Annotated in this window: 48 protein-coding genes and 1 riboswitch; of the genes, 8 read left to right on the forward strand and 40 right to left on the reverse strand. The window is 65.5% G+C overall.

Annotated features, from left to right (window positions below):
- Positions 1–107: 107 nt before the first annotated feature.
- On the forward strand, positions 108–458 hold the full coding sequence (locus F1735_RS17680; RefSeq protein ID WP_167238160.1) for a hypothetical protein: 351 nt from the start codon (positions 108–110) through the stop codon (positions 456–458).
- 649 nt (positions 459–1,107) lie between these two features.
- On the forward strand, positions 1,108–2,157 hold the full coding sequence (locus F1735_RS17685; protein WP_167238161.1) for a hypothetical protein: 1,050 nt from the start codon (positions 1,108–1,110) through the stop codon (positions 2,155–2,157).
- Positions 2,158–2,354: 197 nt separating this feature from the next.
- Here the strand turns inward: F1735_RS17685 and F1735_RS17690 are convergent, their stop codons facing one another.
- The 6 genes from F1735_RS17690 to F1735_RS17715 all read right to left on the reverse strand — a co-directional run bounded on the left by F1735_RS17690 (position 2,355) and on the right by F1735_RS17715 (position 6,810).
- Positions 2,355–2,855 (reverse strand): hypothetical protein, encoded by a 501-nt coding sequence (locus F1735_RS17690; protein WP_222853011.1) that lies wholly within the window; start codon positions 2,853–2,855, stop codon positions 2,355–2,357.
- 72 nt (positions 2,856–2,927) lie between these two features.
- On the reverse strand, positions 2,928–3,131 hold the full coding sequence (locus F1735_RS17695) for a PepSY domain-containing protein (RefSeq protein ID WP_167238159.1): 204 nt from the start codon (positions 3,129–3,131) through the stop codon (positions 2,928–2,930).
- Entirely contained in the window at positions 3,128–3,397 is a 270-nt protein-coding gene (locus F1735_RS17700) for a hypothetical protein (protein WP_167238162.1), read from the reverse strand. The genes F1735_RS17695 and F1735_RS17700 overlap by 4 nt, the downstream gene beginning before the upstream one ends.
- Positions 3,387–3,647 carry a hypothetical protein gene (locus F1735_RS17705; RefSeq protein WP_167238163.1) on the reverse strand — a complete coding sequence of 87 codons (261 nt, stop codon included), beginning with the start codon at positions 3,645–3,647 and terminating at the stop codon, positions 3,387–3,389. Before F1735_RS17705 ends, F1735_RS17700 begins: the two co-directional genes overlap by 11 nt.
- Before the next feature lie 128 nt (positions 3,648–3,775).
- A complete protein-coding gene (locus F1735_RS17710; RefSeq protein ID WP_167238164.1) occupies positions 3,776–4,939 on the reverse strand; it encodes an NAD(P)/FAD-dependent oxidoreductase in 1,164 nt (387 codons plus the stop codon).
- Complete coding sequence (locus tag F1735_RS17715; protein WP_167238165.1) at positions 4,936–6,810, reverse strand: LodA/GoxA family CTQ-dependent oxidase; 1,875 nt, start codon at positions 6,808–6,810, stop codon at positions 4,936–4,938. Before F1735_RS17715 ends, F1735_RS17710 begins: the two co-directional genes overlap by 4 nt.
- A 339-nt stretch (positions 6,811–7,149) precedes the next feature.
- A riboswitch (cobalamin riboswitch) is annotated at positions 7,150–7,384 on the forward strand.
- A 176-nt stretch (positions 7,385–7,560) separates the two neighbouring features.
- On the opposite strand from F1735_RS17715, the gene F1735_RS17720 reads away from it, so the two are divergent.
- The 4 genes from F1735_RS17720 to F1735_RS17735 all read left to right on the forward strand — a co-directional run bounded on the left by F1735_RS17720 (position 7,561) and on the right by F1735_RS17735 (position 13,912).
- Positions 7,561–9,669, forward strand: a complete 2,109-nt coding sequence (locus F1735_RS17720; RefSeq protein ID WP_373888541.1) for a TonB-dependent receptor — start codon at positions 7,561–7,563, stop codon at positions 9,667–9,669.
- A gap of 37 nt (positions 9,670–9,706) precedes the next feature.
- Positions 9,707–10,072 (forward strand): DUF2946 family protein, encoded by a 366-nt coding sequence (locus F1735_RS17725; protein WP_187364281.1) that lies wholly within the window; start codon positions 9,707–9,709, stop codon positions 10,070–10,072.
- A gap of 130 nt (positions 10,073–10,202) precedes the next feature.
- Positions 10,203–12,392 carry a TonB-dependent receptor gene (locus F1735_RS17730; protein ID WP_167238167.1) on the forward strand — a complete coding sequence of 730 codons (2,190 nt, stop codon included), beginning with the start codon at positions 10,203–10,205 and terminating at the stop codon, positions 12,390–12,392.
- Positions 12,393–12,400: 8 nt separating this feature from the next.
- Entirely contained in the window at positions 12,401–13,912 is a 1,512-nt protein-coding gene (locus tag F1735_RS17735) for a PepSY domain-containing protein (RefSeq protein WP_167238168.1), read from the forward strand.
- Here F1735_RS17735 and F1735_RS17740 read toward each other — a convergent pair.
- The 34 genes from F1735_RS17740 to F1735_RS17900 form a co-directional block, all read right to left on the reverse strand.
- Positions 13,909–14,820, reverse strand: coding sequence for a hypothetical protein (locus tag F1735_RS17740; protein ID WP_167238169.1), 912 nt, complete (start codon positions 14,818–14,820; stop codon positions 13,909–13,911). The genes F1735_RS17735 and F1735_RS17740 overlap by 4 nt on opposite strands.
- Positions 14,821–14,913: 93 nt before the next feature.
- On the reverse strand, positions 14,914–16,086 hold the full coding sequence (gene metK, locus F1735_RS17745) for a methionine adenosyltransferase (RefSeq protein WP_167238170.1): 1,173 nt from the start codon (positions 16,084–16,086) through the stop codon (positions 14,914–14,916).
- Positions 16,087–16,138: 52 nt separating this feature from the next.
- Positions 16,139–16,930 carry a sterol desaturase family protein gene (locus tag F1735_RS17750; RefSeq protein WP_167238171.1) on the reverse strand — a complete coding sequence of 264 codons (792 nt, stop codon included), beginning with the start codon at positions 16,928–16,930 and terminating at the stop codon, positions 16,139–16,141.
- 55 nt (positions 16,931–16,985) lie between these two features.
- Entirely contained in the window at positions 16,986–18,140 is a 1,155-nt protein-coding gene (mfnA, locus tag F1735_RS17755) for a tyrosine decarboxylase MfnA (RefSeq protein ID WP_167238172.1), read from the reverse strand.
- On the reverse strand, positions 18,133–18,921 hold the full coding sequence (locus tag F1735_RS17760; protein WP_167238173.1) for a carbon-nitrogen hydrolase family protein: 789 nt from the start codon (positions 18,919–18,921) through the stop codon (positions 18,133–18,135). The genes mfnA and F1735_RS17760 overlap by 8 nt, the downstream gene beginning before the upstream one ends.
- 20 nt (positions 18,922–18,941) lie before the next feature.
- Positions 18,942–19,868 carry a carbon-nitrogen hydrolase family protein gene (locus tag F1735_RS17765; RefSeq protein ID WP_167238174.1) on the reverse strand — a complete coding sequence of 309 codons (927 nt, stop codon included), beginning with the start codon at positions 19,866–19,868 and terminating at the stop codon, positions 18,942–18,944.
- Positions 19,865–21,175, reverse strand: coding sequence for a phenylacetate--CoA ligase family protein (locus F1735_RS17770; protein ID WP_167238175.1), 1,311 nt, complete (start codon positions 21,173–21,175; stop codon positions 19,865–19,867). The genes F1735_RS17765 and F1735_RS17770 overlap by 4 nt, the downstream gene beginning before the upstream one ends.
- A 9-nt stretch (positions 21,176–21,184) precedes the next feature.
- The gene (locus F1735_RS17775; protein ID WP_222853012.1) at positions 21,185–21,880 is read right to left on the reverse strand and encodes a class I SAM-dependent methyltransferase; all 696 of its coding nucleotides are present in this window, start codon (positions 21,878–21,880) and stop codon (positions 21,185–21,187) included.
- Entirely contained in the window at positions 21,870–23,960 is a 2,091-nt protein-coding gene (locus F1735_RS17780; protein WP_167238177.1) for a molybdopterin-containing oxidoreductase family protein, read from the reverse strand. Before F1735_RS17780 ends, F1735_RS17775 begins: the two co-directional genes overlap by 11 nt.
- Entirely contained in the window at positions 23,957–25,009 is a 1,053-nt protein-coding gene (locus F1735_RS17785) for a BtrH N-terminal domain-containing protein (RefSeq protein ID WP_167238178.1), read from the reverse strand. The genes F1735_RS17780 and F1735_RS17785 overlap by 4 nt, the downstream gene beginning before the upstream one ends.
- Positions 25,006–26,298 carry a TrpB-like pyridoxal phosphate-dependent enzyme gene (locus F1735_RS17790; protein WP_222853013.1) on the reverse strand — a complete coding sequence of 431 codons (1,293 nt, stop codon included), beginning with the start codon at positions 26,296–26,298 and terminating at the stop codon, positions 25,006–25,008. The genes F1735_RS17785 and F1735_RS17790 overlap by 4 nt, the downstream gene beginning before the upstream one ends.
- Before the next feature lie 17 nt (positions 26,299–26,315).
- Complete coding sequence (locus F1735_RS17795; RefSeq protein ID WP_167238180.1) at positions 26,316–27,494, reverse strand: hypothetical protein; 1,179 nt, start codon at positions 27,492–27,494, stop codon at positions 26,316–26,318.
- Positions 27,491–28,276, reverse strand: a complete 786-nt coding sequence (locus F1735_RS17800; protein ID WP_167238181.1) for an outer membrane lipoprotein-sorting protein — start codon at positions 28,274–28,276, stop codon at positions 27,491–27,493. The genes F1735_RS17795 and F1735_RS17800 overlap by 4 nt, the downstream gene beginning before the upstream one ends.
- Positions 28,269–29,663, reverse strand: a complete 1,395-nt coding sequence (locus F1735_RS17805) for an ABC transporter permease (RefSeq protein ID WP_167238182.1) — start codon at positions 29,661–29,663, stop codon at positions 28,269–28,271. The genes F1735_RS17800 and F1735_RS17805 overlap by 8 nt, the downstream gene beginning before the upstream one ends.
- Positions 29,660–30,364: an ABC transporter ATP-binding protein gene (locus F1735_RS17810; protein ID WP_167238183.1), complete on the reverse strand. Its 705-nt coding sequence runs from the start codon at positions 30,362–30,364 to the stop codon at positions 29,660–29,662. The genes F1735_RS17805 and F1735_RS17810 overlap by 4 nt, the downstream gene beginning before the upstream one ends.
- Positions 30,361–31,932 carry a 4-hydroxyphenylacetate 3-hydroxylase N-terminal domain-containing protein gene (locus F1735_RS17815; protein WP_222853014.1) on the reverse strand — a complete coding sequence of 524 codons (1,572 nt, stop codon included), beginning with the start codon at positions 31,930–31,932 and terminating at the stop codon, positions 30,361–30,363. Before F1735_RS17815 ends, F1735_RS17810 begins: the two co-directional genes overlap by 4 nt.
- A 56-nt stretch (positions 31,933–31,988) precedes the next feature.
- Positions 31,989–33,452: a hypothetical protein gene (locus F1735_RS17820; protein WP_167238184.1), complete on the reverse strand. Its 1,464-nt coding sequence runs from the start codon at positions 33,450–33,452 to the stop codon at positions 31,989–31,991.
- A gap of 92 nt (positions 33,453–33,544) precedes the next feature.
- On the reverse strand, positions 33,545–33,787 hold the full coding sequence (locus F1735_RS17825; protein WP_167238185.1) for a ferredoxin: 243 nt from the start codon (positions 33,785–33,787) through the stop codon (positions 33,545–33,547).
- Positions 33,788–33,813: 26 nt separating this feature from the next.
- Entirely contained in the window at positions 33,814–35,166 is a 1,353-nt protein-coding gene (locus tag F1735_RS17830; protein ID WP_167238186.1) for a phenylacetate--CoA ligase family protein, read from the reverse strand.
- Complete coding sequence (locus tag F1735_RS17835) at positions 35,163–36,218, reverse strand: BtrH N-terminal domain-containing protein (RefSeq protein ID WP_167238187.1); 1,056 nt, start codon at positions 36,216–36,218, stop codon at positions 35,163–35,165. The genes F1735_RS17830 and F1735_RS17835 overlap by 4 nt, the downstream gene beginning before the upstream one ends.
- Positions 36,211–39,402, reverse strand: a complete 3,192-nt coding sequence (locus F1735_RS17840; protein ID WP_167238188.1) for an excinuclease ABC subunit UvrA — start codon at positions 39,400–39,402, stop codon at positions 36,211–36,213. The genes F1735_RS17835 and F1735_RS17840 overlap by 8 nt, the downstream gene beginning before the upstream one ends.
- Before the next feature lie 14 nt (positions 39,403–39,416).
- Positions 39,417–40,514: a DUF4872 domain-containing protein gene (locus F1735_RS17845; RefSeq protein WP_167238189.1), complete on the reverse strand. Its 1,098-nt coding sequence runs from the start codon at positions 40,512–40,514 to the stop codon at positions 39,417–39,419.
- 27 nt (positions 40,515–40,541) lie between these two features.
- A complete protein-coding gene (locus F1735_RS17850) occupies positions 40,542–41,270 on the reverse strand; it encodes a DNA alkylation repair protein (protein ID WP_167238190.1) in 729 nt (242 codons plus the stop codon).
- On the reverse strand, positions 41,267–42,790 hold the full coding sequence (locus tag F1735_RS17855) for a B12-binding domain-containing radical SAM protein (protein WP_167238191.1): 1,524 nt from the start codon (positions 42,788–42,790) through the stop codon (positions 41,267–41,269). The genes F1735_RS17850 and F1735_RS17855 overlap by 4 nt, the downstream gene beginning before the upstream one ends.
- 11 nt (positions 42,791–42,801) lie before the next feature.
- Positions 42,802–43,668 (reverse strand): carbon-nitrogen hydrolase family protein, encoded by an 867-nt coding sequence (locus tag F1735_RS17860; protein WP_167238192.1) that lies wholly within the window; start codon positions 43,666–43,668, stop codon positions 42,802–42,804.
- Between the two features lie 9 nt (positions 43,669–43,677).
- On the reverse strand, positions 43,678–43,860 hold the full coding sequence (locus tag F1735_RS17865; RefSeq protein ID WP_166884153.1) for a hypothetical protein: 183 nt from the start codon (positions 43,858–43,860) through the stop codon (positions 43,678–43,680).
- Positions 43,857–44,564 carry a class I SAM-dependent methyltransferase gene (locus F1735_RS17870; RefSeq protein ID WP_167238193.1) on the reverse strand — a complete coding sequence of 236 codons (708 nt, stop codon included), beginning with the start codon at positions 44,562–44,564 and terminating at the stop codon, positions 43,857–43,859. The genes F1735_RS17865 and F1735_RS17870 overlap by 4 nt, the downstream gene beginning before the upstream one ends.
- 21 nt (positions 44,565–44,585) lie before the next feature.
- Complete coding sequence (locus F1735_RS17875; protein WP_222853015.1) at positions 44,586–45,797, reverse strand: coproporphyrinogen-III oxidase family protein; 1,212 nt, start codon at positions 45,795–45,797, stop codon at positions 44,586–44,588.
- 143 nt (positions 45,798–45,940) lie between these two features.
- Complete coding sequence (locus tag F1735_RS35730) at positions 45,941–46,954, reverse strand: ATP-binding cassette domain-containing protein (RefSeq protein ID WP_222853016.1); 1,014 nt, start codon at positions 46,952–46,954, stop codon at positions 45,941–45,943.
- A complete protein-coding gene (locus F1735_RS17880) occupies positions 46,938–47,729 on the reverse strand; it encodes an ABC transporter permease (RefSeq protein ID WP_167238195.1) in 792 nt (263 codons plus the stop codon). Before F1735_RS17880 ends, F1735_RS35730 begins: the two co-directional genes overlap by 17 nt.
- Complete coding sequence (locus F1735_RS17885) at positions 47,726–48,772, reverse strand: carbon-nitrogen hydrolase family protein (RefSeq protein ID WP_167238196.1); 1,047 nt, start codon at positions 48,770–48,772, stop codon at positions 47,726–47,728. The genes F1735_RS17880 and F1735_RS17885 overlap by 4 nt, the downstream gene beginning before the upstream one ends.
- 264 nt (positions 48,773–49,036) lie before the next feature.
- Positions 49,037–49,654 carry a GNAT family N-acetyltransferase gene (locus tag F1735_RS17890; protein WP_167238197.1) on the reverse strand — a complete coding sequence of 206 codons (618 nt, stop codon included), beginning with the start codon at positions 49,652–49,654 and terminating at the stop codon, positions 49,037–49,039.
- Positions 49,655–49,907: 253 nt separating this feature from the next.
- Positions 49,908–50,546: a nucleotide-binding protein gene (locus F1735_RS17895; RefSeq protein WP_167238198.1), complete on the reverse strand. Its 639-nt coding sequence runs from the start codon at positions 50,544–50,546 to the stop codon at positions 49,908–49,910.
- Positions 50,543–50,854 carry a hypothetical protein gene (locus F1735_RS17900; RefSeq protein WP_167238199.1) on the reverse strand — a complete coding sequence of 104 codons (312 nt, stop codon included), beginning with the start codon at positions 50,852–50,854 and terminating at the stop codon, positions 50,543–50,545. Before F1735_RS17900 ends, F1735_RS17895 begins: the two co-directional genes overlap by 4 nt.
- A 237-nt stretch (positions 50,855–51,091) precedes the next feature.
- Between F1735_RS17900 and F1735_RS17905 the strand changes: the two genes are divergently transcribed.
- A complete protein-coding gene (locus F1735_RS17905) occupies positions 51,092–52,294 on the forward strand; it encodes a GNAT family N-acetyltransferase/peptidase C39 family protein (protein WP_167238200.1) in 1,203 nt (400 codons plus the stop codon).
- A 6-nt stretch (positions 52,295–52,300) separates the two neighbouring features.
- Positions 52,301–52,954: a RimK-like ATPgrasp N-terminal domain-containing protein gene (locus tag F1735_RS17910; protein ID WP_167238201.1), complete on the forward strand. Its 654-nt coding sequence runs from the start codon at positions 52,301–52,303 to the stop codon at positions 52,952–52,954.
- Positions 52,955–53,041 lie beyond the last annotated feature (87 nt).

The raw sequence follows: 53,041 nt of genomic DNA on the forward strand, positions 1-53,041 counted from the left end.
GCAAGAGCGACGGCGAACCCGGCGTAAAGACGATCTGGCAAGGATTGCAGCGCGTGATGGATGTGGCCACTGCATTACAGTCGATGCGCGAGGGGCACGGCTGAGTTGTGTATAACGATATGGGTCTAGGTTGGACCAAGGCTGCAAATGATGCAATTGCGACCGTATCTAAAACGCAAAAGATCACACACATATTCAGTGATCTTAATGGCGAGCCATATCGTGCAGACCAATTTGGATTTACCTTACTGCGTATTTCGGACCGACTAGAAAGTAATTGGGAACGCTACACACCGGCGTTAGTTACTGGTGATGTTGGCACTGCGACAGCTTTAGTACATGTGGCATTATCTGCAAATCTCCTGCGCCAAGTGGAAGGTGAACAACCCAAACAAACACACTTATTGCTATTTAGCTCCGATGATCATTTGCGCGCTGCTTTGGTGCTTGGAATGTAGTGGACTTATGATTTCAGGCAATGCTTTCGATCTGTGGTACGCGCTAGGGAAGCACTGATTTATTCATCCGACACCGTGCCGGGCTCGTGCGATACCAATAAAAGCGCCTCCACGACCGCTCAATCGATCATGCAAAAGAGTTTTTCCGATCTCGAATTACGCCGCCAAGAAGGTTCAGCGCGCGGTCGTGAAGCGCAGGTCGGCGCCCAAGTCGGTCAGTTGTGCCGGCTACCGCCGATTCGCCTTCGCCGCCGCGCGAGCACGCTTTGCCGCAGCACGCACCCGATCCTCCCGCTCCTTGTTGAGCAAGCGCTCACGCTGCCTTTCAGCCGCCTTGCCCGCCGGTGTCAACGGTCGCTCGGACCAAATTCCTGTGCCGTCTTGGCACACGTCAGCCGCGATCGAGAACGTTCTTCTGTGATCTTTGCGCCGTGAGCACCACCGAGGTCGGGCAAAAACCAGTCGTCGTCGTCCAAACTTTCGAAGTGCGGGACGTTGGCGCGCGTGTAATATGGTTCGCAGCGGGCAAAACCCTCAGTCCACTTGTTTGCTTGGCGGATCACAGTTTGTAATCTCCCAGCCACAGGTAGCTGCCGGTCCTGCCCACGACCATGTTTGACAAACTAGAGTCGTTTAACTAGGAGCCCGCATGAAAACATCTTTATTGATATTGCTCGCATCCACGGCGTCACTCTCGGGTGCGGTGAACGCGCAAGGTGGGCCGCCAAGTGCGCCGCAACGCGCAGTCCAGGGGGCGCAAGTTGCCCAGGTTGGCCAGGGCGCTCAGAGTGCCCAGGCCGCGCTGCAGGCGTATGCCGCAGCCGGAAGCGCGGAGGCGCGCATAAGCGCAATCGAGAAGTTACGTATCAGGCCGCCGGCCCCCACCGCAGCCAACATCGCCCTGCTACGCGCCAGGCTCGGCGGGCCCGCAGCGGTCAAGGAAAAGACGGGCTTGATAGGCGTTCTGGGTTCGCTGTACCGGGAGACACGCGACCAAGGCGCGCGCAGTCAGATCGGCGCCGACCTGAAAAGGCATGCCTTTTCTCCGCAGCGCGATATCGCGCAGGCGGCCATCTATGCCGTCTCGCGCGGCCCCAGCACGTTCGAGGACTTGCTGGCCGTGCTTGAGCATGGGCGCAAGACCGATGTGCTGGACGCCGATGCCTACGCCGGCGAGCTGGCGCACAATCTGCGCTTCGTGCCGCAGGACCGCCAGGCCGAGCTCATCAAACTGATCGTTGGACAGAAGTCCGCCTACGGGGCGGCAGTACTGGCCGGGTACCTGCACGACCCTGAAATGATAAGTAAAATGAGTCCCGACAGCGTCGCAGCGTTACAGTCGTTCCTGCGGACTACCGAACCGCAGTTTCCTATGGCGATCGGCAGGTTCGGCTATGCGGACGTGATTGATTACGAGTCATGGCTTGATGCTTACGCCAATTTGCATGAGCGCATGCGCGCCGGGGGCTATCGTGCAACCGTCTTCGAGCAATTGAACGCGCAGGATACCGACCCGCGCAAAATTATCGCCTTCCTCTCCTCACCAACAGGGCAGGCTTTCATGCAGGCAGTCGGTCAGCGCGCGGCCTTTGAAAAATCCTTTGCTCGCGCAACAAGCTATGCCGAGTCCTTTCCGGGCGACATGAACATCACGCCCCTGTATGATAGGGCGGCCGCCTCGCTGGCAGCACTGAAGTAGGTCGAAGCGCCGCGATGCACCTTGCATCGCGGCCCACCCACACCAGGCTGGAACCACGCTCGCGGATCATTTGACGCAAGGGGCCTACTTGCACATCGTCGGAAGCGTGACAGTATTCACACGAAACTTTTTAGAGGTGATTAGTAGTGAGGTAGTCGCGGCTATTAAGCCTACGGATGTCGCAGCGATTAACGACATCATAGGCCTATGCCGGGCGTGTTGCCGCTTGCAGTCGCATCGATGTCGGAAAATGACATCGACCACACGCTGTGCCGATCGCCATCGCGGCCGCGCCTGAGGGCCGCGCGCCCCATTTTCCAGAATGCGCAGCCGGCGCCCAGCGCCACCGCGTTCACGCCCACCACCACCGATTCGCTGCGCCACAGCGACAGCAGCGGATGGACGCCGCGCGCCGACGGCCGGATGAAGGCCCATGCAAGGGACGCCAGGAACACCGCGTAATAGCCGCGTTCTTCCCACAGCGGCAGCTCGCCCGGCGCGGCGGGGAACAATTTATTGACCAGGAAGACCGCCGACACCCCCGCCACGCAGCCCAGGCACACGCCCAAGGTGGCCTGGGCCATCAGCCGCCCGCTCAGCGGCTGGCGCTGCGCCTGGCGCTTGCGGCGTGCTTCGATCCACAGCAAATTCCCGCTGTAGAACAGGAAAGCGCCCGCCGGTCCAAGCACAAAATACATCCACTGCACCGCCGCATGACCAAAATTCCCAAAATGTAGGTTTGCAGGCCGCGCAGGAAGCTCGTCCCCGGGCTATATTGCTGCGGCGTCATCACGCGCACCACGGCGCCGCTGCCCGCCTTGAGCACCACGGCGGCGGAACTGGTCAGCGTGCGCTGTCCGCTTGGTGAAGACGGTGATCGCGCCGGCGTAAAAGGCGATGAACAGGGCAAAGCCGGCCACCAGGCCGACCCAGGTATGCACCGCGATGTAGGTTTTCAGTGTGGACGACTTCATGCCGCAATCCTCAGCAGGCCGGCAGCCTTCAGTCCATGGATCAAGCCGAACCCGGCCAGGGTGGCGCCACCCATCCACAACCAGGCGCGCAGGGCGGTCTTGAAATGGTAGGCCAGCGCCATCGCCCCCACCCACGCCGGGAAGAACATCAGCAGGATCGGCAGGGTGTCGCGCTGCTGGTTGCCGCTCAACAGGGCCAGCAAGCCCACCAGCGCCACGCCAAGCGGCGGCGCGAGCAAGACGGCGGCCAAGGATTTACCCCACATGACGCGCCCGGCTCCAGGCATTCAGGCAAGGCAGCGCCACCAGCGCCAGCATCAGGGCCGACAGCGCAATGAAGACGCCGCACCAGAAGCCGTAGCCGTGGCTGGCGGCCAGCACCGACGCCGCGCACAAGGGCAGCGCCAGCCAGCGCAGCGGGCGCCTCGGCGCGCCGGCCCACAGGGATTGATGCGGCGAGGCCAGGTAAAAAGCAAGCGCGGCCAACAAGGCCGCGCCGATGGACATCCAGATCATTTACCGCCCCTTGAATGAGACGTATTGTCAATAATGAAAATGATAAATGATTATGCGCGCCGGAAACAGTGAAATTTTGCCGATATGCTACTTTTGATGCTCACGCACCCCGCCGGCGGCCCCTCCCCTTATCTGGACAGAAGCGCAGCAGCCGCAGTGCGGCGCAGCCAGAAGCGCTCACGGGCGTAGCGGTGTACTGCCGCATAGGTCTCGCCCAGGCGCTGGCGATAGCGCTCCCGCACCGCGCGCATCTCGTCCAGGTAAGGCGTGCGCGCATCGCTGGCGCCGTCGAGGTATCGGCCGATGGCATGGGCGCAGCTGTCGGCCGTCGCCAGCGCGTGAAACAGGCCCTGGGAGGCAATCGGGTCGAACGCGAGCATGGCGTCGCCAATCGCAAAAAAACCTTGCGGCAGCGCGGCGGCGGCCTCGGGATCGAGCCCGCCGCCTCCGGCCGGCTGCGCGTGTACCGCAAAATCCATCGCCGTGGGCCGGATCCCGGCCAACAGCGCATGGCGCTGCGATTTGGCCAGCAAGCATGCCGGATCGCGCAGCGCCTTCAGTTCGGCGTCGTCGCCATCGAGGTGAAAGGCCAGCACCCGCTGCCCCGACGGCACCCGCACGCTGTACCACCAACCGTTCGCGTCGGCGCAGATGCGGGTCGCCTGGTCCTGGTCGCGCCGGTCCGCGGGCAAGTGCGCGTACAGGCAGATCAGCCGATCCCGGCCGCGCCGGGCCAGCCCGAGCTGCCTGGCCACGGCCATGCTGCGCCCGCTGGCGTCGACCAGCACGGATGTGCGCTGGGTGCCACGGGACGCGCTCGCATCGTCCGGCCCCGCAGCCGCGATGTCGACACGCCAGCAGCCATCCTCGTGCGACACCGCCAGGCGCCCGCCATCGTCGACCAGCGCCGCGCCCGCCGCCACGGCGCTCTCGCGCAGGCCGGCATCGAAACGCGGACGGTCGAGGTGCCAGCCGACCCCATGCGGATCGCGGATCGGATCGAACCACGTCGGCGTGTCCGATTCCCACTGCGCGACCGAGGCGCCGCGTGGCGCATGGCCCTGGGCCAGGAACCGCGCGTAGATCCCGTGGCGCTGGAGCAGCACGCGGGCCGCGCCCGGCAAGGACTCGCCGATGCGCGGGGACCCGGCCGCCATCGCCGCCGGCCGGTCCAGCAGCAACACACGATACTGCGGACGCAAGCGCCCGGCCAGCGCCGCGCCGGCCGGGCCGGCGCCGACGATCAACACGTCCCACTGCGTCGGCGCGGCGGCCGGGCGCGGCGCCGTCACTCGGCGGGCCGGGGCGTGCCGCGCCGCAGGATCTGGCGCATCTGGCTGTTGATTGCCTTGCGCTCGGACTCGGCCAGCGGCGGGCCGCCGCGATCCTCGACCTGCATCAGCGGCGGAAAGTCCGGGTCGTTCGGAATGCCGTCGCGCACCTCGACGATGCCTTGCCTGTCGAAATGGCTGACCATGACCTGCATCCATTGCGATTTGTCGGCGCCAAGTGTCCGGTTCCAGTCCAGGCGCTCGTTGAAGGCCGCCAGCCGATCCTTCCGGCACAGTTCCGGGTCCATCACTTTGGCGTAGTTGGCGGCGCTGAGCACCTGGTTCGGCACCCGCGCCGGCCAGAAGGTCGGCAGGTAGGGGTCGTACTGCTCGTCGTAGCCGGACCGGCAACTGGCGGTGTCGGTCTGCCACGGCACCGCCATCCAGCGCGTGACCGAGCCGGGAGACTGCCCATACAAGGGGCCATCGAAGCAACACGCCTCGGCCGGGGTCAAGGTTGTGCCATAGTCCGGCTCGGGATCGTCGGCGGCACGGTGGCGCCACCGGTACGGCTCGCTGTACATCGAGGCGTGGCGCACCGGCCACGTCATCTCGCAGCCGGGATGGAAGGCGTCGCCCAGGCAGAACTCGAGCGCGGCGCGGTCGAGCATGGCCGCCTGTTCCGCAAGCGGCACGCCGGCGATGTCGCGCGTGGCCCCGATAGCGGCGGCGGGATCGTAATCGGCGATGAACTTGCCCTCCGCCCAGCGCGCCAGCATCGCCAGCTGCGTGACGGTCAGCGCAGTCATGGCCCGCGGGATGGGCGGCATCGGCAAGTCCATCGCATCGCCATAGACCCAGGGCCAGGGCTTCATCGACGCATCCTGGTACTGCGGGTTGCGGAACGCGTTGGCGACCGTCCTGCGCAACTGCGCATACGTCTTGCCTCCTTGCGCGAGCTTGCGCAGATAGTCCGGCGCCAGGAAATCCTGCGGCATGCCGTGGCCGAAGCCGGCCGCGAAGCCACCGTTCATCCATTGAAGGTCGGACAGCGCCTTGAAAATCGGCAGCAAGTCGTTCTTGAACGAGGGCTCGACCGGTACCGGCAGTTGCCCGGCCTGGATGGCGACATCGGTCATCACGGCGTACATGGTGCGTACCGATTTTTGTTGCGGCCCGTAGTTCGGCGGCGCCACCACCACCCATGCCGGCGCGACCTGCAAGTCGCGTCCGCCCAGCCGTACGCGCGCGCTGACCGGGCCATCGCCGGTATCGTCGTACCAGCCATCATTGTTGGCGAACGTGACCGGGGCGCTGCCGGTATACGATGCCGACATGCCGTGCCCGCCGAATACCCACAGGCGGCCGCGCGGATCGGTGCGCAACTCGCCCAGCGGCACCGGAATGCCGAAGCAGCTGCCGCCATCGAACTGGTAGCGCTGGCCGGCGGCCGATGGCGCATCGATGCTGCGCGGCCCGGGGCGGATGGCCAAGCTGGCGCGCTCGAGCAGCGCCACCTTGGCATTGCGGCGCGTGGACGGCGTTGCGGTGGCCGCTTCCGGGATGTCGAGTGCGATCTCGAAGTTATACCAGGCCGCCTTGTGATTGGCCAGTTCGACCGTCCATTCAATCTCGACGCCATCCTGCATGGTCAGTTCGCACAGCACCCGCCCTTGCCCGTCGTAGCCATAGATGCGGAACTCGGCCACCTCGCGTTTGAGCGCGCCGGCGCCGTCACGGTAGAAGTTGAGGGGCTTGGGCAAGGGATCGATCACCTGCGGGCCGACGTAGAAGCCATCGTCCTCCCTGGAATTACCCACCCGCGCGATGCCGATCGACGGGTGGATCTTCGCGTACACGACCTGGTCTGCTAGCTTGCTCTCGGTGCTCATGACGGCCCCTTTCAAGGTGTTGGCCTTACTCCTTCAATTGCTGAGCGGGCGGGGATGAGCCCGTCCTCCTGTCACGCACATGCATGGGGATACGCAACGCCGCCCCATCGATCACCTACCCATATTGCCTCACCTGGCAAGCAAATCGCCAGCAAAGTTGACCCCTGTTTTTATTGCGCCACGCGTGACAATGTGTGATCAATACGTCATCGGATGAGCGTATGCTCCCCGGTGGCCGGCACGCCTCGCGCCGCCATATCCTTTACGCATGATTGCGCCATGCTGTTTGGCGAGCCGGACCGTGGCGCATGGAAATGTTGCCAAATGTCTCAGCAGTCCGTATGATTGCCACGTTTTGGTGCTAGCGGCCTTGCTCTGAAGGCCGCAGTTAAACGGGAAACACGCGCTGGTTTCAGCGGCAAACGTGTGCTGTCCCCGCAACGGTAAAGCAGGCGCCGCATGTCGTCCAACGATGCGCGGCCGGTTGTCTTCATGGTCCACTGTGCCGCCGGCATGGGAAGGCGAGGCAATCTGACCTGTTAGCCCGGATACCGGCCAGGACGCATGGAAGCGAAGCGGCCGGGAACTGCCGTGTTTGTGGATCGCACGGCAGCGCGCGCAATGGCGTCGCGCCCGCCCCGCCATCGACTCTCACGCCGGCGTCGGCCGCCGCTTATTTTTTCTCGGCGCACGGGGATGTGCGCCGCACAAAAAACAGGCCGGCCGGTCCGGTCTTTACAGAGAGTACCCGTGAAAAATACCACCCCTGCCCCGTCGCCACGCGGGCTGCGCCGGCTGTCGCCGCTGCTGCTGGCGGCCCTGCCCACCTTCGCCTTCGCCAACGCCGCCGTCGATGGCGATGCGCCTTCTCCGGTCCAGCAAGTGCGCGTGTCCGCCAGCCTGATCCCGCTCGGCGTCGCCGATTCGGCCAACCAGGGCACGGTCACCGCCAGGCAGCTCGAAAACCGTCCCTTGCTGCGCACCGGCGAGCTGCTCGAAGCGGTGCCCGGCCTGATCGTGACCCAGCACGCGGGCGACGGCAAGGCCAATCAATATTTCGCGCGCGGATTCAATCTCGATCACGGCACCGATTTCCGCACCAGCGTGATGGGGATGCCGGTCAACCTGCCGACCAACGCGCACGGCCAGGGCTATTCGGACCTGAACTTCCTGATTCCAGAGCTGCTCAGCACCATCGAGTACAAAAAAGGCACTTACTATGCCGAGGAAGGCGACTTTTCGGTCGCCGGCGCGGCCGCGTTCGACTACGTGCGGCAGATGGAGCAAGGCTTGCTGAGCGTGGAGGCGGGCCAGCATCGCTTCCAGCGCGTGCTGGTGGCCAACTCGACCGCGCTGGCCGGCGGCGCGCTGCTGTACGCGCTCGAACGCGCGGGCCAGGATGGTCCCTGGGAGACGCCGGAACGCTACAAGCGCGTCAACGGCGTGCTGTCGTACCACCGCTCGGCCGGCGATGACGAGATCCGGGTGACGGCGATGGCGCTGCGTTCGTCCTGGACCTCGACCGACCAGGTGCCGCAGCGCGCGCTGGCCGCCGGCCTGATCGGCCGCTACGGCACCCTGGCCCCGACCGACGGCGGCCAGACCGCGCGCTACAGCGTCTCCGGCGAGTGGAGCCGCCAGTACGGCGACGGCGCCAGCAAGGTCAATGCCTACCTCATCGCCTCGCGGCTCGACCTGTTCAGCGACTTTACCTATATGCTCGGCGACCCCGGGCACGGCGACCAGTTCCACCAGGCTGAAAACCGCCGCATTCTCGGCTTGAACGCGGCGCGCACATGGCGCCACGCGCTCGGGCCTTTCGCTTCCGAGACCGCGCTCGGCGTTCAGCTGCGCGCGGATCGCCTGGCGCCGGTCGGCCTGTATCTGAGCCAGGCGCGCCAGCGCCTGTCGACGGTGCGCGAAGACGACGTCAAGGAGCGCAGCGGCGCGCTGTATCTGTCCAACAGCACCGTCTGGGCGCCCTGGCTGCGCACTGTCGCCGGCTTGCGCGCCGACCGTTACACGTTCGACGTGGACAGCGACACGCCCGCCAACTCCGGCAAGGTCGATGCGCGCATCACCAGTCCCAAGTTCACCGCCATTTTCACGGCGGGCAAACATGCGGAGATCTACCTGAACTGGGGACAAGGCTTTCACAGCAACGACGCGCGCGGCGTCACCGGCAGCGTCGATCCGACAACCGGCCTGGCGGTCGATGCCGACGGTGCCGCGATCGAGCGCGCCACGCCGCTGGTGCGCGGAACCGGCAAAGAGGCCGGCTTGCGGCTGGCCGGGCTGGTGCCGGGCATGCAGACCACCATCGCCGCCTGGCGGCTCGACCTCGATTCCGAACTGATCTTCATCGGCGACGCCGGCACCACCGAAGCGGGCCGCCCGAGCCGGCGCCACGGCATCGAACTGGCCAATTTTTACACGCCGGCCAAGGACTGGATCATCGACGCCAACCTGGCCTGGTCGCACGCGCGCTTTCGCGACCACGATCCGGCCGGCGCCTTCATTCCCGGTTCGATCAGCCGCACCGCCTCGCTCGGCGTCTCGGGCGTGGCCGGCGCGTGGTCGGGCGGCGTGCGCCTGCGCTATTTTGGCCCGCGTGCATTGCTGGAAGACGACTCCGTGCGTTCGCCGTCGTCCACCTTGCTCAACATGAAGCTCGGCTACAGGCTCACGCCGCGCCTCAAGCTGACCGTCGAAGTGCTCAACCTGCTGGACCGGCGCGTGAGCGACATCGACTACTACTACGAATCGCAATTGCCGGGCGAAGCGGCGCCGGTGGCGGACATCCATACCCATCCGGGCGAAATGCGTACCCTGCGCGCCGGCCTGGCGTGGCGCTTCTGAGCGCGACAATGCGGCACGCGGCGCGCCAGCGATGCGCATGAGCCGCAGGGCGTTTGCCCTGGCAGCCTGGCTGGCCATGCTGGCCGTGCTGCTGGCCGTGCTCGCGCCGGCGCTCTCGCACGCCTTCGGCGGCGACCCCGCGGCGCGGTTCCTGCCGGGCGACATCTGCCGCGCCGGCAGTGTGGCGGCCGCCGGCGGCGCGCCCGCGCCCCCGGCGCACGAAGAACGACGCCAGCACTGCCCGTACTGCCACCACGGCAACGGCGTGCTCCTGTTGCCGCCGGCGCCGCGCGCGCTGGCGCTGGCGGTCGCCGACGCGCCACCCACGGCGTCGCTCCCCGACGCGCCGACACCCCGCTTCGCATGGACGGCGGCGCACGCGCGCGGACCGCCCTGGGCTTGATCCGGTAGAACATCGCTCACGCATCGCTCAATGCAAAGGAACAGGCGCCAGCGCCTGCGGCTTTGCCGTGTCCGATCCGTGCGCCCCATTTCCAATCGCCTGGCCCCAGGCAACCGAACAAGAGCACGACATGACTGCACACCCATTCCACGCGGCCGCGCTGCCGCTGGCGCATTCCCGCGCCGCCCTCCCCTTCGCCATCGCCCTGGCCTGCGGCGCCCTGGCCACCCAGGCGCGCGCCGACGCGCCGCTGCCCACGGTGGAGATCGCGGGCACAGCGCCGCGCGCCAACGGCAAGCTGAACCTGGACACGCCCTCCACCACCGGCAGCCGGCTCGGCCTCACGCCGCGCGAAACGCCGGCCACCGTCACCGTGGTCGACCGCGCCATGATCGACGCGCGCGGCGCCCAGGACACCCAGGAAATCCTGCGCGCCATTGCCGGCGTCACCGCCCACAATGCGCCGGGCAATATCGGCGTCAGTTACCGCGGCTTCGGCAGCGGTTCGATCAGCCAGCTCTTTAACGGCATCAACGTCCAGTACGCGATCGCGGCGCGCCCGGTGGACAGCTGGATCATCGACCGGGTCGAAGCCATCGGCGGGCCGTCGAGCTTCCTGTTCGGCTCGGGAGCGGTCGGCGGTTCCATCAATTACATCACCAGGGTGGCGCAACCGGGCGACGCCGGCGCGGCGCAAGTCCGCCTGGGCACGAACGGCTTGAAAGAAGCTTCCATCGGCCTGAACCGGCGCATCGGTGGCGCGGCCGGCGACGGGCATTACCTGCGCATCGACCTCAACCATCGCGATGCGGACAGCTGGATCGACGCCAGCGCGGCCCGCTCGACCCAGCTGGCCGCGTCGCTGCGTTCCGACCTCGGCGAGCGCTGGCGCCATACCCTGGCCTACGAGTTCCAGCAAGAAGATGTGGCGCGGCCCTACTGGGGCACGCCGCTGATCAATCCCGTGGCCGGGCGCGCGCGCATCGATCCGGCCACGCGCGCAAAAAACTACAACAGCGCCGACGGCGTCTACGCCCAGCGCGTTCACTGGCTGCGTTCGCTCACCGAATGGCGCCCCGCGCAACAGGTCGCTCTCACCAATACGGTGTACCTCTACGATGCGCTGCGCGACTACCGCAACGTCGAGAGCTACCGCTTCAACCAGTCGAATACGGCCGTGGCGCGCTCCGGCATCCTGTTGCAGCACCACGAGCAGCGCATGGTCGGCGACCGCCTCGACGCCACGTACAAGGGCCAGCTCGCGGGCCGGCGCAGCGACTGGGCGCTCGGCATCGATGTCAGCGTGAACAAGCAGACCCGCTTCCCCAACAGCTTGCCGGCTTCGCTCGGCGAGGTCGATCCCTACGATTTCACGACCGAGCGCTTCTTCGACATCGCCGGCATGAGCCCGGCGTTGCGGCCGGACCGCGACAACAAGGTCACCACGCGCGCCATCTACCTCGAAAACCGGACCGCCATCGCGCCGGCGCTCAACGTGGTCACCGCGTTGCGCCACGAGCGCATCGCGCTCGGCCTGGTCAACCGGCGCGAGATCAGCGCCGCCAACCCGGCCAGCTTTACGCGCCGCTACCGCCCGACTACCGGCCGCGCCGGCCTGGTGTGGGACCTGGCGCCGGGCGCTTCCGCCTATGTCCAGTACGCGAGCGCCGCCGACCCGCCGTCTGGCGTGTTGTCGACCGCCTCCTTTGCCGACGTGCGCAACAACAGCGAGCTGACCACCGGCCGCCAGCGCGAGGTCGGCGCCAAGCTCGACTTCTGGCAGGGCAAAGGCTCGGCCACGGTGGCGGCGTACCGCATCGAACGCAAGAACATCGCCACCCAGGACCCGGACAACAGCGCCCTGACCGTCCTGGTCGGGGAGCAGTCGGCCAGGGGCGTCGAGCTGTCGCTGGGCCTGCAGCCGACGCGCCAGTGGTCGATCCAGGGCAACCTGACCCGGGTCGATGCGCAATACGAGCAATACCGCCAGGGTGGCGTCTCGCTCGCCGGCAAGACGCCGACGAATACGCCGCGCACCGTCGCCAACCTGTGGCTGGGCTACGCCGTCACCCCTGGCATCAAGGCCAGCATGGGGCTGCGCCACGTGGGCGGCGTGTATGCGGACGCGGCCAACAGCATCGACTGGCCGGCCTACACCTTGCTCGACCTGGGCCTCAGTTACCAGCTCAGCCGCGATATGGCCCTGGTCGGGCGGGTGCGCAATGCCGGGGACCGGGTACACGCCGTCAATTTGAGCGCGGGCATGGCCTACCTGGGTGCGCCGCGCACGGCCGACCTTGCGCTGCGCGTGGCGTTTTGAGGCCGGCGATGGGGATCTCTTTCAAACGCCTGCTGTTCCTTGGCCACCGCTGGCTGGGCATCGTCCTGTGCGCCTTTTTCGCGATGTGGTTCGTCTCCGGCATGGTGATGATGTACGTCGGCTATCCGAAACTGACCGAGGCCGAGCGCCTGGGGCATTTGCCGGCCTTGCAGCCCGGTGCGCCGCTGCTTGGGCCGCAACAGGCGCTGGCCATGGCCGGCATCGACGGGCCGCTCAAGGAGCTCAGGCTGGCGGCCGCCAGCGGCGGCGACCCGGTCTATCTGGTCCAGCCCGCCGGCGCCAAGGGAACGGCGGCCATCGCTGTCGATGCGCGCAGCGGCGCCCGGATCGCGCTCACCGACCAGGCGCGCGCCATGGCCAGCGCCGCCGCCTTCGCCGGCCCGGGTGTCGGCATGTACTACCTCGGCCCGGTGGACGAAGATGCATTTACCCACTCGCGCGGCCTGGATGGCCACCGCCCCTTGCACCGCGTGCAACTGGCCGACCCGGAGCACACGCTGCTGTATGTGTCGGGCCGGACCGGCGAAGTGGTACGCGATGCGCCGCGCACAGAACGGCTGTGGAACTACGCCGGCGCGTGGATCCACTGGCTGTACCCTTTGCGCGACACCGTGTTCGAACCGTACTGGGCCGATATCGTCAACTGGCTCGCGATCGCCGGCACGCTCATGGTACTGAGCGGAGCGACCGTCGGCATCCTGCGCTGGCGCTTGCGGGCGCCGTACCGCAGCGGTTCGCGCTCGCCCTATCCGGGCGCGCTGATGCGCTGGCACCATATCGGCGGCCTGCTGTTCGGGGTGGTGACGGCCAGCTGGATCTTCAGCGGCCTGATGTCGATGAACCCGTGGCGCGTCTTCGACGGCGGCGCGGGGCCGCTGCGCATGCCGGCGCTCGAAGGCGCGGCGCTGCTGCCGTCCGTACGCGATGCCGCGCCGGCGGCGCTGTTGGCCGCCGCCGGCCCGGGGATACGCGAGCTCAAGTGGACGCGGGTGCTGGGCGACACCCTGGTGCTGGCCCAGGGCGCCGCCGGTGCGCCGCTGGTGCTCGACAGCCAGTCCGGCCGCCCGGCGGCGGTCGACGGCGGCGCCCTGCTCGACGCCGCGCGCGCGCTGCTGCCCCATCCGGTGGCCAAGGTCGAACGGTTGGACGCTTACGATCTGTACTACTACAGCCGCGACGCCCACAGCATGACCGGCGGCGCCGGCAAGCCGCTGCCGGTGTGGCGCATCGCCTTCGCCGATGCGCACCAGAGCTGGGTGTATGTCGATCCGCACACGGGCGCGCTGCTTGGCCGCAGCGACCGCCACAAACGCCAGAGCCGCTGGCTGTTCGCCATGCTGCACAGCTGGGATTGGCTGCCGCTGCTGGAGCGGCGGCCCTTGTGGGACGTGCTCATGCTGGCGTTCAGTCTCGGCGGGGCTATCCTGAGTGTGACCGGCGTGCTGATCGGCTGGCGCAGGCTGGGGCGCAAGTTGCGTGCGGCGGGCGACAGGCCTTAACGCGCGCCGGCCTTCATCTCGCGCACCTGTGCGGTGGCGTCGCCGAGCACGTGGGTCTTGGGCGACTGGCCGCTGAAGATCAGGGTCACCGTCTTTTCCTTGCGGTCCACCACATACTGAAAAAACCGCTGCGAGGTGCCGGCGCGCTTGGCCTGCGTGCGGATGACATCGTCGTCCCAGGTCTCGATGGCAAGCGCGTCCTCGCTGGTGCTCACGAACGGCGGCCCCAGCGCGCCAAGCGCCACCAGCGTGGCGGTGGACACGCGCAGCTGCCCTGTGCCTTTGTCGGCTGTGATGCGCGCGTCGTTCAGGGGGAAGGCGAGGCCGGCCCAGGTACCGGTGGCCTGGAAGGCCGACCCGCTATCCTGGAAAGCGTAGCCCTTGTAGCCGTCCAAAAAGTCCGCCACTTCCGCCTCGGCGAGCACCTTGTTGGCCGCCACCTGGATGCGGGCGATGTCCATCTTGCCTTGCTTGATTTCAGCGAAAATCGACTGGCAAAGGGCGCGCGGCGAGCCGTTGGGGGCGTCGAGCTTCTCCGTGATGAGCTTGGTCGTCGCGTCAAGCGCGGCGGGGCGCATCAGCTTGTCCGCCTCGGCCATTAACTGATCGAGATCGACCTCCGGGTTCCTGGCCTGTATTTTGGCCCTCAGCCGGGTGGCCAGGGCCGCCATTTTCCCCTCGGTTTTCGCGTTCCGGTCGAGCCAGGCAGTGCGCACGCCCTCTCCTTCCGGTTCCAGATCGGAAAAGCGCGTTTCGCACAGCTTGACCACGTTGAACGTGCCCAGGCGCGCGTATTTGGCCGCGCCGCTCACCACGCCGAACTGGTAGGAATCCTTATCCACCGCCGGGGCCGCGAGGGCGGCGCCAGCGGCGAACATGGCGACGATGGCCGGGATGAATCTTTTCATGGCGTTTTCCGAGAGTGACGTAGTCGCCCATTATCCCCCATCATGCACTGCGGCATCAATAGCGCATGCGGGGGCCATTGCCCCCGCATCTTGTCAACGACGGTCCAGGCCCGCCTGATCGCGCAGCGTTGCCGCCTTGTCGGTGCGCTCCCAGGTAAAGTCCGGCTCGTTGCGCCCGAAGTGACCGTAGGCGGCGGTCTTGGTGTAGATAGGGCGCAACAGGTCGAGCATCTTGACAATGCCCTTGGGCCGCAGGTCGAAGTTTTCGCGCACCAGTTCGACGATCTTGTAGTCCGAAATCAGACCCGTGCCTTCGGTGTACACGGTGATATTGATCGGCTTGGCAACGCCGATGGCGTAACTGATCTGGATCTGGCACTGGCGCGCAATGCCGGCCGCGACGATATTCTTGGCCACATAGCGCGCCGCGTACGCTGCCGAACGATCCACCTTGGACGGGTCCTTGCCCGAGAACGCCCCGCCGCCATGCGGGCTCGCGCCGCCATAGGTGTCCACGATAATCTTGCGTCCCGTTAAGCCGCAGTCGCCCTGCGGCCCGCCGATCACGAAGCGCCCGGTCGGGTTGACCAGGTAGCGCGTGCCGGCCAGCCAGGCGCGCGGCAGCACGCGTTTGATGATCTCTTCGATGACGGCTTCCTGGATGTGCCGGTGCGACACGTCCGGCGCGTGCTGGGTCGACAGCACGACCGTATCGACGCCGACCGGCTGCCCGTTCTCGTAGCGCAAGGTGACCTGGGACTTGGCGTCGGGACGCAGCCACGGCAGGGTGCCATCCCTGCGCAGCTTCGACTGGCATTCCACCAGCCGGTGCGCATAGTGGATCGCGCCCGGCATCAGCTCCGGCGTCTCGTCGCAGGCATAGCCGAACATCAGCCCTTGGTCGCCGGCGCCCTGGTCGAGATCGAGCCCGGCGCCCTCGTCCACGCCCTGGGCGATGTCGGGCGACTGCTTGTCGTAGCAAACCATCACCGCGCAGCCCCGATAATCGATGCCGAAGTCGGTATTGTCGTAGCCGATCTGCTTGAGCGTCTGGCGCGCCACCTGGATATAGTCCACGTTGGCATGCGTGGTGATTTCGCCGGCCAGCACCACCAGGCCGGTATTGCACAGCGTTTCCGCCGCCACCCTTGCCTTGGGGTCCTGCGCCAGGATGGCATCGAGGATGGCGTCGGAAATCTGGTCGGCCACTTTGTCCGGGTGGCCTTCCGACACGGATTCGGAAGTAAAGAGATAGTCGTTTGCCATAGCATCTTTCGTGAGTGGAAAATCGGACTGCATCAATATGCGCGTCGGCGCTTCATTCGGCCTGGTGCAGCGGGCCGCTGGCGTGCTCGGTCTGGTGCAGCGGCCCGGCCTGGGGCGCGGAACGGGTCACGACACTCTTGCCAAGCAGGAGGTCGCCCAGCCGGCTGGACGCGCCGTGCCAGAACCCGGACTGCGCATTCCACTCGCGCGGATTGCGGAAGGTACCGAACAGCATGTCCCACAGCGGCAGGCTGCCGTAGTTGTAACGGTGTACGCCTGCCTGGTGGTGTACGGCATGCGCTTCGGGGCGCGAGATGAGGTAGCCGAGCCAGTGCGGCGAACGGATGTTGGCATGGGTGAAGATGGTCGAGGCGAACAGGAAGTAGCCGCTCAGGATGGCCGCCTCCATATTGACCCCGACCACGAAGGCGGCCAGGAAGGTCGACACCACCGTATAGCCGATCGTGTCGATCGGATGGAAGTAGAACGCGGTCGCCACCTCCAGGCGTTCGGAACTGTGGTGCATCTGGTGGAAGCGCCACAGCACCGGCAGCGCATGCTGCAAGCGGTGGCGGCACCAGTCGAGCAGGTTGCTGAACACGATGGCGGCCAGGGCGCCGCCCGCCGTGCCCCAGCTGTCCAGGTCGATCAAGCGGTGTACGCTCACCCAGTCGCGCCACAGCAGCGGCAAGGTATTGACGATGGCCCCGCCCATGAGGAAGAAGGCGAAGCCCTTCAAGCGCCAGTGCGGCACGGGAACCAGCACACGCGCCGGAAAAATGCGCTCCAGGATCAGAAAGCCGATATACGTCAGCGGAAACAGCAAGCCAAGAATCTTTTCCATGATGCTCCTTCAGTTCGCTTCAAATGGTGTCCGGGAGGCTGGCGCATCCCTGGCCCTAGAGTGCCGGTGGCGTGGCGATGGAGCGCAATCGCTCGATAAATTCGTCGACCATGGCTTCGTCGACGTGGTGCGTGACCACCAGCCGCAGGCAATGCCGAAAGCGCTTCGACACCGAGATGATCCAGCCGCATTCCTCCAGCGCGCGCATGACCTCGACCGCGTCCGGCAAGTCGACGTTGACGATATTGAGCTGGGGCGGCGCGACCAGCCGGTAACCGTGTTGCACCAGTTGCTCGACCAGGTAATCCATCACCCGATAGTTTTTCCTGGTCACGTCGAGATAGCCATCGAAGCCCAGCGTTTCCAGCACGGCGTAGGTGGCCGCCGCCGCCGCCCCGCTGCGGGTGCCGATCAGGCTGTGATGGGTCGGGGTGGCGTTGAAGAACGATTCCAGCTTGATGCTGTCGCGCAGGGCCTGGTCGCGAAAGAAGACCGCGCCGGCCGGAATGATCGACATCCCGTATTTATGCGGGTCCATCGCGATCGAACTGACCCCCGCCAGGCTGAAGTCGAACTGCGGCAGGTCGCGCCCGAGCGCGCGCGCAAACGGAATGATGAAGCCGCCGGTGGCGGCGTCCACGTGAAAGTACAGTTCGCGCCGGTGCGCAATGGCCGCCAGTTCCTCGATCGGGTCGACCGCCCCGAACTCGCTGCTGCCGGCGGTGCCGACCAGGGCGATCGTGTTGCCGTTGATCGCCTCGAGCGCGGCGTCGGGGCGCATGCGGAAGCGCTCGTCCAGCGCGACCACGCGCAGCGTGATGCCGAGCATGTCGCACACTTTGCCGAACGAGTAGTGTACCGTTTCGCCCGCCACGATCTCGGGGTGGGCGATGTCCGGCCTGCGCTTGCGCGCGACATACATCGCCAGCAGATTCGCTTCGGTGCCGCCCGACACCAGGCTGCCCGCGCAGTCGGCCTTGCCGAGCAACTCGCCCATCAGCGCCAGCGCCTTCTGTTCTATCTCGCGGCAGCCGCGGAAGATGCGCAGGTCGCCCAGATTGCTGTCCAGGGCCGCCTGCCCCGCCCGCAACGCGGCCTGGTGCGGCACGGTGCAGATGGAATTGAGCACCCGGTTCCACGGCACGTCGCGCGTGCGCAGATTGTCGAGCTCGGCCAATACCTCGGATTGCGCACGCCCCTGCTTACGCATGCGCACGCTCCGCCGCCGGCGTCCTGGCCTCCAGGAGCGGACCGTACAGCTGCTTGCGGCGCGACCACAGGCCGAACCACAGCGTGTTGGCGAAGGTCAGGTCGGCGTCGCGCAGCTTGCCCATCTGCCCGGGTGCGATCTCGGCCAGCAGGGGCGCCCTGTCCGCCTGCCTTGATGCGGCCAGCACGCCGCTCGGCAAGATCACCGAGGCATGGGCCAGTCCGCCCGCATGCGGCCCGCTGGCAAACGCGATGGCGACGCAGTTCAGGGTCGCCAGGCCCCACAGCGAGGCGATCTTGGCGTCGGCGTTCCGGCTCGACAGGCGGGCCGGCACGAATACCGCTTCGGCCCCCTGCAGGCTCAGGATGCGGGTCGATTCGAGCACCCAGATATCGTCGCCGTTCAGGATGCCGATGCGGCCAACGTCGGTCTCGATGACGGGGAACAGCGCATCGTCGCGCTCCTCCCCCGGGTCCAGCGGCGTGCAGTGGGTATGGAGCAGCGCGCCGTTGCGGTCGAACAGCCAGGTGAGCTCGTGCGCGCCATCCTCGGACAGCAGCGACCCGCCCACGATGTAGCAGCGCTTCTCGCGCGCCAGTTGCGCCAGGCCCTGTTGCACGTCGGCGCGCAGCGCGGCGTCGGGCGCGCCGGCATCGCCCAGGAAGCGGGCCGGCAATACCAGGAAATCGGCGGCGGGACTGTCGGCCACGGCTTGCCGCATGTGGACCCACGCGCTGTCGGGGCTGGACGCGATGCTGCCGGCGATGATGGAAATCTTCATGGTCAGGTTCTCCTTGGGGTTCAGGGCGCGCTGGCGCCGGGGGTGATCTGGCGCATGCGCAGGCTGATTTCCGCCCCCAGGTCGCGGTTCAGGCCAACGTAGTCCTGCTCCAGGGCGCCATAGGCTTGCGGCTGGCGCAATCCCAGCCCCATCCAGGTATCGTCGTGCGCGTTCGCTTCGCGCAGCGCCAGGATCGCTTCGCCCGACAGGGTCGCTTCGAGCACGGCGGCGGCGTCCGGCGGCGCTTGCGCCAGCAAGCCTTGCGGCGTGGCGATCAGGCTGGTGCCGGCGAACTCCACCGTGATCGAGGTGTTGCCACGCACGCCAGTGATCTTGCCGACCGGCCCGCAATACACCATGTTGACGGCGCTCAGGTAGGCGGTGGCGCGGAAGGCGTTGATCATGGCCGGCAGGTTCTGGCGCAGCGAGCCGCCCGGCAGGAAGATAGTGGTGGCGCCTTTCAGCGCGAGGATGCGGATGGTTTCCGGGATCCAGAAGTCGGAACACACGGCGATGCCGATCGGGCCGAATTCGGTCTCATGCACGGCCAGCGTATCGCCCGCCACGCACGACACCGCTTCGTTGGCGAAGGGGTGAATCTTGTTGGCCTGCCCGATGTTGACGCCGTCGCGGTCCAGCAAGACCGAGGTGTTGCAATAGCGTCCGTCCGGCATCTGCTCGACCACCGAACCGCACACCAGATGCACCCGGTGCTTCCTGGCCATGGCCGACAGTTGCTCGAACACGGCGCTGGTCAAGGTGGTGTCGGTGACGCCGCGCAAATGCGCCTGGCCCGGCATGTACCAGGCCGGTCCCAGGAAAAATTCGGCCAGGCACACAAAATCGAGGCTGCGGTCCTGGCAAGCCTGGTCGATCATGCCCAACACGTGTTGCAGGTTGTCGCGCGGATCGGGCTGCCAGACGCTTTGGACGAGGGCGATCTTCATTGCATAGTCTCCTTGGTTGAAAGCGGTGATGCCGGCGCGGGCACGGTGCCCGGCTTGGAACGGTTGTCGATGCGCTGGTACCACTCCTGGCGGTCGATCGGCACCAGTTCCACCGGTATCGCGCAGTAGCGCTCCAGGGCGGCGGTCAGGCGGGCGCGGGTCTCGTGCCAATGCCCGCCCCCGGCCGGGATCAGGTGGATGGCGACATGGCTGGTATCGCCCTGCACCGAATAGATGGGCTCGATGCCCGGTTCAGCCAGCAGGATGTCGTCCAGTTCGCTGATGTGGAAACGCCGCGCCGGCGCGCCGATCAGGTCTTGCACCCGGCCCAGGTGGACGATACGGGTATGCGGGTTGCCGCAGGCGCAAGGGCTGGTATCGGTCTTGACCAGGTCGCCGCTACGGTAGCGCACCAGCGGCATCGCTTCCTGCGCCAGCGTGGTCAGCACCAGTTCGCCGGTCGATCCGGGCGCCAGGACGGCCGCGCTGTCGGGATCGATCACTTCGAACACGAAGCGCTGTTCGGCCAGGTGCAGCTGCCCCTGGGGGCATGGCAGGGCGACCGACATGGCTTCCGTCATGCCGTAGTGGTTATGTACGCTGGCCCCCCACAAGCGCTCGATGCACGCTTTGCGCGCCGGCGAGAGCGCTTCGCCCATGCACACGATGCGCCGCACCGCCAGGTCGCGCCGCAGGTCGATGCCCTGCTCGGCCGCCATCGCGGCCAGGCGCAAGGCGCGGATCGGCGCGCACACCAGGGTGGTGACCTTGTGCGAGCGCAGCAAACCCAGCAGCCGGGTCCACGGGCACAGCTTGTTGTTGGTGCCCACCGCCAGCACGCTCACGCCGAGCAGTTCGGCCACCCGGTCGATATCCGCCCCCACGTACGACAGTTCGTACGGCACGGCCACGGCCACGATGTCTTCCCGGACGAGCAGCCCGGCCCAGGCCAGGGCGACGCAAAAATTGTTGGTCTTCCAGTCGCGCGCCGTCACGAAGCCGGCATTCACGCCGCCCGTGGTGCCCGTGCTTTCGGCATAGCGGGTCAGGTTCTCGGGGGCGACCGCCAGCAGGCCGTAGGGATATTCGGCCCGCAAGTCTTCCTTGCGGGTGAAGCCGAACGAGGCCAGGTCCTCGAGCGAATCGAGCGCGCGCAGGGTTGGCCAGCGCCGGTAGAAGGGACTGGCGGCCGCCGCGTGGGCCACGGACGCGTTCAGCCGCGCCAGGCGCTCGCTCGGCGCTTGCGGCTCGAGCAGGGCCGCGAGCAACTGCTGTGGGCTTTGCGCCCCGTTATAGAGATCGCGCATGGGATGGCATCAGTTAAATGACTGCACAGGGGCGGCTTTGACGCCGGTCAGGAACAGGCCCAGCTCGATATCCTCGACTTTCGCGCCGGCCAGCGGGGTGGCCTCCAGCAGGCGCCGCAATTCGGCCGAGGTGTAGGCCGCTTTCACCGAATTGGCAAAGCCCTTGCGCATGTTGACGTTGATATTGCCGCGCATGAAGGCGATGGCTTCCTTGCTCAGGTCGCGCCGCAAGTCGATGATGCAAAAGCGCCCGCCCGGCTTGAGCACGCGGTGCGTTTCGCGCAGGACGGCGACCGGGTCGACCCATTCGTGCAGGGAACTGTGGGTAAACAAGACGTCGAAGTGATTGTCGGGAAAAGGCATGCGCAGGCAATCGCCCAGCACGTACTCGCTGCGCTCCGACAAACCGTAGGCGGCCGCGTTGCTGCGCGCCATCTCCAGCATGTCGGGCGAGATATCGAGCGCGGTCAGGCGCGCGCCGGGGGCGGCCACCATCACCGCCCTGAGCCACTCCAGGCCGAAGTACCCCGGCCCCGGGCCGATTTCGAGCGCGCTCCCGGCCCGCACCTCGCATGCGAGCAAGAGCTCGATCTTCTCGCTCAACCAGCCGCTGTCGCGGATATGGCGCTGCATCTCGTCGTACACGGTCGCGATATAGGCGCCCTGCAAGCCATCTTCGGTTTCTGGAACACGTTCATTGAGCATCGGAGTCATCCTTTTCAATTTTTTCAAGTTGAACAGCGACATTGCGAAAATTCGACGTCCCCATCTCGCTGGCGCGCGCGGCGCGGCCGGTGAGCATGTTCGCGTTCGAGCGCTGCCAGTTGTCGGCGCCCTCTTCCTCTGGATACCACCACGAGGGCGCCACATACACCACGTCCGGCGCGACGCCGTCGAACAAGTCCGCGCAAAAACGGGCGCTGCCGCCAGCGCTGCGCACCAGCACCCAGTCGCCGGCGACGATGCCCAGGGCGGCCGCCGCTTGCGGGTGGATCTGCACGCGCGGCAGCGGCTCGCGCTTGCGCAGGCTCTCCAGTTGCCGGTATTCCGAATTGTAGAAATTGCGGGAATGTGCGCTGGACATGCGGAAGTGGCCATCCGGCAGTGCCTCCCCCGGCCGGTACTGCGGCAAGGCATCCCCTCCCATCCTGGGCAGGCCCGGATGCAGCAGGTTGACCCGCCCGCTGCGGGTGCGGAAGCCTTCGGTCGCGTATTTGCGGTAGTGCGGCGGATTGGCGATCGGCCCGTGCTGCTTGAAACTGGTCCAGGTATGTCCAATCCCGGCCAGTTTGTGATCGAGCGCCGCCTCCAGGTTGGGCCAGAAGTGCTGTCCCAGTCCGAGGCGCCGGGCCAGCCCCAGGATGATTTCTTCATCGCTGCGGCATTGGCCTACCTGGGCCAGCTTGCGGCGCGGCGCCAGGTAGGCGTTGAACTCGACGATCTGGTCGCGTTCCAGCCAGCTGCCCACCGGCAGCACCAGGTCGGCCAGTTGCGCGGTCGGCGTCATGAACAGGTCGCATGTCATGTGGAATTCCAGGCCGCGCAGGGCGCGGTGTACGCGCTGGGCGTCGGCATACACCATCGGCAAGTTGCTGCCGAAATTGAGCAGGGTCTTGACCGCATACGGCTGGGCGTCGAGCATCGCATCCCAGACCGCGTCCGGATGCGCCCAGCCCGCCATCGACAGTACCGGATAGGCGCCCCCGCCGAGGCGCTTGGCTTGCTGTTCCGGGGCCAGCCGCTCCGCCAGCGGGAAGCTGCGGCGCCCGTCCACCGGCAGCAGGTCCCACAGCACGTCGCCGCCCGGCGCATCCAGGTTGCCGCTCAGGGCGCTGAGTATGCAGATGCTGCGCAGCGTGGAAAACGCGTTCTCGTTTTGCGACAAGCCCGTGCCAGCCTCGATGCAGGCGCGCCCGGCCTGCCCGTAGGCGCTGGCCAGGGCCACCACTTGCCCGGCGTCCAGGCCGGTCAGTCCGGCCACGCGTTGCGGATCGTAGCTGCGCACGTGTTCGGCCAGTTCGGCGAAGCCGTCGGTATGGCCGGCCACGAAACCGGCGTCGTACCAGCCCTCCTTGATCATCACATGCAGCATGCCGAGCGCCAGCGCGCCATCGCTGCCGGGCCGGATCTGCAGCCACAGATCGGCGCGCCGGGTCTGGTCGTTGGCGCGCGGATCGATCACCACCAGGCGCGCACCGCGCTGCAAGGCCTTGGCCAGCTTGACGCCGATCAAGCCGTCGGAATGCGTGTGCAGCTTGTTGCTGCCCCACAGGATGATCAGCTCCGGCTCGCCCTCGTAGTCGCAAAAGGTGAAGCCGCCGCAGGTGAGGATAGAGGCCATCACGCGCGGATAGAAGCACACATGGGCCGGTCCCAGCACGTTCGGCGTTCCCAGGGTATTGGCAAAGCGGAACACCCACTCCTGGTAGTTGCGGTCCGTGCCTTGACTGAGCACCACCGATTCCGCGCCATGGCGGGCGATCTGCTCGCCGATCCTGTGCGCCGCCATGTCGAGCGCCTCGTCCCAGGGCATGGCGATGTGCTTGTCGCCCCGGCGCAGCAGCGGCTCGGTCAGGCGCGCCGGATGGGTCAACAGTTCGAGCGAGGCCTTGCCCTTCGTGCAAAAGAAGCCTTCGCTGGCGGGACTGGCCGGATCGCCTTTGAGCTCGCTCACCACGCCATCGCGCATCTGCACGATGACCCCGCAGCCGCCGTGGCACATGCGGCATACGCTGCGCTGCTCGGTACACTGGCCGCCCACGCCATCGGGATGCTCGATGATCATGCGCGCTCGTCCTTGAACAGCCGCGCCAGCGCCGCCATCAGCGCATGCTCGCGTTCCACCGTGGCGGCAAAGCGCGCGGCCACCTCGCGCAAGTGCGTTTCGGAGCCGGTCTCGGCGCTGGCGCGCAAGCCTTCGATGCAATCGGCCCAGCCCAGCTCCAGCGCGTGCGCATCGGGCAGCAAGGGCGCCAGGCCGTCCAGGCCGAGCACATCCTGGCTTTCGCGCAGGAACTGGCGGTACAGGGCGCGGAAATTGGCGCCACCGGTGCCGGCGAATTCCCAGAAGTTGGCGATGCCCGTCATGATGGCCGCCGGATCGGCGAAGCGCGAGTACCAGTCGGGCATCTCGCGCGCCAGGGTGTACAAACCCAGGTGGCCGCGCGCAGGGTCGGCCGGCTCCAGGTAATTGCGGGCGCAGCCGCCGATGGCGGCGACCAGCGCGGCGCGCAGCTCGCCCATCGCCTCGGTCGAGACCACGCTTACCGACAAGCTGTCGGACGATTGCTGGCCTTGGCGCGAGGCGCGCGCCTGCGCCAGGTCGGCCAGCGCGATCCGGTGGCTGCCGCCTTGCTGGGCGGTGTCGACCACCCATGCATGCTGGCCATCGATGGCGTGCAGCGCCACGAAATGGGCGCAGAAATGCCGCTTGGCCGAGAAGTACGGCAAGTAGAAAATATCGAGCTTCAAGCCCGCCACCCGCCCCGCTGCCAGGATGGCGCGCGCCTGTTCCAGCGCTTGACCAGCGTCGGCCGACTGCTCGATGCGCAAAGCAAGCCCGGTGTTGGCCGCGTAGTGGCGCAGCAGTTCACCCGAATCCCCGCGCCCCGACAGCATCGGCATCTCGTGGCGCGCATCGGCCACCGGCCAGGCCACGAAGTCGAGGCCCTGCCCGAGCCCGAACACCATCGCTTCGCTGTGCAGGATGCCGGCGTGCGCCAGCATCATGCGCAAGGTGCCCGACTCGCAATGCACGCCCGGGCGCGCCTGAAAATCCTTCAGGGCCAGCATGTCGTCGGCCATGCCGGCGCTGGCGTTGGCCAGCGCGCTCATAGCAGCACCTGGCGATAGCCTTCCAGGTCCAGCATGCCGCTGCCGCTGCCCAGGACCACAATGCACGGCTCGCGGTCATCTTCGCGCGCGCGGTCCGCGGCGCGGATGGCCGCCGCCATCGCATGGGCCGACTCCGGCGCCACCAGGAAGCCCTCGGTGCGCAGCAGCAAGCGCCCCGCTTCGAACGCTTCATGCTCGTCGATCGCGACGGCGTCGAGCACGCCTTCCTTTTTCAGCAGGCTGACCAGCGGCGAACTGTTGTGCTGACGCAAACCACCCGCATGCACCGGCAGCGGGATGAAGTCCGGCCCCATCGAATAGGCCAGCACCCGTGGCGTATAGCCGGCCGGGTCGGACGAGCAGTATTCGTAGGTGCCCTGGGTCAGGCGCGGCGCGGCCGTGGATTCGGCGCCGAGGAAGGAAATCGCGCGCCCCGCTTGCTTGTCGCGCAGGAAGGGCAGCATGAAGCCGCACAGATTGCTGCCGCCGCTCACGCACGCGATCAGTTGATCGGGGCCCTGTTCGCCGGCCAGCGCGAGCTGGGCCCGCGTTTCCTGTCCCAGCAAGGTCTGGTGCAGATGCACATGATTGACATTGCTGCCCGACAGATAGGCCGAACCGGGGGTCGCCAGGGCCGCTTCGATCGCTTCGCTGATCGCAGTACCCATCGTGCCCGGATGGTCGGGGCGCTGTTCCAGCAAGCGCCGGCCAATGGCCGTGGCGCGCGACGGCGACGGCGCCACTTCCGTTCCCAGCAGGCGCATGTAGTGTTCGCGATAGCGCTTTTGCTCCATCGAACAACGCGCCATGAAGATCTTGCACTTCAGGCCGAACATCTGGCTGGCCAGGGCCAGGCTCATGCCCCACTGCCCGGCCCCGGTCTCCGAGATCAGGCAATCGCGCCCCTCTTCCCTGGCGTAGTAAGCCTGGGCCAGCGCGGTGCCGACCTTGAAGCTGCCCGTCACCAGGGTGTCTTCACGCTTGATGTAGATGCGCGCGCGCGTCTGCAAGGCCGCTTCCAGGGCCAGGGCGCGCCGCAGCGGCGTGGGACGGCCCACTTGCAGCAGGCGCTGGCGCACCGGCGCCGGAATCGTCACCCACTGCTCGCTCGGCGCATTCTGGCGCAGCAGTTCCGCCGGCCGGATCCTGGCCATGATCTCGGCCGAGGGCGGCACATGCACATCCTCGACCGGCGGCAAGGCCTTGGGCAAGTCCAATAGAAAGTTGTACCACTGCGCAGGTAGCTGCTCCTCGGTCAACCGGTATTCCAGGCACTGTTTTACGCTCATCACCTTCCCCTTGTCAGCTACAAATACCATTGCGCCAGCAGGCGCCAGCTATTGCGTTCGCCGTGGGCCGCATACTGGTCCCAGGCGCCGCCGCGCACATGCGTCCACTGCAAGGCGAGGTCGACTTCATCGAGCCGCCAGCGTGCTTCCGACCACAGCAGCGAACTGCGATCCTGCAAGTCATGTTTCGCCACCGCGCTCAGGTCCAGCCTCGGGCGCAGCGCATCGGGCCAGACCAGCATGCCGAACAGGCCCTTGCGGGTCGGCGGCTCCTGTTCGCGCCGCACGAAATCGCGATACGCCCAATACTGTCCGCTCTGGCGCGCCAGGTCCGCCCACTGCGCCTTGTCGAGCGCGGCCCCGCACCAGTGAAACTCGGCAGTGAACGACATCCGGTTGCCGGCGGTATAGGTCGCGCCCGCCGCCAGGCGGTTGCGCCAGGCCCGCCCACCCCGCCCATCCTGCCGGCCCAGCGCGCGCGACAACAAGTCGCGCTGCCGCCCGCCCGACCACTCCGCATGCGCGGTCAGGGCGTCACCGAGCAGGGTCGACAGGTTCAGGCCAAGCTGCGCCGCTTCGCCCTCCTCCACCAGCAGCAGCGCCTGCGGCTGGAAATCGGGCGCCAGCCGGACGCTGCCGACGAGCAGCGCGCGCGCGCGGGCGTTGGTGTTGCCGCCATCGTCGTCGGCGCCGATGCGCGGCGCCAGCACCGCGCTCACCGAGCCGCCATCCCATACGCGCTGACCCTGCACCAGATAGGCGCCGCTGCGGCTGCGGCGCAGCGTCTCCGGGTCGACCGAGACCACCGAGCGCACCGCCCGCGCGCGGAAGTAGTCGCTCGGGTTGTAGCCGGCGGCGACACCCTGGCGCAGGTTGACGCGCCCGATATCGATCGCGCTTTCGGCGCTCGCATTCCAGCTCAGGTAGGCATCCTTGAGCGTATTGACCGTGCGCCGCTGCGCCCCCCCGAAGTGCTCGAAGCGGTCGGCCAGCTTGAAGCGCCAGTCGGCGCTGGCCTGGTACTCCCAGCTCACGTCCGCCGACAGGCGCGTCGGGCGCCGCCCGCCCGGCTGCGGCGCGCGCAAGCCCGCTTCGAGTTCGAGCGAGGTGGCCCAAGGTGCTCCGGCCTGCCCCGCGTGCGAGGCGGCGCAGCACGCCAGCATGGCGCTCGCCAGGGCGCAAGCGCGCCGCATCACGTGTCGCGCTCCAGCCTGAAACGCGGCAGGTAGTCGCGCTGGAACCAGGAATCGGGAATCTCGCGCCCCACGTAGCCGGAAAAATCCATCACCGTGATCCAGCTGGCATCCGTACCATCGATGATCACCGCCTCGGTCGGGCGCAGCTCGCCGAGCACGCGCTGCGCGCGCCGGTAAAACACGGTCTTGAGCAAATGCCCGCTGGCGCTGTAGTACTCGGCCTTGACCGGATGGCGGCTGGCACTGTCGAGCCATAGCCGCACCCGGTGATAGTTGGCCTGTCTGGTATGCGCGGCCAGGTTCAGCAAGGTACACTGGCGCGCCTGCACATCGCCGTCCTGGATCTGTTCGTCGCCCACGAGCTCGGCACGGTAGTCGCGCGCCAGGTTGGCCGTGACCACGTCGCCGCTGGAGGCCCTGCCGAGCAAGCGTTGCTGCGGCGAAATGCGCACTGCGGCGCGGCTCGACGGGTCGAAAAACCACATGTCGCTGCCATTGACCAGCATCAGCTTGTTGGCGTCGCGCAGCGGGCGCGCGAAGCGCACCAGGTTGCGGTACTGGCCGCTGGCGCCATCGATCTTGGCGTAGATGTTCAGGCTGCTTTCATCGGTCTGCTTGCCGGCGCGGTACTCGGTCAGGCGCACATCGACGGCAAACGGCTGGACCGGATTGCGGATCGCGTCGCTCTGGGCCAGCAAGAGGTTGGCGTCCGGCGCGCCGGCCCGCGCCGGTGCGCACGCCGCGAGCAGCGCCCAGGCCAGTACGGCGCGTCGTTCACACATGGCGCAGCGAATCGACGATGGGCAGGCGCCCGGCGCGGCGCGCGGGCCACCACGCGGCCAGCAGCGACACGATCAGCAAGGTCAGTACCGCATTGGCGATGATCTTGTACTCGCCCCACAAGCCGACCGAGATTACTTGCGGCTCGACCGTGCCCGGCGGCAGCCAGCTCATGCCCGCATGATTGACGGCATAGGCGATCGCCAGCGCGAGCAGCAGCCCGGCCACCGCGCAGGCCAGGCCCAGCAGCAGTGCCTCCCACACAAAGACGGCCGCAATCGCGCCGCGCTGCATGCCGATGGCGCGCAAGGTGCCGATTTCGACCGTGCGTTCGGCCACCGCCATGTTCACCGAATTGGCGACCGAGAACAGCACCACGCAACTGAACAGCAAGGCGACGAAACCGAATAGCGCCCCGAACATGCCCAGTATTTGCCTGTACGAGGGGTTGATCGTGTCGAAGCCAAGCACGGTGAGCTGCTCGCCCTTGAAGTCGCGTGCGAGGATGGCGGCGATGCGTTCGCGCGCCGCGCCCAGGTTGGCGGTCGTGTCGAGTTGCACCACCAGCGAGGTAGCCCGTGGCGCCGCCTCGCCGTACACCAGGCGCTGGGCGCGCGCCAGGTGCAGTTCGATCCAGCCATCGTCGAGCTCCTTGACGCCCTGGCTCTGCGCCTTGACCACGTTCAGGTCGGCCACATTCGGCGCGCCCGTCTCGCCCGCCGTGAGCAACTGGATGACAGGGGTGCTATCAAGCGCCGCCCGTTTCGCCGGCTGGCTCAGTTCGCTCAGTGCGGCCAGCCCGGCCGGCTGCGCCGCGCCGCCGGCCGCGCCCGTCTCGACCGGGGGCGGACAGTCCGGTACCGCCAGCGGTCCGCACAGGCGCAGCACGCGCGCCACGCCGGTCCCGATCACGGCGGCGTTCGGCGGCGATCCTTGCAGGGCCAGGTTGCCCGGCTTGATCGGCAAGCCGTAGGCATTCCAGGCACGCATGCGGTTCTGGTCGTCCACCAGGGTACCGCGCCCGAACACCGTGCGCGACACGTTGGCGCTGGCATTGCCCGCAATGCCGCCCAGCTTGAGCGAGGGCGTAATCACCAGCACCTGGGCGCGCAACTGGGGGTCGCCCCGCACCGCATCGATGATGCGCTGGTAATCGGCCAGTCCATACGCGGCCGGGTTGCCGTCGCCGTACAGCAGGAAGTCGCGGTGCTCGATCTCCAGGTGGCCGCCGTGGCGCACGAAGTTCGTCTGCAAGCCCTGGTCCACGGTTTGCACATAGGCGCCCAGCAACAGCAGCGCACAGACCCCGACCGTCATGGTCAGGAAGGTCGACAGCGAACGCCGCCCGTTGCGCCAGACATTGCGCGCCGCCAAAGCCAGCGCGCTCATGCTTCCACCAGTTGCTCGATGCCGGCCGCGCGTGCCTGCAAGGCGCCGTCGCGCAGATTGATCACCGTGTCGGCCCCGGCGATGAGCGAGGTATCGTGCGAGGCGAACAGGAACGACACGCCGTGCTCGCGCTGCAGCCTGCGCATGAGCGCGACGATCTGGGCGCCGGTAGCGCGGTCCAGGCTGGCGGTGGGTTCGTCCGCCAGCACCAGGCGCGGGCGCGCCGCCAGGGCGCGCGCGATCGCCACGCGCTGGCGTTCGCCACCCGACAGTTCGTGCGGCCGGCGCCCATCCTTGCCGTTCAGGCCCACCGCGTCGAGCAGGAAGGCGACCCGCTCCTTGCGCGCCGCGGCGTCCTGTTTTGCCAGTTGCAGCGGATAGGCGATGTTCTCCGCCACCGTCAAGGCCGCCAGCAGGTTGAAATTCTGGAACACGAAGCCAAGATGCTGGCGCCGGAAGGTGGTCAGCGCCTTTTCGGCCAGCTTGCCGACGTCCGTGCCGGCAATCTCGATGCTGCCGCTGTCGGGCCGGTCCAGGCAGCCGATCAGGTTGAGCAAGCTGGTCTTGCCGGAGCCGGAAGGTCCGGTCAGCACGCTGAAGCTGGCGTCGGCGATACTGAAGCTGACATTGCGCACGGCGGGCACCGGCACCCGGCCGAGACGGTAGCATTTGCTGACATCGCGCACGTTGAGTATGGTCATTTGGACTCCGGGCCGGGATTGGCCGCTTGCAGGGCGGCGCTGGCGCCGTCGAGCAGCGCGACGATGTTCGCTTCGATGCCGGCGCGCCCGGGATAGCCCTCGAACAGGGCAATCCGGTTGCGCACGATGTCGCCGCGGTTCCACATCTCGTACAACTCCTGGCGCATGCCGTAGCGGTCGCTCACCAGTTCGGTGGCCAGGCGGAACAGGCGCGACTTGAAGACGACGTCGACATCCTTGCCGCCCATGTAGCGCTCGAGCAGCGGACGCAGCACCGGATTGGCCAGGTCGGCCTCGCTCGGCTGCATCACCAGGCCGGAACCGCACACCACGCGCACGATCTGGGCCACGCGCGCCGACACCTGGGCGGCGAAAGCGTCCAGCGCCAGGGTCACGCCCGGTGCCAGGTGGCCGCCGCTGGTCGGCCTGAGCTCGTTCTGCAAGCCGACGATGGCCAGCCGCACCAGTTCCACGTACGAGGTCAGTTCGCCCAGCTGGTCGCCGATCTCGCGGAAATCCTTGACCCCGATGGCTTTGCTGGCCAGCGCGGCCACGCCGAGGAAGGTGCGCAGCCGATGGTAGAAGCGGATCTGCCCCACATACAGGGCCCAGGCGCTGATGCGCGCAAAGCCGGCCGCCGCTGTCTGGCAATCATCGAGCAGGAAAATGCGGTGCTTGGGGATGAACACATCGTCGAAGAACAGCATGGCGTCCTGCTCGTCGTAGCGCGACGACAGATCGTGGCGGAAGCTGTTGCGGTGCTCGGTTTGCGATTCGCGGCACATCAGGCGCAGGTTCGGCGTGGCGATCGGCAGCGCGAACCAGATCACATACTCGGGCGCGCTGCGCATGAAGAAGGCGGGCGACAGGTAGACCATCACTTCATGGCAGTACGGCGCCAGGGTGGCCAACTGCTTGGCGCCGCGCACCACCACCCCGTCGGCGCGCCGTTCGACGATGCGCAAGGCATTGTCGGGATGGTCGGCCAGCGAGGCCGAGCGGTCGATCTGCGGATCGCCAATGGCATGGGTGAGCGCGATATCGTGCTCGCGGCAGTACAGATAGTAGTTTTCGGCGTTGCGCGCGAACTGCGGATCGACCTTGCCCAGCTCGTGGCGGTAATCGTACAAGCCGACCACGACGTTGGCGACAAAGTCTGGAATGCGCGGCAACTGGCCGTGGCTGTGCTCCATCCACAGATGGCTGTTGCGGGTTTTGGCCGCAAACTCGGCCGGCGTGGCCGGCGCCAGGTAGGACAGGCTGAGCAGATGGCCAGTCTGGGGGGAAGTCCAGGTCATGTCCTTGTGATGGGCGTCGCTGTGCTGCAGGTCGTACAGGCGCCCCAGCTCGCGCAGCACGCCGGCAAAGGCCGGGTGGGTGCGCACATCGACCCGCTGGCCGTCGTACCAGACCTCGCGCTCGTCGTCCAGGCTGGCAACGAAGGACGCGCCGCTGTGTACCCCCGCAGCCTTGTGCATGTGCAGATTGTTCCGGTACGCCATATTGCTGCCGCCGGCGCGGTAGTCGGCGCGGTAGCCGACGCGGTAATCCGATAAGTTGGCTGTCATGTTGTCTTTGCTGATCGCGTTGTTGGACATCGGAACTGCGGCCTTGGACTCCTGGCCTAAGGACGGCGCGCGGGGTCCTTGCGGCTGAACGGGCAGGTTTCCTTTTCTTGCACATGAGGAAACTGGTCGCGCGTAAAGGCCCCGGTCGCGCGCAGCAGGCGCTGGTCGAGCGACCCGGCGGCGCCGACATGCCTGGACAGCACGCCGCCCGCACCGGGCCCGGCCACCACGCCGCGCGCGCGGTGCAGGCGGTTGAGCGAGGCCAGGGCATTGGCGCCCTCGCGCATGCGCTTGACGGTCAACAGGCCGTCGGGCACGCCGATCATGGACTTGGTGCCGCCCCCGCCGAGACAGTTGCGCGGCATGTGCAGGTGCTCATGGCGCCATGCCTCGATCAGGTCGTACAGGCGGAACGCCGCATTGAGCAGGTTATGCAACTGCCAGTTGTGGGCATTCTCGTGGCGCCCCAGGTCCACATGCTCGACGGCGGCCTCGAGCGAGGCGAAGCCGGAACCGCTGAAGTGGGTTTCCAGCTCGCCCCAGAGCGAGGTGAACAGGTCGCGCAGCATGTGATAGCGGATCGACAGCGAATGCATGCCGCTGGCCGGGCCCAGGTTGTCGCGGAAGATATGGTAGTCGTTGGCCGACAGGCAATCGCCCATCACTTGCTGCGCCTGCACCATGGCCGGCAGCAGCGTGGCGGCCACCTGCAGCCGTTCGGTCGCCTGCGAATAGCGTCCGGCGCGGATATCGCGCACCGCCTGGTCGATATGGTCGTTCGCCTCGCAACTGAGGATTTCCGGCACCTGGTGCAGGGCCACGAACTCGGTATAGCAGGTTTCGGCCTGCAATTGCGACTCCATGACCGCCTTGCCCAGCAAGCCGGACGCCACGAACTGCTCGAAGTCGCGCCCGTCGAGCTCGACCACGACCTCGTTCAGGTTCGCTTCCCAGTACACCATCTCGTGGGCCGAGGAGCGCGCCAGGTTCAGCAAGGCATAGTCGAGATCGGTATGGCGGCCCAGGCCCACCGTTTGCGTCATGCCGCGTCCGCCCGGTGCGGCGCCGCGCTCGTCGAAAAAGCAGCTCACTTGCAGTTCCAGCGCTTCAGACGCCGACAGGAACTCGGCCATCGCGGGCGACTCGGCGATCCCGATCTTGCGCGTCGCCGCCGGATCGCGGCACATCAGGTGGATCTGCTTGGGCACGTCGCCCAGGCGCCGCATGACCATGTGAAAGCCATGCACCCAGCGCATCACTTCGGTAGCGCGCTGCAAGTCGTCCTCCTGCAAGGCCCTGGTGGCGCGCCGGGTCAGGCGCACCAGGTTCAGCAGCGCGATCTCGGCCGCCTGGAACACCGCATGCAGCGCGGAGTTGCGCGTGCCGGCCACGACGTCGCTGACATGGCGCGCCTGCGACAGGGTGGCAAGATTATGCAGCACATCGTAGCTCTCGGCGATCGCCCCGAGTGCATTCGCCTGCGCGGCGCCGTTGGCAAAGCTGGTATTCGTTTCCATCATGGCTACTCTCCCGGTTTCACATCAATCGCGCCCGCCTGGCGCCACCTCTTCGCTACCCGTGTCGCTACCCGTGTGCTTGCCGGCGCCGGCCATCAGGCCGGCGCCGGGCCATCGTCCCCGATCGCGGCGCACGGACAGGAATCCATGGCGTCGGTCACATCGTCAAGCTCCTGCTCCGTTTCCGGCTGGCGCGAGACGTAGTACGTCTCGCTGGCAGCGTCGAGAGCAAAATTGTTCGGCGCCATATCCTTGCAGACCATGCAGTCGATGCAGGAATCGTCGACATAGAATTTGCCGGCGGCGTTCAGTGCGGTGCGTAGTTCAATCGTGGCCATGTCGCGCTCTCCCTCGGGGTGTCAGGTCAGTTGAGATAGATGCTCTGCATCGTCGGCTTGACGGCGTTGCGCACCGCCTGGTCGACTTTGTCCTTGTCCATCAGCAAGAAATTGACTTCCAGGCCGTGCTGGGCGGCGAAGCGGGCCGCGACGCGCGCGCGCACTTCTTCTCCGTAATTGTTCTCGGTCAAGCCAATATGGAGTTTTTCGTCAACCACCTTGACCCCGAAGTGATACGGGGCGCTGGCCAGCTCGCTCAGCACATCCTGTTCCAGCGCGAGCATGCTCATGCTGCGGCCCTGCACCACGATGTGGTCGGCCACGCGCCCCATGTGGCGCATGGTGTGGAAGGGCGAACCGCAGCTGCACGGCGCCTGCTCGATATGCACCAGGTCGCCGGTGCGGTAGCGGATCAGGGGCAAGGCGCGCGAGCTGAGGGTCGTCACCACCAGTTCGCCGGCCACGCCGGGCGCGCACGGTGCGCCGCTGGCCGGATCGACCAGTTCGAAGTAGGAGCGGTTTTCGATCAGGTGCAGTTGATTGGCGCTGCAAAACATGCCCAGGGTATTGGTCTCGGTCATGCCGAACATGGCGAAGGTTTCCGCTCCCCAGGTTTCGCGCAGGATGACTTGCTTGGCGGGCGAGGAGCCCTCGCCCGCGCACAAGAGCTTGCTCACTTTCAGGTCCCGGCGCGGGTCGATCCCCAGTTGCTGCGCCACTTCGGACAAGTGCAGCGCGCGCGTGCCGGAACAGATCAGCGCCGTCACGCCGGCGTCGCGCAGGATGCGCACCATGCGCTCGGGCGGGCAGAACTGGGGTGACGCGCCCAGCGCCACCACGGTGCAGCCGATCAGTTCCAGCGCGCGGTCCAGGTCCTGGCCCACGCCGGCCAGTTCATAGGGCACGGCAACCGCCACCACGTCGTGCGGCGTCAATACCTGCTGCAGCATGTGCGCCACCGTACAGTTATTGGTGAACCAATCCTCGGCGGTGAAGAAAGCCGCGATCGAGCTGCCGCTGCTGGTGCCCGAGCTTTCGCCGAAGCGCACCAGCGCATCCTGGCTCACCGCCAGCATGCCGAAGGGATACGCGTCATGCAAATGCTGGCGGGTGGTGAACGGCAAGGCGGTGAAGTCCTTGACCTGGCCGGAGCGCAAGAAGGCCGGCGCGCTGTTCGCCAGATGGCTGCGGTAGAACGGCGACGCCTCGGCCGCGTGGGCGACGGCGGCATGCAGGGCCTCGCCCTGCCACTGGCGAAAGGGCGCGCTCTGCATAGTAAATAGCGCATCGACCTGGGCCGCGATGCGCTCACGCATGCGCAGCGTGTCCAGGATGCGGGCCGCGCCATCGGCCGGCGTGCTGTTGACCGGCTTGTTCATTGCTGCGCTCCTTCAGCCGACGGAGCCTTGTCGATGGCCTCGCGCGCCAGCGCTTCGAGCACCGTAAACTGGGCCTGCTCGCGCCCGGAAATCTCGGCCAGCAGCTTGCTGGCGCTGGCCAGGGCGTCCTTGCTGCCGCTCTTGCCCGCGCGCTCGATCAATTGCGCCACCTCGGTCCACAGGGCGGCGATGGCCTCGAACTCCTTGGCCGCGGGGGCCAGCGCCTTGACGCCGGTCAGTTTGCAGCCCTGCTGGAGAAAGCGCGCGTAGATTTTGCGGAACATGCCTCCGCCGGTGCCGGCGCGCTCCATCAGCATGGCGATGATCGGCAGCGATTCGCCGGGGTTGTCGATCTCGTCGAGCCAGCCCGCGATCTTTTCGCTGGTCGTCAGGATGCCCTTGTAGCCCATGTTCTTGATGGGCGGATTGAGGTAGGTATGCGCGTTGGCAGCCAGCGCGATGAAAAAGGCGGTCGGCAGCCTGGCCGCCAGGTGCTCGCGCAGTTCGGGCAGCCAGGGGCCGTCGGCCACCGTCACCGACAGGCTTTTCGAGCTCATCGGTCCCTTGGCGGAGCGCGCTTCGGTCAGGCTGTCGAAACTGGTGTAGCCGCCGCCTTTGGCATCCTCGGTGTCAACCAGCCAGGCGCCCTGCTCGTCGGCCTTGTACATGGTGGCGTAGTGGGCGTGGAAATGCACCGCCTTTTCCTGGAAATACTCCAGGTAGTAGTGATCGAGCTTGAGCCCGACCAGCTTGCCTTCTTCGAGTGCGCCGAGCGCATTGTTCATGGCGCGCGAGTCCGAGGACGACTCGCGCACATCGAACTTCACGCCCAGCACGGCGGACAGGTTTTCGGCCAGCAGGTCGGGCTTGACCCGCCCCCCGATGAAGGGATAGGGCATGCCGCCCGATTGCCAGTGGATGTAGGACAGGCCCATGCCGAGCCCGAACACCATGTCTTCGGACAACGCGATGCCTTGCTGCCCCAGCAGGTTGACCAGCATGGTCGATTCGCAATGCACGCCCGAGAAGGGCTTGAACTTGACTTCAGACATGAACATTCTCCCGTGCCGCCCCATGGCTATGGACCAGCTCAATGACAAAATGGTTGTGGTTGTTGCGTAAGTGGCCATAGCAGTGACCGAGCTCATCGCCTTCGGTGAAGGCGATCAGTTCCACCTGCGGCTGGGAGCGCGCCAGCGCTTGCAGGGTCGGCAGCACTTGCTCGCGCTCGCTGACGGCCAGCGCGGCGTGCGACATCAGGCGCGCGCGCTGCACGGGGGTGCGTTCCAGCCACGGGCCGAAGGCGCGGCAGCAGAACATTTCGATCACGAAGCCGTCGGCCCGTTCCAGCGAGGCCCACCAGCCGGGGGTGCCGTATTGCTTGGGCGCGATATAGGACGGGCCATGCTCGACGCCGCGCACCAGGCCGTCGCGCGCCAGCTGGTCGAGGAAGGCGAACCAGGCGAACACGTCCTGGTCGTTCTCGTAATCGCCGAGATAGATGGCCGCGTGGTGTACCCGGTTCAGGCCGCTAAGTTGCTCGCTGCCGGCAGCTTCGCCCAGGAATTCGGTCAGCAGCGCGGCGCTGTCGCTGTCGCGCACCGAATCGGCCAGGGTCGTGACCGCGTCCCAGGTGTGCCGGAACTGGCCCGGCGCGGGGAAATGCAGCGCACCGGCCTGGGCCAGCGGTGCGCTGGTGCGGGCCGGCAAGCCATCGCGCGCTGCGGAAAGCGGCGCCGCCGCCGCAGGCGCCGCGCCGTTGCGCTGGTCCCGGTACTGGGCCAGGTAGCGTCCCGTATAGCTGGCCGCGCATGCGAGCAAGCCATCGATGCTGCCGCTGTAGAGCACGTTGCCGCCCTGCTCCCCGCCCTCGGGACCGACATCGATGACGTGATCGGCCAGCCAGATCATGTCCATATTGTGTTCGATCATCAGTACCGTATGTCCCTGGGCCAGCAAGCCGTCGACCATGCGCGTCAGGTGCGCCAGGTCGGCCATGTGCAGGCCGCGCGTCGGTTCGTCGAAGATGTACAGGGTGTGGCCGGCCTTCTTGGCGGCCAGTTCGGCGACCAGGTTGATGCGCTGCGCCTCGCCCCCGGACAGGCTCGTGGTCGACTGCCCCAAGGTCAGGTAGGCGATGCCGAATTGCTTCAACAGGCCGAGCGCCTTGCCGATGCGCTCGCACTGGGGCTGGTCGTGCCCGGCGAAAAAGCCGAGCGCCTCATCGGCCGACAGGGCCAGCAGTTCATGGATATTCTTGCCTTCCCAACGGATCGCCAGCACATCCTCATGAAATTGCATGCCATGGCATTCCGGGCATTCCACATAGTCGCTCTTGAGGAAGTGCATATCGACTTCCACCTCGCCCTGGCCCTTGCAGGTTTCGCAGCGCCCGCCCGCGACATTGGTGCTGAAGTGCGCGCGCCCGAGGTCGGCGGCGGCCGCTTGCGGGTGGGCGGCGAACAGGTCGCGGATATCGTCGCTGATGCCGATATAGGTCGCGATGGTGCTGCGGGTGGAGCGGCCGATCGGCTTTTGCTCGACGTTGACGACACTGTCGAAGCGCCCGGCGGCCTTGGCCGCGCCCTTGGCGGCCTTGGGCGGCTTGGCCGCGCCGGCCGGCGCGCCGTCCAGGGCGCGCACGGCCTGCTCGTAGACACTGCGCACCAGGCTGCTTTTGCCGGCCCCCGACACGCCCGTCACGCAAGTGAGCGCATTGAACGGGAAGCTGGCGCTGGCGGCCTTCAGGTTGTTGCGGTTGCTGGGCGCGACAGTAAACCATGACGCAGCGGACAGGTCGCGCCGGGGCCGCTGGCCAAGCGGCTGCGCCAGGCAGCGCGCGGTGAGGCTGGCGGCGCTGGCGCGCAGGTCGGCAAAGCTGCCCTCGAACACGACCTGGCCGCCTTCCTGCCCCGCGCCCGGTCCGATCTCGATCAGCCAGTCGGCGGCGCGGATGATGGTCTCGTCGTGCTCGATGACGATCACGCTGTTGCCCATGTCGCGCAGTTGGGTCAGCACCGACAAGAGCTTGCGGGTATCGCGTTCGTGCAGCCCGATGGACGGCTCATCCAATATATACATGACGCCGCTCAAGTCGGACGCCACATGCTGGGCCAGCAGGATGCGCTGCAGTTCGCCATCGGACAAGGAGGTGACCTTGCGCGCCAGGGTCAGGTAAGGCAGGCCCACATCGCTGAGGTTGCGGCACTGGGTCAGGCACAGGCGCAACACTTCGGCGGCGCCCGGCGACAGCGCCAGGCTGTCCGCCAGTTGCTGCAGGGTCTCGCCCAGCTGGCGGGCCGACACTTGCTGCAGCTCGGCGATGGTGTAGCCGGCGATCCTGACGGCCAGCGACTCCGGCCGCAGACGGGCGCCGCCGCAGGCCGTGCAATGCGATTCGCCCAGGTAGGATTCGAGCGCCACGCGGCGCGTGGCGGACGAGGTATTGCGGTACTGCTTGTCGAGGTAGCCGAGGATGCCGTCAAAGCGCATATTGTTCGACACCTTGCCGACCGACACAAAATAGGTATCGTCGCAACCATGCAGCACCAGCGCGCGCTGCGCCTCGCTCAAGCTGTCGTAGGGCACGTCGAGCGCAATGCCCTTGTCGGCGCACATGGCCTCGAACACCTTGCGCACATTGGGGATGCTGTAGGTGCCGCCGACCGCATTGTCCCAGATCCAGGTGAGGCTGCGGGCGCGCTCCGGCACCACCTTGTCTTCGCTGAAGGCCGTCACCCGTCCCATGCCATTGCATTCGAGGCACATGCCTTCCTTGCGGTTGGCGCTGAAGTGGCTGGGCGTGAGCGGCTCGGCAATGCAGCCGCAGGCGCCGCATTGCAGGCGCGCGTCGACCGCTCCGAGGCAGGCCGGGCAGGCCGGCGCGCCGCAGCGGGCGAACAGGACCCGCAGCGAGCGCTCGATGCCGAGCAGGGTCCCGACCGTGGAGCGCGGGTTGGACAGGCGCCGGGTCGATTGTTCCAGCGCCACCGGCGCCTGCACCCCGCCGATCTGCTCGACCTGGTAATCGCTCTCGCCGGCATCCATATTGGCGCTGCCGAGCGCGCCCAGGTAGAGCGCCTTGGCGTACTTGTACAAGGTGTCGAAGATCAGCGAGGACTTGCCGGAACCCGAGACGCCGGTAACAACCACCAACTGATTTTTCGGGATGCGCAGGCTCACCCCTTTCAGGTTATGGGTGTACACGCCGTCCAGGCGGATAGTGTCTTTGGCCATGGCAGCTTGCTTTCTCAGGCGAAGTTGGAAGTGGTGTTGCGGTGGGCGGCGGCGGGCGGCACCCGCGTGGCCGGCGGCCGGATCGAGCGCAGGCCGTCCATGGCCTTGCGTTCGAGCTGGTAAATGCGATCGATGGTCTCGACCAGCGCGGCCAGTTGCTGATCCAGCACGGCCTGGCTACTCTCCGGGCCGACCTCGAGCAGGTTGCGGCCGAGCATGGTCCACAGCTGGGCGCTGGACGTCATGGTCTGGGCCGCGTCGAGCAGGCGTTCGTCGCCGACCAGGTCGCCGAAGGTGTGCAGGAAGCGGCTCCACATGGGCCGGAACAAGCCGCCGCCGGTGCCGAACACCTCGATCGCCCGGCCCAGGCTCTGCAGCTGGCAAGCCAGCGCCGCCACGTCATGGACGCCGCCGTCGGACCACAACTGCATCTTCACCGTGCCGGTCTTGGTGTACGACCAGTTGCGCACCCCGGCGGCGAACTGCTTCAGGCCTGGCAGGCCGAGATTGCCGATGCCGGGCTTGAGCACGTCGCGCACGCAATTGTCGACCGCGAAGTAGCCGACCCGGGCCAGGTCGGGCGTGCCGCACACCGACTCGATGACGTGGCACCAGCGCTCCGGATTGATCGGCGGCGAACGCTTGCTGCTGCGCGCCCGGTTCAATGCGTCCTCGCTGATGGTTTGCAGTTCCGGGAAGCCGGCGTCCGACACCGTGAACTGGCCGTCGTCGTGGCCCACCAGGTTGATGAAGTAGCCGCCGAAGGGCGCGCCGCCGTGACTGTTCCAGTACGGCAGTTCGCTCAGGTCGACGCGCGCGATGACCGGCCGCTCCAGCTTGAGTTGATCGAGCAGGATGGCCGGGCCGCTGCCCTGAAAACTCCTGGCCCGCACGCCGAGCAGGCGCAGCGCTTGCCCGGAAAAGATCTGCTGGCGGCCGATCACGATATCGGGGCCATTGTCGCGCCGCTCGAAGTAGCCGAAGCCGAAGCCGCCATCGAGGCCGAGCAAGACTTCTTCCGAAAATTCGATTCCGTACACGGCCAGCACGTTGCGCATGCAGGTCGTCTCGCAATTCAAGCCGGTCCGGTGCTGATAGGCATGTAGGTGCATCTGCTTCCCTTTCTATCCTGTAACTGATCAAGCTTGGGTGAAGGTGCGCCGCATCTCGGCCGGCAGCTTTTCGATGGCATAGCGCAGGGTCGGGCGCTCCATCAGCGACAAGTGCTTGCGCACGAAGGCCAGTACCGGCTGCAATTCGTACTGGCTGGCCACCTTCAGCATCCAGCCGATCCCTTTTTGCACATACGGGTCGCCATCGGCCAGCAAGCGCTTGCAGTTGGCGAACATCTGTTCAAGATCGAAATTCTCGCTGCGGCCGACAAACTTGACCAGGGCCACGTTGGACGCCCGGCGGCACCACGGACTGTCGGACTGGCCCCAGGCGTAAATCCGTTCCAGCAAGTGCGGACGGCGCTTGAGGTAGATGTAGAGCGGCTTGATGCACAGGTCGTCGCATTGCGCCCAGTTGCTCACGTCGGTCTCCAGCCAGGCCTGCAAGCGCTCCAGCAGCCGCCCTTCGTCGTCCAGGCCGGGCGCCACTTTCGCCACCAGCGCCGAGGCCAGGATGAAGTGCTCGTGATACCCGTGCGACTGCGCGAAATGCTCGGCCAGCGCCAGCCACTCGTCCGCCGACAGTGCAGGATGGCGCGCGAACGCCCGGGCGGCGATTTTCACCACCTCGGTGTTCGATACGCCGAGCAGGCGGATCGGCTCGGGAAAGTAGCGCTGCAAGGAGAGCGCCAGCTCGGCCGAGGCGTTCGCCTGCAGTGCGCCTTCCAGCCCGGCGATGATGGCCGCGTGCCTCATGCCGCCGGCGCCTGCTGCGGCATCGGCATGAAGCGCACCTGGGTCGCGATCGGCGCCTTGACCGGCGGCAGGACCAGCGGCTCGACGCCCTGCATCGCATGCCGGTATTCCTTGTGCATGTCGTCCACGCGCTTGATGGTTTCCCTGCTGCGCTGGTACAGATCCTGACCCTTCAAGCCCCACCACAGATACCAGTTCTTGTTTTGCAAGTACATATCGCGGACAAAAGTGAGGGTGCCCGGGTCTTCCAGCAACTCCGGCTCGACATAGAAGGTGGGGATGAACATATTGTGGTCTTCTTCGATCAAGCCATTCTTCACGGCGATGCGCTGCAGCTTGGTGTCGCTGAGGATGCGGATGCCCAGGTTGGCGTAGATCTGGTTCGGCTTGAGGTACTTGGTCGGGGCCAGCACCGATTCGCGCAATTCGCGCGACCCCTCGCCGGGGCCGCCGAGGAACACGCAATGGGTGAATTCAACCTTGCTTTTCTGCAAAAGCTGGTCGACTTCGACCACCTTGGCCATGTCGAAGCCCTTCATCAACTGTTCCAGCGCGGCGTCCGAGAACGAATCGGTGCCCAGGTCGACCCGGATGCAGCCGGCCCGTTCCAGCAGGTCGACGAACTCGGGCGTAACCGCATTCGGGGTCAGCTGGCAGTACCAGGGCACGTTCAGCTCGGCGCGCACGATTTCTTCGCACACTTCCATCGCATAGTCGAGCGGATAGTTGAAGGTGGCGTCGACGATCTCGAATTCGCGCACCATCGGGTTGGTCAGCATCGCCATGCGGATTTCTTCCACCACTTCGCGCGGGTCCTTGAAGCGGTTGCCGCGTCCCTCGGTCTTCTTGATGATGCAGTACGAGCAATGCAGCTTGCAGCCGCGCTTGGTTTGCAGGGTTTCGATGGCTGGCTGGTAGTCGCGGGTCAGGTCGGTGGCGGCGGCCACCGTTTCCTCGAAGTAGCGCGGATCGTAGATGCTGCGGTCGGGTACGAGCAGCTTGACATTGACCTTGCCCAGGGTCGGGTTCTGGTGGAAGTAGCCGGTGGCCGGATCGATGTAGCACAGCCCGGAGATGGTGCTCAAGCTGCCTTTGCCGGTCTGCAGATAGTCCAGCAATTCGACAATCGCATCCTCGCCCTCCCCGGCGATGCCGAAATCGGGGCGCGCGTACTGGAACATGTCTTTCGGCTCGACCGAAAAGCCGCTGCCGCCCATGACCACGTAGGCAGTCGAGTACTTGCGCACGCACTGTACGATCTTGTGCGTGATCGGGCCGAAGAACACCGGATCGATGAAGGTCAGGTTGTCGAGGTTGCGGATGGCGATGCCCACCACGTCGGGCTTGATTTCCTGCAAGGTCGAGAGCACCGCCTTCAGTTCGCGCGGCTCCCACAGCAAGTCGAGCATGTGGACTTCGTGGCCGGCCGCCTTGAGGGCCGCGCTGATGTAGGCGACCCCGATCGGGAGCGCAGGCCGCGGAACACGGATCTTGTTGGTTGAGATCAAGAGAATTCGCATGATGGGCCTGGTTAGGAGTTACTGCCGGAATGCGCCGCGCGGCGATGGATGCCTTGCCAACTGTTCAGATAGACGTCGGGCTGGGTATCGCCGATCAGGGAACGGGTTTCCCGGTAGCGCTGCAGGCGCCCGACGTCCAGGTCGATGACCTGGAATTGCTCGTCCTGATTGAACCTGAGCAGCGTTTCGCCGCCGTCGACGAAGTCGAACAGCTCATCTTCGAGAAACAGGGGATCGGCCACGACGCAACTCTCGCCCATGTAGTTAAAGCCCGCGTACACATTCGTGCCGACCCCGGAGACGAACACGATGAAGCACTGGTTCTCGATGGCGCGCGTGGTCAGGAGCTGGTTGGTCACGTACGAGAACTGCTCCGGGATCAGGGCCGGGCAAAAGATGATGTCCACCTTTTCCTGATACAGGGCGCGGCAGGTTTCCGGGAAGTTCAGGTCGTAGCCGAGGATCAGGCCGATGCGTCCGTGCGGGGTATCGATGCAGGCGAACTGGTCGCCGCAGGCGAGGTACTTGCGTTCCATCTCGAAGCAGTGGACGCGCCGGTAACTGGCGGCGATGGCGCCGTCGGGCCCGATCAGGACGGCGGTGCTGTAGTAGGCCTCGCCCTCCTTTTCGAGCAGGCCGGCGATGATGCTGATGCCCCCCTTGCGCGCCAGCGCCCCCAGGGCCTCGGTGACCGCGCCCGGGATGAGCACGGCGACGTCGGCCACTTCCAGGATATTGCCCGAGGTAAGGAAGGCTTCAGGCAAGCAAACGAGGTCGACCCCGGCCTCGATGGCCTGTTCGATATAGCGCTCGGCGCGGCGCATATTGCTGTCGCTGCGATTGATCTTGCAGTCCAGCTGGACGATTCCGACTTTCATAGGGCGGTCTCAGTGTAGGCGGTTGTCGTGCGGAACGGGGGCCACAGGCGGCGGCGGGTCGCGCCCGTCGTCATCGGTGTAGAACCATTCCGGTCCGAAGTACATCAGGGCGAAGCTCGATCCGAACGCCGCCAGGACTTTCTCGAAGCAAGCGACGATGGCTTGCTCCACGGTCGGGGCGCGGTCGTTCATGGGCACTCCTCCAGGTCGTCCAGCACCACCGAGGACACTACCAGGCCCAGTTCGTCCTCATACACGCGCCACTCGGCCAGCCCGGCCTGGGCCAGCAAGTCCTTGACCTCGCGCGGGCTGTAGGAAGCGCGCAGCGAATCCATGAACTCGTTCGCACCTTCCTTGACGAATTGCAGCACGAAAGTGATATGCCCTTCTTCCGCATGGCGGTTGGTGTCGAACAGGAGCACCACGCCGCCCGGCTTGCAGATGCGGCTGATCTCCTTGAGGGTCTCGACCGGCTTTTTCCACAAATGCATGGAAGAAAACGAGTAGACGATATCGGCGCTCGCATTCGCAAAGGGAAACTTGTGCAGTTTGCACAGCTCGAACTCGATATTGCTCGGCGCGGTACACCAGACGCTCAGGCTCAGGTTTTCTTCCGCCACCTCCAGCAAGGTCACGTTTTCTTCGACGCTCGAGATGATGTGCTCGGGCCGCTTGCCCCCCACATACAGCGACAGCAGGCCGGTGCCGGTGCCCACCTCGAACAGGTCGCGGTTGCTGTCATTGCAGTAGCTCAGGATGCGCTTGGCCGGCTTCAGGTAGGCCACCAGCGCGGACTTGCGCATGCCCAGGTCGTAGCTGCGGACGTCGTCGATCGATGAAAAGGGCTTGACCTGCGGGACACGGTTTTCCAAATCAAAGAGGGTTGCATTGATCATGTTGGTGTGCTCCTTGTGGGATCAGGCGGCCTTGATGATGAAGGGAGAAATATTGGCGCCCAGGTGTTGCGGGTAGCGCCGGAATTCCTTCGAATAGAAAGCCTTGGAAATATTGTCCATGTAGTACCAGCCCTTCGGCCCCACCACTTCCATAGCCTCGTCGGTCAGGCGCACCAGGCCCTTCGCTTGCAGGTCGGCGATTTCTTCCGGGAACAGGTGGGCGAAATCGACCCCGTGCAGTTCGCGAAAGCGCTGGCGGTCCAGGCGCGACGATTTGATGCCCAGCATCACGGCGCGGCGCAGCGATTCTTCCGCGCTGATCTGCTTGCCCATGGCGATCGGCAGGCGGCCGGCATTGACGGCCTCGATATACAGCTCGATGCTCGGTTCGTTGAAATACCAGTAATCCTTCAAGTGCCCGGTCGCCGTGGGACCCATCGGGATGATCGGGAATTCCTCGGTCCAGGTGACGCTGCCGTAGGCCGGGCGCTGGCCCGGCAAGGCGAAGCAGTCGCCGAAGTAGCCTTCGTAGCCATTCCTGGTCAGGAATTGGGCGGCATAGATGAACATCTCGTCGACCGTTTCGCGCGGCGGCACGGGCGGCAACTTGCGCCGCTTGGTGCTGATCTGGGCGAACTCCATATAGGTATAGAAGGACACGCTGGAGACGCCCAGGTCGACCGCGGTCTGCAGGCTTTGATGCCAGCTTTCCATGGTTTGCCCGTTCAGGCCATGCATCAGGTCGATATTGATGCGCGGCACGCCGATCCGTTGCAACATCTTGATCGCATCGATGATCATGGCCGCGTTGCCGGCCCTGCCCAGGTCTTCGAGTTCCTGGTCGATGAAGGTTTGCACGCCCAGGCTGATGCGGTTCACGCCATGTTCGAGCAGGGCGCTGGCCTTTTGTTCCGAGATATCGAGCGGGGTCGATTCGGTGGAAATTTCCATGCCTGGCTTCATGTCGAACTCGGCCTTCATATGGGTCAGCAAGTCGACCAGTTGCTCGGTGCTGAGGGCGGTCGGGGTGCCGCCGCCGATGTAGCCGACCGTCAACTGATGCTCTTTCACATACGGCCGCGCGGCATAGTTCGACATTTCCTTTTTCAAGGCATCGACGTAGCGCTGGGTCACGCTCTTGTCGGTCTGGTGCTTGATGTAGGGGCAGCTGAAACAGAGCCGGTTGCAAAACGGGATATGGACATAAAAGCCCATCGGCTCTTTGCGAAACACATCTTCTTCGGAAACCGCAACGTGCTTGGTCGGATATTGCCGAACCCATTCGCTGTCCCGCTCTGGATATTCTTTCCAAAACGGCAAATCCCGGTTATTGCTGATCACAGGTCTCTCCTCGTTGTTTGCTACACGACCGTCCACTATTCCGACCGCACCGCTTGCTGCCAGCGATCGCCCATGCCACGCCCCTGAATCAATTCCTTCATTCCGGGCTCGGCCCACTTGATGTTGCGAAGATGAATTTCGTGCTCGGCAAGCGCCCCGACCGTCCGCGCCAGCAGCGCCGCGTCGCCGCTGCGGCAGCGTAGCGCCACCCGTTCGCCCTCGCGCGTGGCATCGACCACGTAAGGCAGCGCGTGCAACAGGCTGGCCAGGCGGGTCCATTGCTGCGCCACCAGCGTGCGGTCGGCGAAGTCGAGCGCCAATGTGTCGCTCGCGGGGCCGTCCGCGCGGTGCTCCCGCTTGCACCGTTCGAGGCGCAGCAGGCGCCCGCCCGCCATCACGCCGACCAGGTCGGCCAGCGCCTCGACCTCTTCCAGCTGATGGGTGGCGATCACCATGCTCATGCCCAGTTGCTGTTTGAGCTCGTTCAAATAGTCGATCACCTCGCTCTGGAACTGCGCATCGAGGCCGGCGCAAGGCTCGTCGGCCAACAGCAGGTCGGGACCATGCGCCAGCGCGCACAGGATGTGCAGCTTGCGCCGGTTGCCGCCTGACAAAGCCGCCACATCGTGCTTCAGAAAATCGCTCAGGCCCGCCATGGCCAGCAAGCGTGGTGCGCTGTCGCGGCGCGCGCGGCGCAGGTCGATCTGCTGCAAGACATACTCGCCGACCGTGGTATGGGCCGGCATCTCCTTCGATTGCTGCACCAGTCCCAGATGACGGGCGGTCTTGTTCCAGTCGGTGCTGGCATGGCCGGCGATGCGCACCGTTCCCGCATCCGGACTTGCCAGGCCGGACAGCAAACGCAGCAGCGACGATTTTCCCGAACCGTTGCGCCCGATGATGGCGATGGTCTCGCCGCGGCCCAGGGTAAAGTTGACGTCCGCGATGGCGAAGCGCTGGTTGATCGCCGCGCGCAAGCCGCACACCTCCAGCACCGGCGCCAGGCCCGCTGCCGGGACGGCGGCGGGCAGGCTAGCGGCGGGTGACACGGTGCTTGAAAACATACAGCGCCCCTCCCATCATGAGCACGGCATACACCAGCGACAAGCCGGCGCTGTGGGCGAAACTGGTGGCGGCCGCCCCCGAAATGGCCGAGCGCAGCACATCGACCTGGGCCGAGAGCGGCAGCCACGCGATCAGCGATTGGGCCGAGCCGAAGTTTTCGAGCGGGAAGAACACGCCGCACATATAGGTCAGCGGTATCAGCACCAGGTTGACCACGCTGGCGAACGAGACTTCGTTGGTAAAGCAGGCCACAACGATGCCGAAGCCCCCGAAGAACAGGCAGGCGCTGACAAAGCCGAGCAGCAGGCGCCACGGCAAGCCCACGTGGACCCCGAACATCCAGGACGCCAGCAGCAAGACCGCCATGAACTGCAGCGAGCATTTGAGCATCATCCCGATCAGGCGACCGAGCAGGAAGCCGCCATACGACAGCGGCGAGAGGACGATATCTTCCATCGCGCGGCGGTTGTGGTCGACGATGAAGGCGTAGCCGATGGTGTAGGTGCAGCTGAACATGATGCCGACTCCCACGATGCCGGGCAGGGCAAAGGCGAAATAGCTCGATCCGCCCTGCCCCATGGCTTGCACGTGCGAGGTGCCGAAGCCGAAGGACAGCACCATGGAGACCGAGGTGAGCATGGTGGAGACGACAATCAGGCGATAGCGGAAGAACTGCACCATGTCCCAATAGATCTGGCGGTACAGGTCGATCAGCCATAGGCGGCACGACAGGGCGCGGCTTGGCGCGAGATCGTTCATGCCTGCAATTCCCCGTGCGCAGGCCGCTGCCAGTTGTCGAGATAGTCGGCTTTGTAGGGAAGCTCCTTGCCGATCTTGTTTTTGCGGCGGATCAAGAGCTCGGCCTGCACGATTTGCTGCCGTTGCCCTGCGCGGGCGAGCAAGTCGAGTTCGCGGTTCTCATCGACTTTCATGACCGTTCCATCGGCGACCAGGCTGCCCCCCATATATTCCAACATGGCAAAACCATTTTCGCCAACACAACTGCAGAAGACGAAATAGCAGGCATTGTCGGCGGCCCTGGCCCGGCATAAAGATTCAACTGCAAAGCCATAAATATTGAACAGGCTGGCGACACAGATAATGATATCGACATTCTCTGTGAAATACCCCCTTGATGCCTCTGGGAAACGCACGTCATAACTGACCAATAATCCGATCCTGCCATGCTTGCTAGCGATAAGCGGGGCCGGATCGCCGCGCGAAACATAATCGCGCTCGCCATCCCAGATACTGTTTCTCCTATACCGTCCGGCAATTGTGCCGGATTCGTCCAGATACACGGCCGCATCGTAAATATCGTTGCCGTCGCGTTCGAGCAAGCCGAACACCAGGGCGATGCCGAGCGAGGCCGCCAGCGCCCGCAGGGTGCTGACGATAGGACCGTCGATCGTTTGCGCGTCGCGTTTCAGGGAGGGGAAGTTCAAGCCGGTGGCGAATGCGGCGGGCAGGCAGACGATGTCGGGCGAGGCCAGTTTGGCTTCCTGGATCAGCTTGACCGCAGCGTCCAGGTTCTTGTCCGGTTGGTTATGAAGTATGCATAGCTGGATCACCGCGACTTTGACCGCCGGCCCGGAGAATATTCCCCGAATCCTATTCATGGCTGCATCCTGGCATGAAGTATGTGAATACACAATGCATAAGATCTCCGGCAAATTGAATAGACGGTCCAGCACATCCGCGACAGGCATCGCCGTGGAAACGTGTACCTGTTCTTTGAATGTCTCTTTGTAAATATTAGACCATAAAAATCTTGCCAGTTCTAAAAATATTTCGATGGCCAAGTGTTGTAGTAGGGTTTCTAAAAAATCGGGGTGGCGGCGCTACATTTTGCCGCGACGCCAATTGACGGATCTGTATGCGAATCGGGCAATCGAGCGTACTCTGTGGCAACATGTAACAGCCTGATACTTACCCCCCCCGGCGCCGCTTCCATACAGTGAATGAACGCCCGGCAACCCGCTGCACTACCTTGTGTCGGGCAAGGCCAGGCAACTGGCGGGCGTACTGACCCGATGCCGAGGTCCGCGCATTCAGAGAAGACTCAGCTAAGCTTGTGCCTGGTCTTGATCAAGCGGCGCAGCTGTGTGCGCGGTGGCATGGGCTGCACTCTCGAGCCAGTCGCGCCGCGTGAGGCGATACGAGGCGATGGCGCATTGTGCGCCGCCGACAATCCAACTGGCGCGCCTGTCCCGGTCGTGCCGAAACCCGAGCCTGAGCAACGCCGTAGCAGAGGCGGCATTGCCGGAATGGATATCGGCATGGATACTGGCAAGTGTCAGTTGCATGAATGCGTAATCAAGAAAGCGCTGCATCGCTTCCGACAGGTAGCCCTGGCCCCAGCACGACTTGGCCAGCAGGTATCCGAGCGCCGCACAGCGGGTTTTCTGTTCGACTGCGTACAGGGCGCAGCTGCCAATGACTTTTTTTGTGGACAAATGCTCGATGACATAATGCACACTGATGCCGCTCGCATGCTCGGAGCGGGCTTCTTCAACCGCCCTGTCGGCCTGCTCCGGCCTTGTCCATGGCGCGTGGTTCCAGTAGCGCATGACGTCCTGGTCCGAGTAGAGATCGAACAACGCAGGCGCATCGCGCTCTTCGATCAAGCGTAGCCTGACCCGCTTGCCGGTTAGCACAAGCGGCTCGCCCTTGCCGCCATTCATGCAACACCTTCGGCGATGATGGCTTGCACGATATGGAACACCAGCACGGCGATCGCGGCAATGAGCGTGATCCAGAAAAGCGTATACCTCATATGCCCATGCTGCCCTGCCGGCGGCCTCTTGCCGCAAGCCCTCCTTCGGACGGTTCGACGATGCCAACGACAAGGGGGATGATCGTTCATGGCCAGGGCTTTGGTGAAAGAATTCATAATCGGAAGCAAGCGATGGAATGAGGGAGCGTGCGACGTCGCGCTCAGTGCGTGTAGACTTCGCGATACAAGGCATGCAGTTCGGCGGCAGCGTCCGGATCGCATGTTTGCACGTCGCTCGCGCAGCGCCCCTGGCCGTCCTCATGGCTGCACGGTGCATGCAGCACCGTCGTCGCAAGGCTCGCCGACATGACGTGGGCGACATACAGGCGCACCGCCGCCAGCTGCTGCGGCGACGGAGCCGACCCGTCCGATACGATCACGAACAGCACCTTCAAGGATGGATTGAACATGCGGGCCGAATTGAGCCGCGCAATGAGCGGGTATTGCGAATCGAGATCGACTTTCCCGACCTGCACCGGCACCAGCACGACGCGCGCGGCGATGAGCGCCGAACGGGCTTCCTGGGTTTCCACCTCGCCTGTATTGATCAGCAAGTCGCTGAAGCCGGCGCTCAAGTCTTCAATCTCGCGCGCCAGCGAACGCGCGCCAAGGGTGCGGGCGGGAACGGATGGACCGTGGCCGGCTGCGCTGCGCTCGCAACTCCAGCGATAAGCGCTGCGGCGCGGATCGACATCGATCATGCAGATCGTGCGCCCGCTACGGGCCCGCAACACCGCCAGATTTGCCGCCAGCAGCGCTTTGAGGGCTTGCCCCTGGATACTTGCAATGGCGACGATCATGCCGCCGCCTGCGCTTGATGCGGAGCTTGCTTGAACCGGGCGCCGGGTAATTGGCGCGCAATGGTTTCGCTGAGCACCTTGACACAGGACTGGCGCACGCACAGCCAGACTTCGATGTGGGCGCCGCCGGCGCAGATAGCGATGCGCATGAATTCCAGCGCGTCGCCGCAAACCCGCATGGCCAGCTGACGCAAGGTCGTGACCGATTGCGCATCGACCGACATACGGATGGTACAGGTGTGCATGGCCGCCGCCGATCGGACGGGGATGCGCCGGGATGAGGGATACAGGGTTGCAAACGAGTTCATGATGCCTCCGCCAGTGATAGGTGATTGACTGCAAGCAGCGTATCAAGCAAGCCGTAAAGATGGCCTAAAAAGTTTCCCGCCGGCTGTAAACGCAGCATAAAAACGCACTGGCGCCTTCCACGCCGAGGCGCTGTTTACGCTTTGTTTACGCATTGAGCAGTGTTCTTGATGCCGTTTTTATATGACGCTGTGTACGATTGCCGCAGCCAACAAGCCAATCACAAGGAGGAGGCCAACATGAGTGCTGTCGTTGATCAGCAGGACACGCAACGCAAGGCGGCGGGCGTGCAGCGCAAAGTCGCATCGAGCCGGATCCGGCAGGCCTGCACGGAAGACATCGCAACCTTGCTGGCCATCGAAGAGGCCAGTTTCGATTCAGACCGGCTCAGCCGCCGTAGCTTTCGCCATTTGCTTACCGAAGGCAACTCCGTGACCTTGATCGACGACGCCGGCGGACAGGCGCGCGGCTACCTTACCCTGTTGTTTCGGGCCGACGTGTCGCTGGCGCGCGTGTACTCGATCGCCACAGCGCCCGACTGGCTGGGCCAGGGTGTCGGCACGGCACTGCTGCGCGCCGCCGAAGAACTGGCACTGGCGCACAACTGCGTGGCAATGCGCCTGGAGATCCGCAAGGACAACCTGGCGTCGCAGCGGCTCTTTCTTGGCCATGGGTATGCCGTGTTCGGCGAACATGGCGCTTACTACGACGATGGCATGGACGCACTGCGCTTCGAAAAATCGCTGACCGCGCGCCTGCGTCCCGAGCTGGCCCGGACCACCTATTACCGCCAGACCCTGGGTTTTACCTGCGGCGCTTCGTGCCTGATGATGGCCATGAAGGCGTTCGACCATGCCCTGGTGCTCGATCGTACGCTCGAACTGCAGCTCTGGCGCGAGGCCACCACGATTTTCATGACGGCCGGCCACGGCGGCTGCGGACCCTATGGGCTGGCCCTGGCGGCGCACCGGCGCGGCTACCCGAGCGAGATCTACGTCAATGGCGATGGGGTCCTGTTCCGCGAGTCGGTGCGCAGCGAAGAAAAGCGCGACGTCATCACCCTGGTGCACGACGATTTCGTGCGCCAGGTGCGCGAGGCCGGCATTGCGGTTCACCACGGTGTTGCCGGCACGGACGAACTGACCCGTTGCTATGTTAATGGCGGCATTCCGCTGGTACTGATTTCGACCTACAGGCTCACGCGCGAGCGTGCGCCGCACTGGGTGGTGCTCACCGGATGCGACGAACGCTATTTTTTCATCCACGATCCCGACAATGCCAGCGGACGGGCGGCGGACGAGCGCATCAACATGGCGATTCTGAAGAAAGACTTCGAGCGCATGGCGCGCTATGGCCGTAACGCCACCAAGGCGGTGGTGGTGATATATCCCCGCTCCAGCAGTTCCACCTACGGTCTCGCGACCGCTCAACCCACCTTTTGACACATCATGGAAACCATGCGCACCAAATTATCACGCCCTGCAATGACACTGTTAGCAGCTCCCACCGACGACGAGCCGAAGGAACCTCCCGCCGCTGCGCGCCTCGCTTCCCTCGGCTCGCGCAGCACGGCATCGCGCCTGATCATTGTCGTCGAACAGCTCAAGGATTGGCCCGATACGGCGACTCCGTACAAAGTTGTAACAGCGGCGCAGTACCTGGGGTCCACGGACCACAGCGGCGCGCCGCAAACGACCGTCGTCAATCTGTGCCGAAGTTACAAATATTTGTCGGTCGGCTATTACTGCTCGCTACTGGCCGAGGCCCGCGGCCAAGCCGTGCTGCCATCGGTAAAAACCATCAACGACTTGTCGCGCAAAGCGATCTACGGACTCGACACGGACGAGCTGGACTATGCGCTGAACCAGTCGCTGGAACATACGGGCAAGCGTCCCATGCCTGTCGAATTTTCCATGGATATCTATTTCGGCACCACCGAATATACCCCGCTCGCCGATCTGGCGCGCCAGATCTTCGACACCTTTCCCACTCCGCTGATGCGGGTCGAGTTCCAACGCGACGAGGACTGGAAGATAGGCGCCATCCGGGTACACAATGTGAGTACCCCCCTGTGTCAGACTACTTGTCGGGTGTGTTTTTGAACAAAGTATGTCGTGATCTTGAGCGTTGTAGTGGGGTTTTTAGGGTTCGTTCTTGTGCTGTACTTTTGACATCGTTTCCGGGAGCGG

The organism is Massilia genomosp. 1, from assembly GCF_011682185.1.
GTDB classification, from domain to species: Bacteria; Pseudomonadota; Gammaproteobacteria; order Burkholderiales; family Burkholderiaceae_D; genus Telluria_A; species Telluria_A rubra.

What these genes read in the sequence shown, in the direction of transcription:
- F1735_RS17695 (WP_167238159.1), bottom strand. Translation starts at nt 3,131, where the DNA reads ATGAAGTCGTCCACACTGAAAACCTACATCGCGGTGCATACCTGGGTC.
- F1735_RS17830 (WP_167238186.1), bottom strand. Translation starts at nt 35,166, where the DNA reads ATGAACAAGCCGGTCAACAGCACGCCGGCCGATGGCGCGGCCCGCATC.
- F1735_RS17790 (WP_222853013.1), bottom strand. Translation starts at nt 26,298, where the DNA reads ATGAGCGTAAAACAGTGCCTGGAATACCGGTTGACCGAGGAGCAGCTA.
- F1735_RS17825 (WP_167238185.1), bottom strand. Translation starts at nt 33,787, where the DNA reads ATGGCCACGATTGAACTACGCACCGCACTGAACGCCGCCGGCAAATTC.
- F1735_RS17685 (WP_167238161.1), top strand. Translation starts at nt 1,108, where the DNA reads ATGAAAACATCTTTATTGATATTGCTCGCATCCACGGCGTCACTCTCG.
- F1735_RS17810 (WP_167238183.1), bottom strand. Translation starts at nt 30,364, where the DNA reads ATGACCATACTCAACGTGCGCGATGTCAGCAAATGCTACCGTCTCGGC.
- F1735_RS17805 (WP_167238182.1), bottom strand. Translation starts at nt 29,663, where the DNA reads ATGAGCGCGCTGGCTTTGGCGGCGCGCAATGTCTGGCGCAACGGGCGG.
- F1735_RS17835 (WP_167238187.1), bottom strand. Translation starts at nt 36,218, where the DNA reads ATGTCTGAAGTCAAGTTCAAGCCCTTCTCGGGCGTGCATTGCGAATCG.
- F1735_RS17840 (WP_167238188.1), bottom strand. Translation starts at nt 39,402, where the DNA reads ATGGCCAAAGACACTATCCGCCTGGACGGCGTGTACACCCATAACCTG.
- F1735_RS17715 (WP_167238165.1), bottom strand. Translation starts at nt 6,810, where the DNA reads ATGAGCACCGAGAGCAAGCTAGCAGACCAGGTCGTGTACGCGAAGATC.
- F1735_RS17700 (WP_167238162.1), bottom strand. Translation starts at nt 3,397, where the DNA reads ATGTGGGGTAAATCCTTGGCCGCCGTCTTGCTCGCGCCGCCGCTTGGC.
- F1735_RS17845 (WP_167238189.1), bottom strand. Translation starts at nt 40,514, where the DNA reads ATGCACCTACATGCCTATCAGCACCGGACCGGCTTGAATTGCGAGACG.
- F1735_RS17890 (WP_167238197.1), bottom strand. Translation starts at nt 49,654, where the DNA reads ATGAATGGCGGCAAGGGCGAGCCGCTTGTGCTAACCGGCAAGCGGGTC.
- F1735_RS17770 (WP_167238175.1), bottom strand. Translation starts at nt 21,175, where the DNA reads ATGCGCGATCTCTATAACGGGGCGCAAAGCCCACAGCAGTTGCTCGCG.
- F1735_RS17730 (WP_167238167.1), top strand. Translation starts at nt 10,203, where the DNA reads ATGACTGCACACCCATTCCACGCGGCCGCGCTGCCGCTGGCGCATTCC.
- F1735_RS17905 (WP_167238200.1), top strand. Translation starts at nt 51,092, where the DNA reads ATGAGTGCTGTCGTTGATCAGCAGGACACGCAACGCAAGGCGGCGGGC.
- F1735_RS17820 (WP_167238184.1), bottom strand. Translation starts at nt 33,452, where the DNA reads ATGATGGAAACGAATACCAGCTTTGCCAACGGCGCCGCGCAGGCGAAT.
- F1735_RS17815 (WP_222853014.1), bottom strand. Translation starts at nt 31,932, where the DNA reads ATGACAGCCAACTTATCGGATTACCGCGTCGGCTACCGCGCCGACTAC.
- F1735_RS17850 (WP_167238190.1), bottom strand. Translation starts at nt 41,270, where the DNA reads ATGAGGCACGCGGCCATCATCGCCGGGCTGGAAGGCGCACTGCAGGCG.
- F1735_RS17725 (WP_187364281.1), top strand. Translation starts at nt 9,707, where the DNA reads ATGAGCCGCAGGGCGTTTGCCCTGGCAGCCTGGCTGGCCATGCTGGCC.
- F1735_RS17750 (WP_167238171.1), bottom strand. Translation starts at nt 16,930, where the DNA reads ATGGAAAAGATTCTTGGCTTGCTGTTTCCGCTGACGTATATCGGCTTT.
- F1735_RS17855 (WP_167238191.1), bottom strand. Translation starts at nt 42,790, where the DNA reads ATGCGAATTCTCTTGATCTCAACCAACAAGATCCGTGTTCCGCGGCCT.
- F1735_RS17775 (WP_222853012.1), bottom strand. Translation starts at nt 21,880, where the DNA reads ATGCTCAATGAACGTGTTCCAGAAACCGAAGATGGCTTGCAGGGCGCC.
- F1735_RS17880 (WP_167238195.1), bottom strand. Translation starts at nt 47,729, where the DNA reads ATGAACGATCTCGCGCCAAGCCGCGCCCTGTCGTGCCGCCTATGGCTG.
- F1735_RS17870 (WP_167238193.1), bottom strand. Translation starts at nt 44,564, where the DNA reads ATGATCAATGCAACCCTCTTTGATTTGGAAAACCGTGTCCCGCAGGTC.
- F1735_RS17910 (WP_167238201.1), top strand. Translation starts at nt 52,301, where the DNA reads ATGGAAACCATGCGCACCAAATTATCACGCCCTGCAATGACACTGTTA.
- F1735_RS17690 (WP_222853011.1), bottom strand. Translation starts at nt 2,855, where the DNA reads ATGTATTTTGTGCTTGGACCGGCGGGCGCTTTCCTGTTCTACAGCGGG.
- F1735_RS17735 (WP_167238168.1), top strand. Translation starts at nt 12,401, where the DNA reads ATGGGGATCTCTTTCAAACGCCTGCTGTTCCTTGGCCACCGCTGGCTG.
- F1735_RS17785 (WP_167238178.1), bottom strand. Translation starts at nt 25,009, where the DNA reads ATGAGCGCGCTGGCCAACGCCAGCGCCGGCATGGCCGACGACATGCTG.
- F1735_RS17705 (WP_167238163.1), bottom strand. Translation starts at nt 3,647, where the DNA reads ATGATCTGGATGTCCATCGGCGCGGCCTTGTTGGCCGCGCTTGCTTTT.
- F1735_RS17765 (WP_167238174.1), bottom strand. Translation starts at nt 19,868, where the DNA reads ATGAAGATCGCCCTCGTCCAAAGCGTCTGGCAGCCCGATCCGCGCGAC.
- F1735_RS17740 (WP_167238169.1), bottom strand. Translation starts at nt 14,820, where the DNA reads ATGAAAAGATTCATCCCGGCCATCGTCGCCATGTTCGCCGCTGGCGCC.
- F1735_RS17900 (WP_167238199.1), bottom strand. Translation starts at nt 50,854, where the DNA reads ATGAACTCGTTTGCAACCCTGTATCCCTCATCCCGGCGCATCCCCGTC.
- F1735_RS17780 (WP_167238177.1), bottom strand. Translation starts at nt 23,960, where the DNA reads ATGATCATCGAGCATCCCGATGGCGTGGGCGGCCAGTGTACCGAGCAG.
- F1735_RS17800 (WP_167238181.1), bottom strand. Translation starts at nt 28,276, where the DNA reads ATGTGTGAACGACGCGCCGTACTGGCCTGGGCGCTGCTCGCGGCGTGC.
- metK (WP_167238170.1), bottom strand. Translation starts at nt 16,086, where the DNA reads ATGGCAAACGACTATCTCTTTACTTCCGAATCCGTGTCGGAAGGCCAC.
- F1735_RS17895 (WP_167238198.1), bottom strand. Translation starts at nt 50,546, where the DNA reads ATGATCGTCGCCATTGCAAGTATCCAGGGGCAAGCCCTCAAAGCGCTG.
- F1735_RS17860 (WP_167238192.1), bottom strand. Translation starts at nt 43,668, where the DNA reads ATGAAAGTCGGAATCGTCCAGCTGGACTGCAAGATCAATCGCAGCGAC.
- F1735_RS17760 (WP_167238173.1), bottom strand. Translation starts at nt 18,921, where the DNA reads ATGAAGATTTCCATCATCGCCGGCAGCATCGCGTCCAGCCCCGACAGC.
- mfnA (WP_167238172.1), bottom strand. Translation starts at nt 18,140, where the DNA reads ATGCGTAAGCAGGGGCGTGCGCAATCCGAGGTATTGGCCGAGCTCGAC.
- F1735_RS17865 (WP_166884153.1), bottom strand. Translation starts at nt 43,860, where the DNA reads ATGAACGACCGCGCCCCGACCGTGGAGCAAGCCATCGTCGCTTGCTTC.